The organism is Pseudomonas cannabina (assembly GCF_900100365.1).
Lineage (GTDB): Bacteria > Pseudomonadota > Gammaproteobacteria > Pseudomonadales > Pseudomonadaceae > Aquipseudomonas > Aquipseudomonas cannabina.
The window spans coordinates 1-55,061 of record NZ_FNKU01000002.1 but is presented as its reverse complement, the minus strand read 5'-3'; the positions used below and the strand labels follow the sequence as shown (position 1 = coordinate 55,061).

Genomic DNA, 55,061 nt, shown 5'->3' with positions numbered 1-55,061 from the left:
GACGTATAGAAAATCGCCGCGAGCGAATCCGCGTGGCTAGGCGGCCGCTTACTTGGCGACGAGACGAGCAGATCGGACCAGGGCAGATACCGCTCCCCCTTGAGCGCTTCCTCGCCCGCGACGATCCAGGCCCGTTCCAGCGTGGCACTGCCCGCGATCACCGCGGCGTAACGGCTGTAGGTCTCCTGCTCGCCGATGTAGTAGCGGGCACCGCTGTGGTGAAGCAGATGCTCAATTTCGCCGGCGACGAGGCGCCGATTGATAGGCACTGTCACTGCGCCGATTTCCAGGCAGGCATAGTACAAGGCCACCAGTTCCAGCCGATTACCTAAGTGGATAGCCACGCGATCGCCCGGCTGCAGGCCCGCTTGCAACAGCCCGGCGGAGACTTTGTCGGCCAGTTGTGCCAGCTCTGTAAAGGAAAACGCGCGCTGATCTTCCACCACGGCCGTGGTATCCGGCTGTTGGGCGACGACGCTGCGGAACTCAGAAATCAGACTCATGCTAGATAACCTTTTTTTGCACCGGCGTGCAGATGGAAAAATACGAGGCGTGTCGTGAAACTGCGTCCCTAAGCAGGACCGTATTCAAGGGCCTCCGTACGGGAGGCCGTCGTACAGACGTGCCGGTCCGCTAATGCTTGGTGTCGGGAGGGCCCACAGTCGCGAGCAGCGCATGGTGTCGGAGCGCAAGGCGTTGCTGCGGAAGCGGCGGGTTCATTGACGCTGCCCGAGGCGGACAAGTCTGAAGCCCTATGGGGAAGGGGTAGTTGATTAAGTCCGCTTGGCGTAAGGTACCTGCAAAGCCGTTTTCTAGAACGGTTCTGTAACGCTGAATGACTGATCGCAATGAGGGTAACCTTCGCCAAAGTATTATCATCGGGACGCAAACTATCTGCTCGTTCAGGGAGGTAGCCCACGCTAAACCACGAACCTACCTTAAAGGCGTAATGGGCTAGCGCCCATAGTCCATTTTGACCAAAAGCTCCCTAGGCTCTGTACGTAAAGTGGCTGCGCTCGGTGATGCTGAGTAAAAGACAGGCTCAGAATGCTCATTTACAACACGTAGACTCCGCTTCCTGGCATGTTTTTACCTTGTCTGACCTTCGCTCGCCGACTTTTCGTACAGACCCTAGTGTGGTGTTTCACAAGAAATACATAAAACTACTTGCCCAATGCTTTTGCTGCGCGAGCAACGGAACCCAGAATCTCGTCCGCTTTTTTGTGCCAGCGAAATGGCTTCGGATTCTGGTTATAGGTTTCAAGGTAGTACTCGATTGAGGCCTCCAGATCCTTCACGCTGACATGCGCCTGGCGTTTGATCCATTTCTCGCTCAGGGTTGAGAAAAACCGCTCTACCAGATTCATCCATGAGGCGGACGTGGGAGTGAAATGGATGCTGTAACGCGGATGTGCAGCCAGCCATGCCTTGACCTTGTCGGTCTTGTGCGTTGCGTAGTTATCCATAATCAGATGAATCGGCACATCAGCCGGTAGTGAGGCATCAACCTCTTTGAGAAACGACAGAAACTCAACACTGCGATGCTGACGCTTTAACCGGCCAATGACTTCGCCTGTTGCTACATCCAGAGCAGCAAACAGCGAAGTCGTCCCGTGACGCTTGTAATCGTGCGTACGTGTCGCAGGATTTCCGGGCGCTAAAGGCAGTCCAGGTTGCGTACGGTTCAGCGCCTGGATCTGGCTTTTCTCATCAACACATAACACCAGTGCTCTATCAGGCGGGTTCAAATAAAGACCCACGATATCCTGCACTTTGTCGACGAAAAGCGGATCGGTAGAAAGTTTGAACGTTTTTTCCAGGTGAGGCTTGATCCCGAAGGCATGCCAGATACGCATCACGCTGGCCGGGGATATCCCTGTTTCCCGACTCATTTGCCGGGTACTCCAATGACTGGCATTCTCAGGTTTGCTCTTCAGAACCTGATCAACCACCTTCTGCACTTGCTCATCACTGATTGTGTGTCCATTGGGCCTATATGCACCTATTTTTTACCATCCCGCTTCTTAAGGATCTTTTTTATCTGCCAATTAATCCAGGCAGTGCGACTTAGCCCGTCGTCAGCGGCGGCGGCATCGATCTCATCCAACATCGCTTCCGGCAAGGTGTGACTGACCTGTACGCGCTTGCCACGGCGCAGTCGTTTGGGACGCCCTTCTAGGTCAGGCGCGCCTTGGATGTAGAGGTCAGCAGCTACGGAGTCAGTTTTCGAGGCTGGCTTATGAATAGCGTTATCAACCGCTTTAGGGGGGCGTGCAAGTGCCATTACGCTGCATCCTCATTCGGTTTTGATCCGCAATGCATATGTATTAGATATTTAATTAAAGCATCGATTTCGGCGATTGCTTTACCATCTTTGGGGCTGTACTCCCATACCCCCATGCCTTGGCCTGTGGCATTGCTAACAGCCTTACGTGTACGGAGCGGGGTATCCACGTAAGTAAGTTGTGGGTACTCCGAAACCCATTTAGCCGCTTCAATATTGTCGAGTGCCAGAACGCCAGGGTCTGCCTGGCAGAGGACCGCATAGGCGGGGAAGTCGTCGCGAGTGCTACGCGCGTCTTCCAGCAGAGGCAACATCTCGTCAAAGGCCCACATGTCAAACGAGCGAGGACGGAACGGTATGATCACTGCATCGCATAAAACCAATGCCGCACGCATAGCAGAAGAATCGAAGCCACCCACGTCGATCACGATATCGTCATAGTCGCCCTTGCGCAGCATCAGCTGGCTGCGCAGCGTTGGACCATCAATATAAGCGTCGCATGCCAAGGCAGGCTCGATCCCTTTGGTATACCGGTGTGTGATGGCTTTCTGCGCAGTCTTCTGACGGTCGCCATCAATTACCCACACCTTGCGCCCTTTGAGCGTCAAACCGATTCCCAAGCTGACTGCAGTAGTGGTCTTACCTACGCCACCTTTCGTATTTGCCACAGCATAAATTGTCATGTCCACCTGCCTTGATGTTTATATAATATGCTTTTGATATGTATTTTATTGCTTATGACTAGCGGTAAAAAGCGTATTCATGAGCTCAATACATAGTATATGCATATGCATTACAGCGTAAACCCTAATATAGCTCTGGTCATAGATCGTGGTCTGGATTACCCAGTTGCCGCAGCTCACCTCGGGAGATCTCATCCGGTATGGTGAAGGAGTACCTCGGTTGTAGGGGATTTAGGAGCAACGGAACCAAAAATCAACGTAAGGTGTGATTAGCGTTCGCTGATTCCATGAACATTGGCGGTTACCATCTTGTTCCAGGCTGTCGGGTTATCATCCCCACCCGGACGAAGCAGACTTCGCTTCCGATGAGTAAAACAGAGCGGTGGCAGCAAGCATGATAGAAAGTGGCAGACAAGCGTTGAGCCATGTGCTTAAGGTCCTGGAAATTCTCGCTCTGGGCGACTACGGTTTTTGTCAGGAGACTGGCGAGGCCATAGGCCTAAAACGCCTGCTACTGGTCCCCGAGTCGTTGTACTCGGTCGAATGGATGCGTGTGCTGGAGGCCAAGGGGATGCACCAACGCCAAGTGGCCTAGTAAAGTCGCCGCGGCGAAGTGATCCAGGAGAATTGCGATGACTGCAAAAAGTGCCGAGCGCGATGTGGCTATTTCAGAGCTTACCAACCATTTGGAGCGTGATCTAATGCCTTGTCCAGCAGGGCGTACGGCACTGCTGACGTGGATAGAAAAAAAGCTGGCTAACATAGCGCTCAATCCTGTACCCACAGCCGCTGATGCTACGTGGTTGATCGAAAGCGCTTATATCCAATGGGCCGCTGCACAGCCAAAGGGCTAAGGAACATCTATGAACGCGATTGCTACCCCTGTCATGGGGTTCATAACGTGTACTGAGCCGCTTCAGGCCAAAGGCAATGGGTATGACTATCCCATTCTGGTTCGGATCGAATTCGAGCGACAGTCAGATGATTCAGTCCAATTGATTTCCCGGGGAGGCCACACAGGAACACTGATCACAAATGCTCGAAGGGTGAATATCTCAAGCCACGACTGGGACAACCGCCCATATGACCCGCTTGATAGCCTCGTCCTGAACCGGTGGGCTTTTTCAAAAGCGGGCTGGGTGCTTCGTGACGATGAGTAGGTCAGTGCCCTTAACCGACTAACGTTGCGCCAGCTCGTCGCGGACCTTCATGACGGTCGTAGTTGAACACGCAGCGTGCCTCGCTACGGCGCGGATCCCGAGACCTGCAGCCAGCAGCTCTCGCACTCGGTTACGCAGTTCTGCGTCTACGGGTCTGCCTTTGTAGACGCCTGAAGCTTTTGCCTTCTCAATCCCTTGTGCCTGGCGCAGTCTTCTTTGTTGATAGTCCTTCCTGGCGATCGCGGCCATCATATCGATCATCATGTAGTTGATGGCCGCCAGCATGCGGTCGGTGAACTCGTCCCCCGACTGGGCCGTCATGCCTTGATGACTGGTAGGCAGATCCACAGAAACGATCCGTATGCCTCGGTTATCGATTGCTGTTTTGAGGGATCGCCAAGCCTGGTCATCCATCCGGGACAGCCGATCGATGCTTTCCACCAGCAGCACGTCACCTCGGCGAGCATCTTTGAGTAGTCGGATTAATTCCGGGCGGTCGGCATGGCTGCCACTGGCATTTTCCATGTAGCACGATGCGATGGCCTTGCCATAGCCGGAGACAAACGTTTCCAAATAATCGCGCGCTCGACTTGCGTCCTGGTCATCGGTCGATGCTCGAAGGTATGCACGAATGAACATCAGTAGATCCGTCTCATTTTGGGTGTAGTCTAATGATTGTATCAAATTGGGTGTACGTTAAGTGCGCAAAGCTGAAATCTGTTCGTGCTGATTTTCGTGTCACTTGGGGTAGACCCTATGTTGACGATCATAAGTAGCACCATGTGGTGACAAAAATGCAGGTAAAATAAAAGAGACTAAATATACGTAATCACGTATAATTAGTCCATGAACAAAGTCCTCAAACAAATCATCTTTATGGGCTCAGCTCTAAACGACCTGAGAGCGTTCCCAATCTCTGCCCGCCGTGAGGCCGGCTTTCAGCTGGATAGGGTGCAGGTGGGCAATGAGCCTGACGATTGGAAGCCCATGACGACCGTTGGTCCAGGGGCACAGGAGATACGGATCAGGGACGCCCACGGCGCCTTCCGTGTGATCTACATTGCGAAATTCGCGACGGCGGTTTATGTCCTGCACTGCTTCCAAAAGAAGACGCAAAAAACGAGCAAGCATGACCTTGACCTCGCCGCCAAGCGGATGAAAGAACTGACTAAGGAGTTGAACTAATGACTGAATCAAATCAAGCCTTCAGCAGCGTCTGGGACGCCCTGGAGGACTCACCAGCCGAAGCAGAGAACATGCGTATTCGCACCAGCCTAATGACGGCTATCCGAGACTTTATCGAGGTGCGTCAGCTCTCGCAGGCTGACGCTGCGCAGCTGTTCAACGTAACGCAACCCCGCATTTCGGAACTCCAGCGCGGGAAGATCGACCTTTTCAGCGTGGATCGATTGATCAACATGCTCGCCCAGGGCGGCATGCACGTTGAGGTCAGTGTCAAAACTGCAGCTTGATAAAGGTTACATGTGGTTGCGATTCCTGTAGCTTCGATTTCTTTCAGCCTAGCCTGCTCCTATGAGTGTCGATCCTGACCTGCCTGGTCTTGCAACAAAGATCATCCAGAACTACAGCAACGCCCAGATTGCCCAGTTGATCAGGATGATCAGTCCGGTTTCACCCTGCGCCCTGATGGCCGCGGACGAATTTGAGCGGGTCATGAACGTGCTTGCGGGCCAGAATCGACGTCGGGCGTTCTCCGATCGCTCGATAAGTGCTGCCAGGCTTGTCCTGGTCATGGGTGCCAGCGTGTCCGAAGCAGCCTTGGAGACTGGATTGACCCGGCAGGTGGTTCACAGGCTTATGGCACGCATTCGGGCGCGCCTGGAGGATTTGCCTGCTGATTGGGTCAAGGTTGAAGCCTGGCTTCCTCCTGCAGCAGCTGGTGACGTTCTGGCTTTGGCTCAATCACTCAGATCTGCTCGATCGCAATAGGAGAGGAGTGCCCTGGCTGTTTGGGCCTCGGTGCAGCTCGATCGTTGACAACCTCTGACGTGCGTTCCCTTCGCTGCGCTCAGGGCCGGGCTTTCGTGCTGCGCATCGAGCCAGGCCATGAAGCCGGCCCGTCTCGCCCCTTCGGGCTTCAATCCTCGCCGGCAAGCCGGCTCTAACGCCTCCGGCCTCTCGGCCTGCGCGCTCCGCTTGCCGTCGCTGCCTGTACTTCCCGTATCACCTGCAGGCTTTGCTGCGCACCTTTCGCCGTGCGCTTGACGGTAGATCGAGCGCGGCACCTGACAAGGGTTCGGCTGCGCCCGCGACACTCCCCCGTTCAGACTCGCTTCGCTCCCTTAGCTGCGGCCTCGCATCGCGCCCTTGTCACGCACCTATGCGCCCGATCGACCTAAGCGCATCGGCGAAAGGCACTCAGCAAAGCCGGCACAGAGGTGAGACGAAATGAACAGACAAGCAAAGCAACAGCTGATGAAGCGCTTCACAAGCGGTCAGGTCGATATCTGCAAAAAGCTGCTGAAACTGAGTCGCCAGGTACACAAGTTCAATGCCCGCGTCGAGTTCCTGGTGCTGACGTTCAAGCATGACCTGGCAGACGCCGTAGTCCGGTATGAACTTTGGGACAACGGTTTCGAAGGCCTGGGCGAACGCCAGTTCGACAACTGCTTTGAAATGGGTGACTCGGCCGAGGTGATCGCCGAGCTAATCACCACAGCGCGTCGTGAAGGCTTCGTGGAAAAAATTCAGACCTGGTGCGGCAACGAATCGTTTGCCCGCTGGTGCAGCTACGCCGACCGCCAGGGCGACCTTTTCGCCGCTTAACCCCGCTTGCGCCCGTCAGGCCGGGCGCTACACCAGGAGAAAAAATATGCGTATGTCCAGCAACTTCCGTAACCCATGCATGATACGCAGTGACGTCGCACTGAGCAACGATCAGATCGCCCATTATGTGCCTTCCATCTTCGCCGAAGAAGCGCACGACAGCAGGTCGGCACGTTATCTGTATATCCCGACCGTGCAGGTACTTGATGCGCTGCGCGCCGAAGGATTTGAACCATTCATGGCCTGTCAGACACGCGTGCGTGACCAGGGCAAACGTGAGCACACCAAGCACATGCTGCGCCTGCGCCATGCGAGCCAGATCCTGGACCAGGAAGCCAACGAAATCATCCTTCTCAACAGCCACGATGGCAGCAGCAGCTATCAGATGATTGGAGGCAAATTCCGTTTCGTGTGTGCAAACGGACTGGTACTGGGGGACGTTGCCGCTGACCAGAAAGTGCGCCATAGCGGCCGTGATGATGTGGTAAATGACGTGATCGAAGGCGCCTTCGAAGTGTTGAAGCATTTCGAACAGATCGACCACATAACCGCTGACATGAAGCATCAACAATTAGACCAGGACGAGCAAGAGGCCTTTGCATTAGCTGCCTTGGCGTATCGCTACGATCCGGCCGAAGGGCCTGCGCCAGTTAGCCCGTCCAGTTGCTCATGCCACGCCGTCGGGAGGACCGTAGCAGCGACCTTTGGACCACCTTCAATCGAGTCCAGGAAAACACCATCAAAGGCGGTTTGACCGGACGTAACAAGCAAGGCCGACGCACGACCACGCGAGCGGTCAATGGGATTGATCAGGACGTGAAACTGAACCGGGCCTTGTGGGTACTTGCGCAGGCTATGGGTGAGCACAGAAAAGCCGCTTAATCAACACAACTGGGCGTTGGCGGCGCCCAACTCTGACACTCAACGTAAGGATGAAGATAATGAAGGCTACGTAGTCACCTGGACCATCTACACAGAATCAGTAGGCGCACATAAAGAAGCCGCCCTTGAGTCGCACAGCGTTTCTTCCAGGCACGTATCGCTGACGGCGAACCAGACAGCGCGTGTACCTTTGTTGTCACCGGTATGGATGGTCAATCGGAAAAAATCGATCTTGCTGATTATCTTTACACGGATTGAAGACGGTTGCCTTGGAACAAAAAAGCCCCTCGATGTGGGGCTTTTTTGTTGGCTGGCTTTGAGCGCTCAGGCAACCTGAGGCTTCGCCCGAGGTGCCGCACGTTTGCGCTTAGTGGTCAGGTCGGTAATTTCCCGAACACTCACGTTCAGACCAACATCAGCGAGAGCCTGTTTAACCTCCGAGACGGAGTAACCCTTGGCCGAACACAGCTCAACGATTTGTTCTTTGAGCGACTGTAGCACTTCGGCCTGGCTCATTTTGTCCTTGCTCAGGTCTGGCAGATCGGCCAGTTTTTGACGGGCGGCTTCCAGGTCTTGTTGGGTGAATGTTTTCTGCTTGGCCATAGGCTGGGTATCCTGATGTACTGATGGTTACTCTACATTAAGTTAGTGCTTTTAGCCGTGCTCTCGTTTCTTTGACGTCTGGCTATTCAGTTACCAGCAACGCAATACGTGCAGGGCATGTTCTCACACCTATTGTTCTGAGGGCTTCTTGTATGGCCAGCAGTGAGTATCCCTTTTCTTGAGACAACGTGTGAAATCTATCCGCAAGCGCGCTCAGAAATTGACCTTTCGACATTCTGTCCTGACTGAGGTCTGGCAAAGCCGCAAGAGCTTGCCTGGCGACCTCTACCTGATCTAGCGTGATTTTTTTCTTTTTATCCACGTGTGCACCCGCATTCTGCTGATATCAATACACCGTGATGGGTCACGGGATTCAGGCTGATCAATGTCAAGCGTGAACATCACTCTACGCATCGTGCGCAGTTTGTCTACCGTCGAGCTGAATCCATGCTTTTCCAGGAAGTGCAAAATATCCGTGAGGGTAAAGTCTTCATCGTGCAGGGCCGCGTACAGTTTTTCGCTGACTGACGCTTCAGGCCCAAAGCGCTGGAACTTGTCCACCTTCAGCGAGGGGAGGCCGTCCAGAAACTCACGGGCCGCAGCCAGATCATGCTGGGTGTACAGCCTTGTCTTTGCCATGAAAATCAGCCCTTACGTGTCCTGCGCTTTTCAAAGGTCTGGAGAGCCTGCTCGAATTTCGAGGCCCAACCAACCCCGCAGCGCTCTTGTCCGCTTTAGGGTAATATGGTATTTAAAAGGTGTAAAGACGGTTTAAGATATTGACCGGAAATGTTTTGTACGGACGGCCCGCACGCGGTCCATCCGACAAAACCCGGATCAGGGCTCCGCCCCGACACCCCGACAGCGTCATTCAGTTAGTTAAGGTTGAGTCAGAGCATGTCGAAAAGCACAGCGCGTCAAGCAACGGTGAGGATCGAAATTCGTTGCACTGAAGAGGATGCGGCCTTGATTCGCGAAAAAGCGCTGGCTGCCGAGATATCTGTTTCAGATCTGATGCGTCGTGCTGCGCTGAATCGCAAAATCAAGACACCGACTGACAAGAAGCTAATGGCCGCGTTGCTACAGCTGGGTGGCTTGCAAAAGCATTTGTTCAACCAGATGCAGGACAGCATGACAACTGATCTTAGCAAGCAATTCTCTGACGTGTTGGTCGCCATCCGAAATGCCGTCAATGCCATCGATCTTTCCCAGACTCGCATTAAGTAGCCAATCACCCATGAACGTCATCATCCCCCCGAAACGCGGCGATAAGGGCTCCAGCTTCAACCGGCTGGTGAGCTACATCAGCGACCGTGGTGACAAGCCCAAAGATGATGATCTAGTTAGCGCTGCGCCTCGCCAGAATGCTTCGCGCACCAAGAAGGCGATGTTTGATCGGCTTGTCGATTATGCGGATCGAAATGATGGAGACGACCGTGCCGTCGTGATCACCGACGTGTTCCCCGATGGCCGTCAGCGCTTGATCAGTGGGGGCATTTCTTGCGAGACCAATTGCTTCTCCTGGGAGACCTCTGCGGCGGAAATGAACATGGTTGCTGCCCAGAGTCGTCGCTGCCAGGACCCGGTCTATCACTTCATCTTGTCGTGGCGCGAAAACGAACTGCCTACAGATGCGCAGATATTCGAATGCGCCGAACACTGCATTCGTCAGCTGGGCATGAAAGGGCATCAGTACGTCACCGCTATTCACCAAGACACAGACAATACGCACTGTCATGTGGCGGTGAACCGAGTCAATCCCATTACCTACAAAGCCGCCGCCTTGTGGAATGATGCTGACACGTTGCAGAAAAGCTGCCGCGTTCTCGAACGCAAATACGGATTCATTCAGGACAATGGAAGCTGGCAGTGGGGCGTCAACGACCAATTGGTCCGTGCTCCTTTTCGGTATGGCAGTGCTCCGCAAGGGACTGTGCCATTGCAGGTCTATTCCAACACCGAGAGTCTCTATCATTACGCCGTGCGTGAGGTGCGCGAAAAAATATCTGAGCTTATCGAATCGCGAGAGATTACCTGGCGTAAAATCCATCTGGCCCTGCATGAACGTGGCTTGGGATTGAGGGAGCAAGGCGAAGGTCTGGTGATCTATGATTTCTTGCGCCCAGAGGGTCCTGTGGTCAAGGCTTCTTCGGTTCATCCGACGCTGACCAAGTTTCGATTGGAAGCCCACATAGGTGCGTTTGAAGGACCTCCCACCTTCGAACATGAAGAATGGAGCTATGGTATTTTTTCCACTTACCAGCCTGCATTTGAACTCCGAGATAAAGACGTGCGTTTCGATCGCCGGCAGGCGAGAGCTGAGGCTCGGCTGGACTTAAAAATGCGCTACAAACGCTATCGTGAGGGATGGGAAAAACCTGATCTTCATGTCAAGGATCGATACCAGCAAGTGGCTGCTCGGTACCAGGCAATGAAGGCGGACGTCAAACGCTCTCAGCACGATCCTTTGCTTCGCAAGTTGCTGTATCGAGTTGCCGAGTTCGACCGGATGAAAGCCATGGCTGAGTTGCGCATCGAGCTTCGTGACGAGCGGCAAGCGCTTGCCGAAAAGGGCTTGCTTCGTCCGCTTGCATACCGTCCCTGGGTCGAGCAGCAAGCTCTTAGAGGAGACGTTGCGGCTGTCAGTCAACTGCGTGGATTTGTGTATCGAGAAAAGCGGAAGGAGCGCACTCCGAACGGTGGGTTTGATCGTCTTATCCAGTGCGGCCAGGCAGATGATTCTGCTGTCTATCACCTGCGCTCTTACACGTCACATTTGCATCGTGACGGCACTGTCGAATATCTGCGCGATGGCAGGGCGGGTGTGATCGACCGTGGCGATTTCGTCCACGTAAAAGCGGGGTTCAATGACGACGATGAGTTGGACAACTATCGGCTGGCCGCTAACCTGGTATCCACGAAAAGCGGTGACGCTGTGAGGATCATGGGTGATGACCAGTTCGTTGACCAGGTGCTTGATGCGGGATGTGGCGTCAACCATCGCGGAAGTCAGTATGTGTTCCAGGTGACCGATCCAGAGCAGATGGCGCGCTATGACGTGATCGAGAAGGATCACCGTCAGTATTACGGCTACGACGAACCGGAGGTGAGAACGCATTCCCCAGCTCGGCATGACCCGGTGGATGACGCCCCCGATGATGGTTACCAGCCTCCAAGGCCGTTCGTTGGTTGAGGCGAAACATTGACCAGGACCGCGATAATCAGCATTTGGATCAGTAGGATCGCGGTGGCCCTTTAGTGGAGGTTGAGTGAGCCTAAGTAGTACCCTGATGCGGCGGCGAAGCTGGTGTGCAAGGCCCTATATGGAGAAGAAGTCAAAGCCCGTCATGCGGGCGACAACGACGTAGGCGAGCGCTACCAAGATTGACGTGGCCAAACCGCACAACGCTATGCCAAAGCTTTCGAGTAAGCCCTTCATTTATCACTGGATTCTGCAAGATCCAATATCACTCTCAGCTTTGCAGGGTTGTCTATGCACAGGGCGACCGTGAAAAGTTTTTCTCTTAAATCGACCAATTCCTGTCGTGAAATTTCATAAGACGATGGGATGATTTCCGCTGGGCTTACCCCTAGGACGTCAGCCATTTTGGCGATCTGCTCGACGCTTGGGGAAAATTCTCCTCGTTCGTATCGCCCTATTGTCGCGGTTTCACAAGCCATTGCTTCCGCTAGCGCCTCCTGCGTGAGGCTACGATGCTTGCGAAGAGCCTTAATTCTAGTCCCAATGATTTTTTTGAGAGTGTCCACTAATCCCTCACCATTAAATTGGCGATGGTCCATTGTTGCTCCCTCCCAAAAAACGACCATAACTGCTTAAAAACTCAAAACTGTTGTAATTGTGCGGAATTGAATTATGCTCATCGAGAGATTTGCTATTACTTTAAATCGATTACTGTTTTTTTATACACGCTGTACATACATACAGTTATTATGCTTCGTGCAGTTGAATTGAAGGCAGCGATGGGCCGGCCTTAACGGCTCAGAGGGTTGGCAACTGACCTAGGGTGCGCAGCGTAAAGCCCCAAACAAGTTTTCCGGCGGACAGGGGTCGCGGTCGGAAAGAACAGTGAGAGATAAGCCTCGGCTCGCCGCCAGTAGCGGAGCCGAGGGTTTCCCGATTGGCCTTGTATTGCAGGGCCAATCGGGAAACCAAACAGCCTTACTAGGAGTACCTATGACAGAAACCAAGCAGCAGCCACCCGCCAAGTCATCCAATGTGCACGTTGGTTTCGGGCGGTATGCAGCCCTAACCAAGACCGCCATTGATGCCAGCTACCAAACCGGTCAACAAATCACTACCTCACAGGTTGCGCAGTACCTCGTAGACAACTACTTGGAGGCGGCCTATACGGCCTTGATCAACGAGAGACAAAAATAGCCATGCGGGGGAGATAGTTTATGCAAGCTCGCATAGTTTTAACTGTGGTAGTTGCATCGCTTGCTGGTTGCGTTACAGCACCCAACCTGGCCCAGGTTACGGCGGGGCAGTGGGTGGATGAGCAGATCCGGCAGAGCGCTTCTTCGGTCAGCCAAACGCAGAGCCGGTTGCACCAGACCAGCGCTGTTCCTTCCTTTGCTCCCGTGTCAGCACAGGTCAAACCGACCGCTAAAGCACAGGCTCCCGCAGTCAAAGCTCCCGTCAGGCCTGTGCCTGTTGCTGGGGGTTAGCCATGCGCTGCCTATGGCTGGTTTTGGCATTGTCGGCGCCGTTGCAGGCCTCTGCTTTCTGCTTCCAGGAGGCTGGCCAGCGCTATGGAGTTGATCCGGTGCTACTGCAAGCGATCGGCATACAGGAAAGTAAGCTGCAGCCTGGTGCAGTGAACCTTAACCGCGATTCGTCTGGAAAAGTGCTCAGCACCGACTACGGCGTCATGCAGATCAGCACGCGCAACGCTAACCGACTGGTCAGGATGGGACTGATCACGCGAGCGGAGGACCTGCTCACCAACGCCTGCTTTAACGTTCAGGCGGGGGCTTGGGTACTGGCTCAACATCTTCGTGTGTGCGGCAATACCTGGCGTTGCCTGGGTTCGTATAACGCAGGCTTTGACCCTTCGCAACGCCAGGAGCAACGGCGCCTGCATTACGCGCAGCAAGTGCGCAACGTCTACGACCGCCTCAAAGCATTGGGCGCTGCATCGGCCCACCTCGCTATCCGTTAATGACTGCGCCCGGTTTGGGGTGTCAGGAGACTATCGATGAAATACTCCTTTTGGGCTGCGCCGGCGGCGGCATTGCTGCTGTCTGGATGCCAGAGTTTTTGTGAGAAACCGCCGGCGGCTCCTACGCCTTCTGCAACAGCTGCGCCGGTACTTGATCGGGTTGCGTTACAGCAAGAAACGCTGTGGATGGAAGGTGCGATCAATACCCGGTCAACCCTGCCGACCGATGCTATCCGTGCTCAGAGCGACAGGGTCGCGGTTGACTGGAGCGGTGACGCGATTGAGCTGCTGTCCCATCTGGCCCGCCAGCGCGGTCAGACGTTTACCTGGACCGGCGTGCGTCTGCCCTTGCCGGTGAACCTCAAGGTCAATGGAATCTCCTATGCGAATCTGTTGCGTCTGATCGAGATGCAAACAGCCTGGCGTGCGACCCTGACCCAGCTTCCAGGGCAACTGACCCTGGCCTTTGCGCAGGCGGAGCCTGCCAAGAAGGCGGGAGGGCGTCAGTGAAAAAATCAATTCTGACGCTTGTCCTGTTGCAGGGCCTGCAAGGGTGTGGACATACGCCACCTTCCACACCCTCCGACACGCCGGCGCCACTGGAAAGCTATCTTGCCCCCGCTGACCCGCCGTCAGCAGACGTGACCGAATCGCGGCGACAACTGCTGGAGGAATCGGGACGCAATACTGGGTTTCGCGGCGGTAAGGCTGAGCGCGCGTGGGAATTACGCCAGGCATTGGAGGGGCAGATCGGGCGACTCAATGGCCTGTATGACTTTCGGACCCTGATCAGCCGTGAAGGCTGGCTACCGCCGGTCATCGACGAGGCGGTGGACGTGGCCCATATCACGCCACGGCAGATACGCACTGCAAGCCATGTTTACGAAATCATCGTGCCCGAACGGTTCGTTAGTAATCCACCGTCGTGGCGTACCTGGTTGATGGCGGGCCTGTCATCGTCGGGCCCTGATGACGCCGTGTCAGTCACACCTGAAAACCGTTTGCAGAAGGCGCTTTGGCAAGCGGCGGTCCGCCAGGGCTGGGGTGAAGGGCGGCAAAGTGCCGATCAGATCCTTGAAGCCAATTTCAACCGCCTGACCCGAGATTACCGGGGCATGCTGATGTACTCGCAGTTACTGCGTCAGGGGTTCATCACGGCGCCGGTCGTCACGGATCAACAGCAGACCGTGACGGGGGATCGGCAGAAGCTGACCACGGGCGATCGCGTACGAAGCCTCAAGGAGAACGCCGGCTTTGTTCCTGACAAAACCCAGTGGCATCCGGTGATACGCAAGGTGCAGCCATGACCCAGACGACACAGACAATGGATTTTGCCCCCTACGCTTTTGAAGACGGGCTGAATGCAGACACCTTGCGCGATTTTTTCGTCTGGTGTGCACGGCAGTCAGCCAGCGACATTCACATCCAGGGCGGTAACCACCTGGTGGTCGGGCATCAAGGTCGCTTGCGCCAGGCCAGCCGGTTTGTGCTGGCTGACGATACGTGGTCCAAGCTCCTCGATGATCTATTCAGCCCTGAAATCCGGCCGACGGTACGCGGTGGTCGCCCTGTAGACCGGGCCATACAGCTGGATGGCGACATCAACCAGCGCTACGGCCTGGAGCGTGGCGAGCGATTACGCTTTCGCTGCAACTTTGTGCAGGCCACTGCTGGGCGGCTGGACGCCACCATCGCCCTGACTATGCGGATCATTCCATCTGATATCCCGGATCTAACAAAGATGGGGCTGGAAGAGGACCTGTTCGAAGCGTTGTTGCCGTCCAATGGTCTAGGACTCATTGGTGGAATCACAGGGTCGGGTAAAAGTACCCAGGCGGCCGCTATCTACCGCTTTTGCCTGGACACCGATCCTGACCGCAAGGTGACCACGATCGAAGACCCGATCGAATTCATTCTCGCGCGTCCAGGGGATGTATTGGCCTCGACGCAGCTGCAGATAGGTCGAGACGTTGCCAACTATGCCGAAGGCATTCGGGCAGATCTTCGCCGGGCACCGTCGATCATCGGGGTGGGTGAAATGCGGGATTTGGAGACCTTCCAGGCCGCCGTTTTGGCCGGACAGGTGGGCCATTTCAATCTCAGCACCTTGCACATCCATTCACCTGGAGAGGCGATTCCACGGTGCCTGATCATGGTGCCCTCAGAGATGCGCGAAGCTACGGCTCACGATCTCCTGAGCGTTCTGCAATACATCATCGTGCAAAAGCTGCTGCGTACTACCGACGGCAAACGCCAGGCCGTGCGCGAATACATCATCTTTGACGATGCGCTGCGCGCCAAGCTGGCCAGCATGCCTTACCCCGAATGGGGTCGGCATATCGACTCCATTATTCGCTTGGAGCAACGACGCTTCGCTGATCATGCCTGGCGTCTTCATCTGGAAGGGCGCATTGACCGGCGTGAACTGGCGGTGGCCATGACCGCCTCTCAATTGCGAGAACTCGAACAGCGGGCCGTGTCATGAGTGACTTATTGGCTATACCGCTTCGGCGGGGAGGACTTCATATGCCTATCGAAACAATCGAGAAGGAGACCGATCTGCGCACCCTGTTCATCAGGGACTCTAATCAGCCATCGCCATAAGAGGGATACGCTATGTCCTGGGCCGATGCAGCAGCACCCATCGTTGCGCAAGTGATTCGCCAGGTCGGACGCACTGATATGAGAGTGCTGCGCAAGGCACTGGTGTCTGCCTACCCATGGGGTGAGCGTGAAAACGCACCGTACAAGGCTTGGCTGGCCGAGATACGTCGCCAGTTGGGTCATCCACTGAACGCGCCGAAGGCAGATCCGGCGAACAGGCAGATTGACCTGTTCGACCCACGTTAAGAAAACGTCCGCAATCATCCAACCAAAGGTCTTAACCATGAATGTTCGCGCTCTGCTCGTGGCCGCTACGGTCACTGCCTGCCTGACAGGTTGTACTACCCCGGCCCAACTCCAACAGCAGAACGACCAGTTGCTGCTGATCAATACCAATCTATTGCAGATCCAGGCCAACCAGCTTCAAGCCCTGGCGCTGCAGAAAACACAGGTTTCGCTACAGATCGAGAGCAACAACCTGCAGGCCCTGCGCAATGCTCAGGCTCAGCCAAAGGGGCCACGCCATGATTGAGCCTTTGGTGCAGTTCAGTCCCGCCAGTCTGGCAAACAAGGCGCGGTCCAGTTCGACGGTGAGAGCACTGGTGGCCTCGGTGCTGCTGTGCAATCTGACCTTTACTGTTCAGGCGGCTGAAATCCAGGTGGGTTTCTCACCCGAGGGCAGCGCGGAGCAGTTGGTACTCAATGTGATCCAGGGAGCCCGGCAGCAGATACGGCTGATGGCCTACAGCTTCACCTCTCCGAGCGTAGTCAAGGCGTTGGTGCAAGCCAAACGGCGCGGCGTCGATGTACAGGTGGTGGTCGATGCCCATGGCAACGACAACAGGGCCAGTCGCGCTGCGATGAACCTGCTGGCCAACGCGCAAATCCCTGTGCGCACCAACGCTGCGTACAAGATTCAGCACGACAAAGTGATCATCACCGATGGCCAGAACGTCGAGACCGGCTCGTTCAACTACTCGGCCTCGGCTGCCAAGGCCAACAGCGAAAATGCCGTGGTGATGTGGGACGTTCCTGCGGTGGCCAGCGTGTACCTAGAGCATTGGCAATCACGCTGGGTGCAGGGACAGCCTTATCAGCCGACTTACTGAAGAAGCCGTGCTGAAACGACCAGGGAGGGGAACGTCATGTGCCAAAACACTCAGCAGTGCTGCTCAACTCCAGACGAATGCCAGGCCTTCCGAGACATTGAGGAACAGATCGGCCATTGCACGCCCGATCAGGCCTGGGGCATGTACTTCGTGTCGACAGGGAGCGTGCGTGAAAACATCAGACTGGCGGTGATGAAACACATTGCCCAGGGCAACAAGGCATTGCTGGTTGAGTTTCCGGAACTTGCGCCGGCGAAAAAAGGAGATCACGAATCGGGCTAGCGTCCCAACCGCAGCATAGGAGTTATCCATGTCTGACCAGCAACTGCAACCGGGCTATTGGCGCAACGCCTCACGCCTTCTCAATCTCTACGGCATACCAGCCCCCTTGTTCTTGTTGTACCTGGCGTGGTTTCGCTTCCCCTCCATGGTCACGATCTACGTCATCACCGCCATTATTGGCGGCTTTCGGCTGCTCTCGTTCTTTGGGTGGACGTTCAAGGTCCTGGTGATGCGACTGGCTTACCTGATGCGCGGCAAGCGCTTGTCGGGGCGGCCTTGGTGGTATCGGCGTTTTACTGAGGGGGAGTAAGTAATGGCTTTGTCTTATGATGATGCAGAGGCGGTGATCGATGAGTTTTGCAAAACGTACCCGCAAGCCCTTACGATCACCTACAACCTTGCTTTGAACCAGGAAGAGTTATATGGACCACAAAATAGTGTCGCACTCCGGGGAAGAATTGACGGTTCGTATCGAGCGGCATCCAGAAGGGCAGATTTTGCCCTTGCCAACTGTGATTCGAACCAAGAGTTTGAAAGAACTCTTAGGCACGAAATACTCGGACATTATGGGATCAACACCTTCAGCCCTGCCGAGAAAAGAGCAGTCCTAGACGGGATTGTTGCGGGTCGAAATGCACCGAAACTGGTGGAGTTATGGGCCCAGGTTGATCAGCTTTATCCCGCGCTCAATGACTCGCGTAAAGCCGAAGAGGTCTTTGCATTTGCGTGCGAAAATATTGAGCCACAGGCCCGCGCTGACGCTACCTTGGGTGCCCAATCATTCAAGGAAACCTGCATAGATCGCTCTCGACCCATGCAGATCAGTGACCTCATCAACCTCACGACGATGGTGGCCGAAGGGCTGCATGATCGTAGCCGATCGCAACAGAACTTCCCGGCGTCGGACAATGCCCAGTTCAAGATTGAAACAGCCCCTCGCACATCCGAATACCCGGTTTGGCTGGCCGTGCCGCCTGATGATCGTGATAAGGCTCGACTGTCTGCCGGACGACTCAGTGACGGTCGTGCGGCCATTGCCTGGAACAAAGAGGAAAAGCTGTGGTTTGCCAGACCTGGATGTGACCTTGATCGCATCACCGACTGGTTGCCTGATCCAAGCCGCCGCGCCGGTGGTGGTGACGCCGAATCAGAGTTTCTGGATGTACTGACTCAAGCCGGCTTGGTCGTCAAAGGCATGCCGGTGATGAACGGTAGTCGGCAGCGTGTAGCGACGGTCGATGACAAGCACGGCAAGAAAAGCGGTGTCTATTGCGGTTTTCTGGATCGTCGCCCTGCTGGCTGGTTCATCAACTACCATCGTGCCGATTCGCCCAAGGATGTGACCAACTGGACGGCGACTGGCGGTGAATCTGATCCGATCACCCGCCTGCACATTCGGGCCGGGGCCAAGCAAGCCCAGGAAGACGCTGCTCGTGATCGCGCCGTCACCTACGCCAAGCAGACGTTGGCTGCCAAGAGGCTTTACGACCGGCTGCCCGCCGCAGACCCTGCGCATCCCTACCTAGTGCGAAAGGGAATACCCCCGACGCCCGACATTCGTCAAACACGAAACGGTGCCCTGGTGGTGCCGTTTTTTAATGCCTCAGGAACGTTCAAGACGCTGCAGTACATCCCACCCGAGGGTGAGAAGTTCCTCTTCAAGGATGCCCCCAAACAAGAGCATTTCCTGGTGGTGGGCGGCCCGCTCGATCCGGTCAACCCCATCCTGTATGCCGAGGGCTATGCCACGGCGCGCAGCCTGAATCTGGCCACCGGCTTGCCGGTGGTGATGACCATTGACGCAGGCAACATGGTGGCGGTGGCCAAGGTGCTGCATCAGCAGTATCCCGACAGTCGGCACCTGTTCATGGCGGATTTCGATCATGCCAAGGACGTGAACAAGGGGTTGATCATGGCCAATGAGGCGGCCATAGCGGTGGGGGGCCAGGTTATGTACCCAACGTTCAACGACGCTGAAATCGCCCGTGGGTTCACGGACTTTAACGACCTTCACCAATCACGAGGACTGGACGCGGTACGCGAACAGACCGCTCCCCTGATTCGACAGTATGAAGAGGTAACTGCCATGCCGACAGATTCGAATACCCAAGCACAGGATGTCGCACCTGCCATGCCGATACCGGATGAAGCGGTGCAGCCGCAGGCCGACCTGGTGCAATCTGGCGACCCAACATCAACGGCTGAGAGTGAGGATAAGCAAGCCAAGACCTTCATCTTAATGGATGCAGACAACGGGATGGTTTGGGACGGTCAGGCGTTCAAGGCCGCAGACCTCGCTGAGGCTGAGCGCTTTACGCCCATTGATGGCTTGAAGGCGGCACTTGAACTTGAGCACTCCCAACGGTATGCGCTGGAGGGAGCCGCAATTGAAATCCACCGCTATATGCCTGTGCTTGATGAGAGTGTTCGCGTCATCACTACTAACGCGGCAAAAACCTGGCCGGAATTAAAAAGTGCTTTCAAAAAGGCGGGCCTGGAGGTTTCGCAAGAAACCTACCAGTCAATTCGTGATGAAGTCGCAGCGAGGCTTGATCAGTCAAGTACCCTGCCTGTAGAGCCTGTGACCGAAGTGCCATTGGTCGTCGGCACTGCGGACGTGCCCGTTCAGCAACCTGCGGCGGTGATTGAGCCTGAGAAAACACCGCCGACCGCGTTGCCCGAAGCCTTGCCTGTAGAGGGGCCGCAGCCTGCATCGGCTCCAGTGCCCGAAGCACCATTGGCCGTCAGCACTGCGGACGCGCCTGTTCAGCAACCTGCGGCGGTGATTGAGCCTGAGAAAACACCGCCGACCGCGTTGCCCGAAGCCTTGCCTGTAGAGGGGCCGCAGCCTGCATCGGCTCCAGTGCCCGAAGCACCATTGGCCGTCAGCACTGCGGACGCGCCTGTTCAGCAACCTGCGGCGGTGATTGAGCCTGAGAAAACACCGCCGACCGCGTTGCCCGAAGCCTTGCCTGTAGAGGGGCCACAGCCTGCATCAGCGCCTGTGACCGACATGTCAGATGAAGCTGCCCAACCAGCTGCGCCTCCTGCTAAACAACAGGCGTCAGTAGAGGCTGATCCTGACACTTCCCCCGTCGCTGAGGATCAACCGATAATCGCACCGGCAGGGCCTGCTCAAAACGAAGCCAATGAAAGCCTTCCAGACGTTGAGGCTCCGGTGTTAGGGGCCCTGCCGCGTCGTTTCACCGCAGCACGCAAGACCGGCCCGGCGGTCGTGCCGGATGCTATCTTCGTAGGGGCTCCGATAGGTGCCGACGAGCCACAACTGCAAGCCAGCAACATCGACAAAGACGCTCTGTTGGCCCGCATCAGCCGCGAGGTTCAAGGTGACAATTCGGTGCTCTACAAGCTCGATGCCGAGCCTGCTTTCGTTGACCGTGGGTCGCGCCTGGAGATGGTCCAAGGCGCAGGTCAGGAAGATGAGAAGGTAATAGCTGCGTTGCTCACGGCAGCACAGTTCTACCGGGGGCGCATCGAACTGACCGGCAGTGACGAATTCAAGGCAAAAGCCATCGAGCTGATTGCTCAGCACCAGATCAATGTGGAGATGAAGAACCCTGCGCAGCAAATGTTGCTGGACGATGCCCGTAACGCGTTGAAGCAGCCACCTGTAACGCTTGATGCCATTCATGGTGATACCCCACCGCCGTATGGTGGTCCACAGCCGGCACAGGCGAAGCCCTCGGCACCGCAACCTCAACAAGCCGCGCCGGCACCGGTGCATTCGTCTGCGCCCGCGACGGCGAGTACTGCTTATCAGCCGCTGGAGGTTGAGGGTCTGCAGCGGCCACTGGTTCAACCTGCACCACCGGCACAGCCCGACGCACCGGTCATCAATCCGCCCTCGGCAGCTCCAGCATCGGATCAGCCTGCAACGTCAGCGAATCAGCAGGTGTCGCCCGCCATCCATCAGCCTTTCCAGGCGGCCAAGGATGGCGTGACAGGCAAGATCCTCAAATTTGGCCAGAAGCCGTTTCGTTTTGAGCCAGACAAGCCCGAGAGCACCTTCATTACACTGCGTACCAAGAACGGTGTTCAGACTTTTTGGGGCAAGGAGCTGGCGGGGCTGCTGCGCCAAACCCGTGTGCAGCCAGGCAAGATGGTGACGTTGCAGTGGCTGGGCAATTTTCCGGTTACCGTCAAGGTTCCCCGCAAAAACGATCAGGGCGTCACCGTGGGTTACGACGATAAAGACGTCCATCGCAACCAATGGGCCCTAAAGGTAGAGGGTAACCCCGCAGTACGTTCTGGCCAGGATGAGGGCGTCAAACTCGGCGCCTATGACGCCGGGCGTTTCGCCGTGGTGCAACAAGCCTGGCTTGCGCAACTGGGTGTGGAGGTTCCCTTGCCCACGCCACCCACGGATGGCCTGTATTGGTTGACCCCAAACGGTGAAGGCAGCGCAAAAACGGGTGACGAGCTGTCAGCCCCTCGGCCGCCGATCGACCCCAACAACACAGCGGGACAACCCGTCATCAGCAGTTGGTCACAGGATGGCCATCTGGACATGTACCTGGTGCGCGGCGATGGTCCCTACCTGCAAGGTGTGGTGCGTCAGGGGGATCAGATTCAGCATGTATTGGTGAGTTTGCCAGGCCGTGACGATGGGCCTTCGATGGTGTTTAACGCCATTACCCCCGAGGGCCTGCTGCCGATCGGCACGGGCAATGGCATCAACCGCTCTGGTGGCGAGCCGGTTTCGAGAGAGCACATTGCCTTCAAGCTCGAAGGCGACAGCGCTGTGCGCATTGGCAAGCTTGACGCACCTGGCGAGGTGCCCCCGACCTTGCATGCCCTATTGGGCTTCGATCAGCGCTGGAAAGAGGAAAACACCCTCCCAAAGTCAGCTCCCACAGCGGCACCGTCAGCACAGCCGAGCGATCCACGCCCGGTGTAAAACGCAAACAGCAAAGGAACTCATCATGAAGAAAAGCATGTGCGGTGCACTGCTGATGGTCGTGTGCTGCCTGCCCGCTGTGGGAAGCGCAGCGGTGTGCCGCTCAGGACAAGCGGCCAGTGTGGGCAGTCAGACTGCGTATGAGCGGGCCAAGAAGGCGTCGGACGTGTGGGCAGAGCGCGAGCGCACCGTCTCAGACGAACTCCAGGATTGCTTGTCGCGCATTCGCACCACCAGCATCAGCCTTCCCTCGTTTCCAAGCCTGGAAGACCTGATGAACCAGGTGGCCGATCAGGTATGCCAGGCGGCGGTGGACAAGATCAACAGCCACATCCCCAGCGGCTCGGACCCTTGGCAGTCGGTAGGAGGTTCATTGTGACTGACTCATCAGAGAAGTTGCTGCCCGTGGAAGAGTCTCTGGAAATACCTCACCTCCCCACGGCGGAAGATCAGCACACGTTCGAGCATGCCATGCAGTTGCAGCGTGACCGTGCGTTAGGTGCGGCATTCGCCCATCGCTGTCTGACCGCAGTGCTCTGGATGGCACCGGCACTGGTGCTGTCGGTCAGCGTGAATGGCTACTTGGGCTGGCAGGTCGCCCATCCTCCGGTGAAGTACTTCGCGGCCGAGGGTGGTCGCGTGACCAAGATCATCCCTACGGACAAACCAGGGCATAGCAGGCGTGACGTGTCGGCCTTTGGGGCCGACACCATTCGCCAGAGCTTCACTCTGGACTTCGTGCATTACCGCGATCAGATGACCCAACTGGGCGAGCGCTACTCGGAAGTGGGCTTCCAGGACTATTACAAAGCCTTGGTGGCCTCGAACCTGCTCAAAGCGGTCAAGGATCAGCGCATGAACCTCTGGGTAGACGTTGGCCCAGGTGTGATTCGCGGTAGTGGGACGATCGGGGACAAGTTTGCCTGGGAGTACCAGTACCCCGTGACTTTGAAGCTGGATGGTCAACAATCCGGCAGTCCGCCTCAGCGCTTCATTTTTACTCTGCGCATTCAGCAGACGGACGTACGCGTGAAAAACGCAGGATTGGAAGTCACGCAAGTGATTACTACCAACGCTAACTGATACGCACTGGTGCATTTGGTGCGCGTTTAATCGGCTCCGCTAGACAGGAACCTCCTATGAAAACTTCAATTGCGCTGGCCCTATGGCTAGCGGCAAGCGGCTACGCCTGGGCGGATGAAACTGTCAGCCCAGAGGCCGCTCCGGCTAAATCTGCGGTTCCCCCCTCTGCCCCTGTGACGCCTGCTGCGGGGGCTGCACCTTCGGGCTGGGCTACGGGCGTGGGTGTAAACCCAGCAGCACAGAAAGCCGGATCGCCGGCACAAGGTAATGGCCATGTGAATGCAGCACCCGCTCAGCAACCGTCTGGAAATGATCCGCTCCCTCCGCCGCCATCCGAGCTTTTTCAAAAGGCTCAGGACAGCGTTTCTCCGCTGACTCCCCAAGAGATTCGGCAACTGCGCGGGCAGGTTGGAGAGGTTGACAAGGCCATGGCCTCTCCGCAGGTCGCCATTGTGCCGAGAATCAGCGCACAAACGGTGAATCTGTCGCCGGGGGCCAGTTTGCCGCTGGTGCGCACGGCGGTGAACTACCCCACTTCCTTGACCTTTATCGACAGTACCGGCGCGCCGTGGAACCTGGGCGCCGCGCCCATCAGTGGCAACCCCGATATCACGCCGTATTACGTGCCCAATAGCCCGGTCATGGTCTTGTACGCCGAAAAGCCGTTTGCCAGCGGAAACGTCACGGTTTACCTGAAAGGTTTGGCCGTGCCGATCATGCTCTACGTCAGCAGCGGGGAGTCGGATACCAAGGCCCAGACGTGGGCAGTGGACGCTCGCCTGGACTTGCGTGTGCCTAGGCGTGGGCCAGGTGCTCAGCCAGGCGCCGCTCCCGAGGTCCGTATCGGCTTGCACGATCGGGTGCTGCAGGGGTTTCTCGATGGCGTTCCACCCAAGGAGGCCAAACAGCTCAAAACCACCGGCAACGTGCCAGACACCACGGTGTGGCAAATGGGTGACGACCTGTACATCCGCACGCGGGCTGATATCCGGGACGAGTTCGAATCCACGTTGTCGTCGGCAGACGGTACGCATCTCTGGAAATTACCCGTGACGCCCTATGTTTCGTTCTCGGTCATGGGCCACACAGCGGCCCTCAACGTCGCCTTGGAGTAAGCATCATGGCAAACGAAAACGATGCCAAACGCGACATGAAACTCACCGCAGCGCTGGTTGGAGGCGCATTGGTGGTCGTTTTTGGCGGTGCCTATTACCTTTGGGACTGGCTGGCCAGGCCTGAGCCGGCGCAATCGAAGGTAGACCTGGGTCGAGTAGCACAAGCTTCGCGCAGCCACAGCACTGAAAGCCCTGCCTATCGCGATCTGCTCAAGCAATACAACGAGGAAGGGGCCAGCACGGCTAAAAACGAAAACAGCAGCTTCATTGCCAGTATGCCCATGGAGCAGACGAGCGTGATGCTGCCTGTGACGAAGGCCAAGCCTGCCCCTCAGGCAGAGCCTACCGCCCGGCGTAGCCATACTCGTCAGGACGAGAACTCAAAAGACTCCGAAAAGAAGGAAGACCCGCGTCTGAAGGCATTGCTAGAACGGATCAATCCTGAAAAAAAAGCCGAAGAGCGGCAGTCCGGACTGGTCTTCGCCCATGTTTTAGGGGGAACTAACGCTTTGAATGGCTCAGGCGATACGACCACTGGTTCTGCTGGAGGCTATGACGGCTGGAGTGAAACCCTGCCGGGAGGTGCCAAGCTGAAAACCGCTTCCATGAACAGCACCGCAGAACCCTATTCACCTGTCGAAGTGGTGCCGCCCTACTGGCGCGGGGCTGGCGTGATCGATATCGGTGTGGACTCGGACAACAGCACCACGCCGGTGCTGGGCAAGCTGTCCGGGCCGTATGCCGGGGCTGTGCTCAAGGCACCCGAGGGCGCCAGGTTGGCCGGTGATGGTGTGGTGATCCACTTCACTGAAATGGCCTTCAAGGGCGTCAATTACAAAGTCGATGCCTATGCGCTTCAGGACGACACCCTGTTGGCCAACGTGGCTTCTGAAGTAAACCACCGCTACATGTCACGCATTGTGTTGCCAGCGGTACTGGGCGGCATTGGCAATATCAGCGACATGTACTCACAAGCCAATACTCAGGTCCTCAGCAATGGCTTTTCCACTCAGACCGCCCGACCAGGCATGCCGGATGGAACGGCGGTCGCCGGTACCATTCTGGGCGGTGCCGCCGGCCAGGCGGCCAAAGTGCTGACGGATGATGCCGCTCGCACCCCGGCCACCCAGGTCAATGTGTTCAAGGGGCAGGTGGTCGCGATTCAGTTCATGCGAGGCGTATACGCAGGTGATGCCGTTGCCCCAGGGCGAAGCGGTGAAACGGTGCAACCTGCGGCTCCCGCTCAGGCCGTCATGTCGGCACAACCGCAGTCCCCAGCTCAACCGCTGACGCCTGATCAATGGCGTGCGCAGACCCAGACGAGAATCCAGGCGCAGCGCAAGCTGCAGGAGAGTCAACAATGAGCGAGTTCAGTCCAGCAGAGCCCAAGGCATCGACTATTGAAATGCCGGCTCCCACCCAGGCTCCCAGTCGTAGCGTGTGGCAACGCCCGATCGTCATGGGGCTTTCACTGCCCTGGCTGATCGGCATTGCCCTGTTATTGGCACTGGTTGGCTGGTACTTGTTTGCCCGCGAAGAAAACCCGTCAGTCAATCGCCTGGCCTTTGAAAATGACTTAGAACAGCAGCCTTTGCCCGCTGAACAGTCGAGTACCCACCCTGTTGCAGCCGCTGCCGAGTCTGATTTGGGCCAGTTCAAGAACGAGGTTGCGGCCATGATCGGCGGGGTACGTACCTACGCAGAGGTGAATCGCACCGCGATCCAGCGCTTGTCCGAAACGATCAAGACTCAGGGGGTTGCACAACAGGCGCTGCAACAGCAACTGGCCGAGGCACAAGCGCAAAACAGCGTCTTGTCAGCACGTCTGTCCTTCCTTGAAGGGCGACCCGGCGCGACGACCACGACACAGCAGGCCAGCAAGCCAGTCGCTAAAACACGTTCGCCGTTGAATGGCATGCGCGTGCAAGCCATTCAGAACGGCATGGCCTGGGTGTACTGGCAGGACAAGACCTGGGCCGTCAGTCCCGGCGAGAAACTGGGCCAGGTGACCGTCACCGGCATCAATCCCCAGGCCCGCGAAGTGCTGACCAGCGCGGGCACAATCAAATGAGGTAAATCATGGACGGCAGTACTGACGCGATTCAAATGTTGGTCAATCTGTCCCACAACCTGCTGACTTCCTTCGTCAACTTTGCCTTCACGCTGGGCAGCTTGTTTGCGGTCACTGGCGCTGTGAGCTACCTCGCCACTCACGCCAGTGCCGCGCGCAAAGCACCTGGCCATGCGGAAGGTGGCGGCAAGGTCATCGCTGTGTTGTTGCTCTGTGGAGGCCTGGCCGGCCTCGATCAAATGATCGGTGCTGCCGCCCGCCAGTTTGGTTGGCAGGGCGCGACCTTCGATGCCATCAGCTACGTGGACGTGGGCACCTTTGGTGTCGCAGCCGATGCGGCCAATGCCGTGTTAAGTCTGGTGCGCATGCTGGGCGTCTGGTTCGCGCTGCAAGGCATGTTGTCCTGGAAACGCTCGTTCAAGGACGGGCATACGGGCCTATCGGCCAGTCAGGATGTTTCAAGCGGTACCCTCAAGTTTGTCCTGGGCGTTTTCTGCGTATGCAGTCCGTACCTGCTTAGCGCCCTGCAAAAATCTCTCGGCCTGCTGTAAGCAGATCGGGATGCCAAAGCGCCTCGGCGCATCTTCGATAGTTACACCCTACTGATTAATCCCTAGGAGTTGGTTATGTCCAAAGACGTAATGCTGTGCGCTGCTGTTCGCTTGTCTGTTTTCAAAGACGGTCTGCGTCAACGCGTATTGAAGTGCCTGACGGCAGCTATGGCTGCCAACCCAGTGCTGGCTTTTGCCGGTGCTGCCGGTGCCGACATTGCCGGGATGGGTGATTCGGCGGCTGTAGGTGCCACGTCGCTGAAGAAATCTGCACTGACCATTGCTCAGTTTGCCGGTGTGATCTTCGTGATCGGTGGGCTGGTCGCGGCCAAGAACAAGAAAGACAACCCGCAGATCAAAATCGGCGCGATCATCGCGTCCATCCTGTTCGGGGTATGCCTGGTGGTTGTGCCTGAAATCATCAAGCGCTCACAAGCGCAGGTCGGCCTCTCGCCTGTAGACGTGGGCTAAGCCAACCCTCCTGCGGTGACTTCGGTCATCGCAGGGCCTCCCCTCCGAAACCCAATTCTGAAGCTTGCAGAAGGCGAAGCTATGGATGTTGATCTATCGCATATCCCCCTGATGCTCGATGTCAGCGGTGATCCTGAAACGCCGGTACCGACGGCTATGCCTGGCGAGCAATGCGCTTGCTGCGGACTGTGGACCCAAAAGCTGTGGCAGGGGGCTCGATCAGGGTTTACCGCCTCCCATGCGGTTTGCACCCTGTGCTACCTGGCCGGGCACCTGGACAGCCCTACGGCGGCTCACGGCGTGCTGGCCTACCTGCCCGGTATGGCCATGACGGATGTGCATCACCTGCAGCGCCGTGCGCTGATTGCCATTCTCGGTGGTACCCGCACACAGCGTGCCCAAGGAAAAAGGGTTCTGCTCTGGCTGGCTCGACATGGCCGTGAGGTGGAACAAGCCTGGGGCACGACACGTGCCGGCGAATTCGCCATGGCCTTTCAGCGTCTTCCTCCTCACAAGCGCTCGACCCTTCGAAACCGCCTGGAAGGCTGTGCCCTGATCCTGCCGGCGGACATGTTCGAGGATCTGTCGCTATTACTGCCCACCGGCAAAACGGTCGCGGGGGCACTTTCCTCCCGCAGCTGGGACACCTATAAACGGAGTGACTTTTATGCCGAGCTTGATCCGTTGGGTTGAAGACCTGATCACAGAAACCTCCCGGTTTGCCGTATCACGCGATCTGCCCGACTATTGCGACTTGAACACGGTACTGCGTCTGACGGACGACGATCGCACTCGCCACCCAGCCCTCAATGCCCCGTATGTACTGGTCAACGACGATGGCGATTACTGCTCGGTGTATGCCGTTGCCGGCAGTTTTTGTGACACCGACGAAGCGGCACCCCTGGAGGCCCCTTATTCCTGGGCCGGCCGCTTGGAGCGCATGATGCATGCGCTGACAGCCCACTATCGCCGACATGGACACAAAATCAGCCTGGTGTTCGATGATGACCCTGATCGAGGCCGCGAGGACGTCGAACGCCTGCTGGCCCCTCAGTACGCTTCTGTCAAACGGACCGGCATCGACTTGACGCCGATCCTGGACGAAAACGTTGAAAAGCTGGCCCCTTGGGTCTCTCGCGAACGCTGCTACCTGGTGTGTTACACCGGACGCAAGGCGCTCTCTGCGCATGAACTGATCGACGAAAATCGCCGTATCAAGCAATTGATCGGGCAAAGCCCGGATGCACGGTTTGGACAAAATCCGGTCCTGGCTGAAATGGCCGGCCTGAAAATTCGCCACGACGCCTTCATGAGCGCTGTGGAAGCTGCCTTTAAAGATGACGGCCAGGGTGTGCTGCTGGAACTGCTCGATGCCCATGCAGTGGGCCAGGCGCTGCGCTTTCAAGTGGACCGGCTCGGTACCAGTGAGCATTGGTACCCGCTGCTCCCTGATGATCCGATCACCCCGCATGGTGTCCGTAACGGCGACGATCACACACCGTTTCTGGCCCCGCAGCTGAAGTTTCAGCTGATGAACCAGGACATGGAAACCAACGGCAACAAGCTCTGCGTCAATGGGATGTGGCATGGCACCTTGTCTGTCGTTCTGGGACCGCAGACGCCGCAGACCTTTGCCAAGCTCAAAGCGTTGGTCCCTCGCGGCGTGCCTTGGCGCGTGCGTATGGACCTGATGCCTGGGGGCATGAAGTCGCTAGGCATGAAAAAAGGCACGTTGGATTTCATTGCGTTTGTGCCGCCACTTCGGCCCATCTGGAACTCCATCGAAACGCTGACAAAGGTTGAGCAACAAGAGCCGGTATGCGTCATGACGATCATGGCCTCCACCTGGGGTGACAGCAAGGCCGCAGTGACGCGCCATCTGACGCTGCTGACCCAGGCCTTTCAGGCCTGGGGGGTGTGCGAGGTGACGCAAACCTTCGGCAACCCGGTACGTGCATGGGCCTCGACGCTAGTGGCTTCCAGCAAAGGCAGTGGCCCGAACCTTTTGTATCCGCCGCTTTCAGAGGCGCTGAACCTGTTGCCGCTGACCCGCCCGGCCTCGGCTTGGGAGGAGGACGGCAACGCCTTGTTTGCTACGCTCGATGGCAAGCTCTATCCGGTCGGTCTGGCCACCCCCAAGCAGAACAAGCTCACCAGTGTGGTCACCGGCTCTTCCGGCCAGGGCAAGTCGGTGCTGCTGAACAAGCTGGGCAATGTCACGGTGTCCAGCGCCCAGCAGCGATTACCGTTCATGGCGGGGGTGGACAAAGGTTTCTCGATGCAAGGTCAAGTCGCCTTGCTGCGCGACAGTCTGCCGCCGGATCGTAAGGACGAGGTCGTGGGCATTGTGCTGCAGAACAGCCCCAAGCATTGCCGGAACCTGTTCGATATCCAACTGGGCGCGCGGTTTCCGATCGCCCCCGAGCGTAACTGGATCATCAGCATGCTCACGGCCATGTGCATTGATCCCTCTACCGGCAACCCGCCAAACGAACGCGATACCCGGCAGATACTGGACCGCGTCATCAGCATGGCCTATACCGCCAATGCCGAAAAAAGCCCCAGAGCCTGGGCGCGCGGGGTCGTCCCCGGAGTGGACACTGCCTTGGATAAAAGCGGGTTGATCGAGCGCTATCCGGCCCAGTGGTGGGATAGCAGTACCTGGTATGAGGTGCGCGATCTGTTGTTTGAAGCAGGCTTTGTTAAGGAAGCGCAGCTGGCCCAGTTCGAAGCGGTGCCGGAACTGGCCGACATGACCACCTTCCTGAACCATGAAGACGTACAGAGCGCCTATGGTCGGGTGCAACGCGATGGCAGTCAGGAGCTGTTGCTGGAGTACTTGCACCGCTGCATGACTGACGCCTGTAGAGAATTCAAGATGCTGGCCGGGCGTACGCAGTTCTTGATCAGTCCACGCACGCGAGTGATCGCGATCGATCTGAACAATGTCATGGGTGATAACACCACCAATGCTGGCCACCTGAAAACCGGAATCATGTTCCTGTTTGCGGGCCAGGTGGCGGGGGGCGATTTTGTGTTGCCGCAATACCGGGATGAGCTGTTGGAGGCGGTGCCCACGCTTTACCACCCCATGCATCTCGACCGCCTGGAGCAGCTGGATCAGGAGGTCAAAACCAAGGTCTACGACGAGCTGCACAATGCCAAACAGGTGCCCTTCATCTTTCCCATGCTGGAAACCCAGGACCGTGAGCAACGCAAATTCGGCATACGCACGGTGTTGTCCTCGCAGTACGTGAGCGACTTTCCCGACGCCATTCTGAATTCGGCCAACTCGCTGTACATGATGGAGGTGGACCCCAAGGACGAGAAGCTTCTGACCGACACCATCAAAGTGCCCAAGGTCACTCTGCAGCGCTTTCAGCGTTTGGGTTCAGGTCCAGCAGCGGATGGCAGCGGCGTACCGTTTTTGGGCGTGTTCCGAATCAAGGGTGGCGGCACCCTGGCGCGCATTCTGAAAAACGCCATGGGGCCCCTGGAGCTATGGGCGTTGGGCTCTTCACCGACCGACAGCGCCCTGCGCAGGTTGTTGTATGAAGCGGTCGGCGGTTCCACGGCTCGCGCCATCCTGGCCGAAGCCTTTCCCCAGGGCACGGCAGAAAAACTCATCGCGCTGCGCCAGAAGCAAGCGGGTGAGGCGGATTCCAACAACGTGATTCGCACGCTGGCCAACGAGTTGATCAAACGGCGCGGTTACAACCTCTAGCCAATAAACGGAGAGCAATTCCATGAATAACGAAAGTGATTCCCTGCACGACGCTTTGCGTGAAGCGAGCCCGGATCAATTACAGGCTTTGGCGGAGCTGGCCACTTGGATGGCAAAGCACCATCGGTTGCTGGTCGTTGGCCGGTCGAACGGTGTTCGGATCGGCGCTACGGATAAGGTCATCCAGTTCATGCGCGAACACCTTGACACCGAGCTGGCGGATACGGTCTCGGAGAACCTGGTGCGCGTTGCGAACTGATAGGAAATGTCAGTCCCGTCTACGACATTTGAGGAAGTGATTGTGAAAAAGCGCTATGCATTAACGGCGATAGCCGTGGGGGTACTGCAAACCCAACAGGTCCTGGCGTACGTCCAGCCGGTGGCCGTCACGGGCAGTGTTCCTATTGAAACGCAGGTGATGCCGGCCATGGGCGGCCTTCAAGCTACCCTGGCGGAAATCCTGACCACTGAGACACAAATCGGCACGGCCATCGTGCAGGCCAGTGACAAGCAAGTCGCGGTTATTTCTGAGGCCGCACGTGCCCAGCGCGAGGCCGATATTTTTGGCCGTCAGACCGAGCGCCTGGAGCGTGCCCGAGAACAGTACTCGGTCGCTGACAGCATCTGCAGCGAGTCGGCCTCTGGGGTCGCGGCCACGGTGGGGAAGGTGAGCCGTGCGCAAACGGCGGTTCTGGCCAGCGGGGCAGGCGTCGGCAGTGCTGTGGTGCAGAAGACCATCGCTTCCGAGCCCGTGGCCTCGCGTCAGGGTGGCTATCGCAGTGCCGCCATGCACGCGCAGTACTGCACACAAAGCGAATCGGCCCAGTACGGCGGTACTGATCTGTGCCCGCAGGTCTCCAGCTTGCCTGGGGGCGACATCGAAATGCGCTCGTTGATCGACGGGGCGGGAGCCGTGGGCAAGGCCCCTGACCTGACGTTCAATCAGGATCAGGTCGATGCGGGCATGGCGTACATGAAGAACTCGGCACGCCATGACGGGGGACGGGCACCGGGCAAGGGCGATATCCAGTCGGCCACGGGACGTGAGTATCAGGGGCTGATGACCCAGTACAAGGCGATTCAGAGCGCCGCGACTCAACCGCAGCTGGACATTATCGCCGCCAGTCAGGCCAATCCGGCCACACAGGAGGCATTGCAAGAGGCGCTACAGAATCCGTCAGCGGCGGAGTACTTCGCTTCAACGGGCAGCCAGCAAGCACAACGCACCGGGGTGATGAGCGAGCGCGAGTTCGAAGCTTTCGAGGTGGGCAGGCGCTATGCCAATACCGCCTATGAAACCGACCTTCAGGCCCTGAGCGGAGACAACCTGATGCGTGAATTGGTGCGCGTGCAGAGCCTGGGCAACTGGCTGCAGTTGGGACTCAAGAACGACCAACGCCAGGCCAACATCATTGCCGGCCAGCAACTGGCCCTGGCGGCAGACGCCAAATACGTTCCGCAGCTTCAGGAGCTGGGGTCAAAAATGAGTTCGGGAGTCACCGCACATGAAAACTGAACCTGACACAACAGAGCACGTGGACGAACAATCGCCGCGGGACGATAAGCATTCGGGCACACCGTTACGGCGCGCCGGCCATGTGGGGCTGTCGATCCTCAACCCGTTCTCTGACCTGGCGGTGATCTATCGCCGGGGCATAAAGCCGACGGCGCAAAAGCTGAAGCTACTGAAGACGTTGCTGACCCCGGCGTCAGCAACGACTGAGGCAGATGCAGTCGGTGTCAGTTGGAGTGTGGCTGTCGCTCGTTCGGGAAGGACCATCGAACAGCTGCTGACCTCCTACAACCGCATCAGGGCGGCATGGTGGTGTTTGATGATGTTCAGCGCCAGCCTGAGTGTTCTTCTGCTGGCCATGCTGCTGCTGGCCAACTTCAGCCTGCCATTGAGCACCTTTCTTCGGGCGACGGTAACGCTCCTGGCTCTGGGGGCAATCGCCAGCTTGGGCTTCGTCAAAACGCTGATCGCGACTTACCGACTGTGGCAACTGCAGAACAGGCGCGTCAGCGTAGCGGAACGAGGCACCTTTAACGATTTTCTCATCGAAAACCGATGGTGCCGGCTGGTGCTTACTCGCGGCCACCTCAAGTAATACCGACCTCTAATATGGACAGATGCCATGAACCTCATTAAACGCTTCTGGTGGATGGGTCTTCTGCTGGTCTTCTCCGTGCCGGCACTGGCCGATAACGTGGATTATCAGACGATCGCGGCAGCCTCCCAAAAGCCCAATGACCTCTCGCGCCAGGCGATGGTAATGATCATGGGCCAAGTAGCAGTCGATCCATTTGCACCATCACAGCCAACCTTGATTGGCTCACTGTTCGCCATTATCAATGGCGTTCTGGCCGTGATGGCCCTGTTCTGGTTTCTGACCATCACCCTGAAAACCATTGTGAAGGCTGGGCATCAGGGACAGTTTTTCGCAGGCGGTCGATCTGCGCTGTACCCGATCATGACGTTTGCCGGTTTCATCATGATCTTGCCCACCCAATCAGGTTGGTCACTGGCCCAGCTCGTCATGGTATGGGCCTGCTCCACCATGGGGGTTGGCAGTGCCAATCTGCTGACTGATAAAGCCGTGGACATGATGGACAGCGGCTACTCGATGGTGACGCAGCCCACGGCTCCTTCAACCCGAAGCGCGGCGCGGGGCATCTTTGAGATGAACCTGTGCAAGTACGCGATCAACCGTGAGCTGGAGTCGCTGTATGCGGATGGCGAAGCCAATACCCCGTTGATCACCACCAAGGGGGGCAACGGCCAATACGACACCGGCAACGGCAGCGCGGTGTGTGGTTCTGCCAAAACACCCAATACGGGCCGCACCGGAACCTGGAACCTGCTGTTTGACAGTGACGTGGACACGAGTGGGGTGATCACGGCGCAGCACCAAGCGCTAGACACCATGCAAAGCACCCTGGATCAAGCGGCACAGGCGTTCGTAGACACCTACCTGAGCAAGCGCGACCAGGATACGGGGAGTTTTCAGGACGCCGAAACGCAGATCCAGAACGCAGCCGCCGCCTATGAAAACACGGTGAACCTGGCCCTCAACAAGATAGATTTCAAGGACACACTGCAAAGCCAGTTGTCGAGCCAGATCAAAAGCAGTGGTTGGGTGGCCCTGGGCAGTTGGTATCACACCTTCGCCACAGCTAATAACAAGACCAACGACGTGGCCAGCTCGACCCCGGTTGTCACGGGGATGAGCAACCTGGGCGAGCACGGTACCGGCGATTTGTATAACCAGGTGTTTGCGGCCTACAAATCGCAGGTGCAAAACAGTACCTACACCGCGCCGCTGGGAACGCAGACGGCCAAGGATGACGGGGCGGCAGCGACGGCGAATGACCCGAATGCAGTGTTTGTTGGCATTTTTAAGTCGCCTATGCAGAAGTTAACCTCGTTATTTGCAACTGGGAAAATTGGTACTGATGCCAGCTTTTCCAACCAGGTGAACCCGCTTATCAAAATGCAAACCATTGGTGACTACACGCTGGGAACTGTTGAAACCCTGATGGTGGCCTATGCCGGGACGTGGGCAGCTGCCTCATCGGCCAGTAATTCGCCGTTGGGCTGGGGTGCCAAGATATTTTCGGTGGATGTCGGGGCGGTGGTGAAAGATGTGCTGGGCGCGCTGGCCCCGATGTTCTATTTCGTCATGTTCGCCCTGCTGGCCATCGGTTTTTCGCTGGCCGTATTTCTGCCTGCTGTGCCCTTTCTGTTCTGGATGGTGGGCATATTCAACTGGGTCGTCAGTGTGCTGGTGGGCTGTGCGGCGGGCTCAATGTGGGCTGCCACGCACCTGGGGGCCGAAGAGGACAAGGGGAGTCGCAGTACCTACGGTTATATCTTCCTGATCGACATGATGCTGCGGCCGTCGTTGATGGTACTGGGGTTCTTTTTTGCGTCGGTGGCGGTAATCGGTGGGGGAACGATCCTGAATCTGTTATTCGCCTCGGCGCTGGCCAATGCCAACGCGGACTCGATCGTGGGATTGTTCAAGATGATCGGATGGCTGATGATCTATGCCCGCATTGCGACCTTTGGTGTGACTCGACTCTTTGGCCTGCAGGCGTCCTTGGCGGACTACGTGATCTCGTTCCTGGGCGGTCGAGAAGGCGCCAACCTGATGGGCGGCATGGTCGATAACATGAAAGGCATGTTTGGTGCTGCTGGCTCTGGGGCACAACGTACCCCTGGCGTTAAAATGCAACCTAGGAAGCCTGGCGCAGGGGGCAATGGGGATGGAATCCAGTAGCAACGGCGCCATCGATCACGGCTATCGGACAAATGGTGTCATGGGTCTCGTTGTCACCCGCTATTGTCTAGGTAGTGCCCAGCCAACGAGGTGTTCATTCAATGATGCCCAACGCGATTCATCACAACCCTGACCCGCGCTATTTGTGCGGACTGATAGATCAGGCAGGGCTTAGCCGCCGAGGCGCGGCCCAGCTGATCGGAATGTCGTGGTCGGGGTTTCGAAACTACCTGCGTGATGAATCGCATTATTTGTACCGGGAAGCGGATTACCGCGTTCAATTTGCCCTTGAGTGCCTGGCGGACGCTAAAGTACTCAGGAAAAAGGAAACAGGAGAGAAATCATGAAAGTACAGCGCCTGAAAACAGCGAAAGAAGGGTGGTTTTGGATCGTCAAAATCTTCTACATGCTTTTTGCTTTTCCATTTGCAGTGCTAGTTGGAGTCCCTTCACTTTTCATCGCTTCCTCGCTGATAGAGGAGAAAGACTTCACTACCCTCGGTTTTTGCTCGATGCTTTGGCTTGGCGTACTGATTCCCATGGGAATATTCATCTATGGCGTACTGAGTCGCCGCCGTCTGCTCAAGCGAGTCACACGAGCCATAAAATCGCCGCAGTTCTTCAACCCAGACCCTACCAATGAGATTTATCACGAGGGTGACGGCAAGTACCTGGGCATCGACACGAAGAACGGTACCATTCTGTACGTGCACCGCATTCGTAAGGGGCAGGTAGATGTGGTGGCCCTGACCATGGACGACTGGACCAACCGCGAGGTCGAAGGCAAGGGCATATTACGCCTCTATACCAAACACCCGGATCTTCCACGGATCGAAATCGGAACACCCTTGGCGCAGCTTTGGTATGACACCCTGGGGGCTATGGAACACAAGCAGAAGCAGTACAGCACCCCGCAACCGTTCAACCGCTATGTGCATGACCGGCTCGAAGCGCTTGAACGTGATCTGAACGTGCAGATCCCACGCCTGGCGTGAAGCCATAACCCCTCCGCAGCTGTTCCCGACGCGCTTTACCTTTCTCTCACACCGCCCAATTCGGGCGGTGCGACTATTTGTGGGGCATCGCAATGCAAAATCGACAATCCCAAGGTGCATGGGAGGGCGAGCAAGCGCAGATGTTATTGGCGCTTTGTGCAGCCGTCCTGTTGTGCTGGATGTTCTTCGATATCTTCGTGTACTGGACCACCTGGACGCTTTATTGGTTATGGAAAATGGTGGATTTTCCCTTCATCCATGCCTGGGCCGGTGGCAAGATCAACCTGCTTGCCGACGTGGCCAACCACGCCAAGGCCGTGACGCTGGATGAATGGCTTGAGGTGATGAACGCCACCAGTGGGATTCTGCTGTTGTTCCTGTTACCGCTGGTGATTGTGAGCAGTTGGGGGCTGGCGCAGCATCCGGTACTGCCGTTTCGCAGCAAACGCCTGGTGAACATTCACACGCTTCCTGGCCTGGTGAGTCGTTTCGCACCCTCGGTCATCCCGGTGTTGGCTGCGTCTGGTCCCGATGGCCTGATGAACGATACCTCTCCCAGCAATGCCTGGGCGCTCAAGCCCGAGGAGTTTGCCGAACGTTACAACCTGGTGCAGCGCAAAGTGCTGGATCGGGAGGCTGCTCGTGCGGTGTTCGAGGAGCAAGTCGGAGATGTCCATGATGGACTTCTAGACTTGACGCCCTATGAACGGGCCTTGCTGGCCGTATTCGGTCTGCAGGTTTTCCTCAATGACCGTAAGGCAGCGACCCGGTTGCTCGATGACCTGAACCGTTCCTGCATGATCAAGGGGTTGTTGCGGCGCAAGACCTTCTCGTTGACGCCGCTGTACGGCTTGGCCGACGCGGGGTTTGATCGCGTTGCAAAAGCACCGGGCGTCAGTGAGTGGCTCCAAAGCCATAGATCGATGCGCACCGCGCTGGTGGCACTGTATGGCCGCGATCTGCGCTTGGCGCCGGCGCGCTTTCGCTGGCTCAAGGGGGTTAACCGTACTTTGTGGTATGCCTTGCACAGTGCCGACACGGCCAAGGTGTTTGTGGAAGGCGCTGGTGTTCAGGCTCAGGCGCGGGCAGAAGTCCATGCCAGTAAGCTGGGGCTGCCACGTCCTGGGTTGATGGTGACCCAGGCCATCGATGGCTTGCAGGCCGAATTGGAAAGCATCGGTCTGGTATTTGCGCGACATGTCATCACGCCTAAACGCCGGGAGGCCTCTGACCTTCCTGTCATGACGGCGGTGTATGCCGCGCAGTCTACTGAGTTAACTGAGCCAGCCTGAAGCGCTACGTCTCGCCGCGCCCTTCATATCCCCTTTCTGACACTGTTCCATTCAATTGAATTCATCTTCTATCAGAGGAAACCCCATGGCCTCGGCATCTTTGCGCGCCCCGTTTTCGGTGGACATCCAAGGCGATCAGCTGGTTGTCTATCAGGCAGATCAGGAAGCAGGCATCGTGACACGCACGATTTGCACCCTGGACCTTCGCCATCAGCACTCGTTTTATCTGAGCAATGACGGTGTGGTCTGCCGCGATGTTCAGGGTTTTGAATTCTCACTTGAAACCCATGACAGTGACGAAACCCATGAGCTACTGACCGCGCTGTCGCGGGCTTTGCTGCGTCATGGACGACGCAAGACCCGGCGGCGTCTGATGGGCGTGTTCGTGCTGTTGGTTGTGTTTTGCCTCGGTGCCTCATGGCTTGGCCGAGCGCTTGAATTGCCTGTTGCAATGCCGACGGCGCAGGTCATCACGCCCTCAGTCCCGAGCGCCCCAAAGTCGGACCTGGCCAAGCGCAGCGCGCCGGCGACGATCGCTTCTGAGCCACGCCAGTCCGCTGCAGACGTGGCACCTGACGATGGCTGGACATTGCCCAGGGAGGTTCGGGCCACACTCCCTCAAAAGCTGCACAACGCTGCGGAGCGCAAGCTGTTCACCGTTGACTATTCCAGCGGTCACGCGCGCACGCTGTATGTCTTTTCGGACCCTGGCTGTCCGAACTGCCAGCGTCTGGAGTCGTCCCTCAACACGCTCTCCGACGCCTTCAATGTGGTGGTGTTTCCTGTGCCGGTGATTGGTAAGGAAAAGTCGATCGCCGCCATTACGCCCGTGCTGTGCCTGCCGCCTGAGCAGCGCAAAACCGCGTGGGATCGCCTGTTTGATGCAGCCCCTGAGGGTGTGAACCTTGGGAAACCCCCGTTAAAGCCGGCGTCGGAAGGGGTGGAGTTGAAAGCGGCGCAACCAGCAGGCACGTGCGATGTTGCAGAAAAGGCCTTGGGGATCAACCAGACGGCCTATCAGGCGTATCGCATACCGGGCACGCCCTGGGTGATCAGCGACGATGGGCGCTATGTGCCGCAGGCGTTGTTGCGTGATCCGATCAGGCTCAAAGCCTTCCTAGATGAGCAACCTGCCCGCCAGGTTCAGGAGGTGTCGGATGCGCCCCAATGACTACGCCGTCGAGCGCACGCGCCTAAATCGGCGGGTTTACCACTCGGCACTGGCTGAGTGGTTGATGGGCCCCGGTAGTCTGACGCTGGGCCTTGCCGGGTCTGTGGTGGGAGGCGTCCTGTACCCAGTCAGCCTGTGGCTCAGTCTGCCGGCCTTGCTGGTTTGGTCACCTGTCATGCTGCTCGAACCCTGGCAGATGCCCATGCGCATGCCTTCAGACATGGACTGCCTCGACCCTTCGACGCAACGCCAGGTGACGGGCAAGTTGCTGGGTTTCTTGCCGGTCACGGCCATGCACACGGTGATGCTCAAGGCAGCGGGCATCCTGTACATGGGGTACCTGCGCGGTCGGGACGCCGGGCGTGAACTGTGGCTGTCGCTGGATGACATGACCCGCCATATTCTGATGTTCGGTACAACCGGTGCCGGCAAAACCGAAGCACTGCTGGGGTACGTGTTGGGCCAGCTGGGCTATGGAAAGGGCCTGATCTATTCGGACGGCAAGGCCCAAAATGATGTGGCCGCCGCGATCGTGTCCCTGGCCCGGCGCTTTGGCCGTGAAGACGACGTTCGGATGATGAACTTCATCACCGGGGGCCGCTCCAGGGCGCAGGAACTGCTCGAGGACAACAAAAGCAGAGGGCAGACCAATACCGTCAACGCGTTTGGTATTGCTCAGGAAACCTACATCATCAACCTGATGGATTCGATGTTGCCTCCTGCGGGCAACGATGCCGGCTGGCAAGAGAAAGCCCGGGCCATGATTCAGGCTTTGGTGTTCTCCCTGGTGTACAAGTGCCGACGTGAAGGCACGGTCATGTCCCAGCGCACGATCCAGGCGCATTTGCCGTTGCGGGCCATTGCCAAGCTCTACATCCAGTCGGTGGAACAGCAATGGCATGAAGACGCCCAGTTACCCCTGAAAAACTACCTGGGCACATTGTCCGGTTTTGACCTGGCCAAGGTGGATTCGCCGGAGGAATGGGCGACCACTGCGTTGGATCAGCATGGTTTTCTGATCCAGCAGTTCACCCGCATGCTGGCCTTGTTCAATGACACCTACGGCCATGTGTTTGCCCGTGACGCCGGCGACATAGACCTCAAGGACGTAGTGCATAACGATCGCATCCTGGTGGTCCTGATTCCTGCGCTGGAAATATCCTCGACCGAGGCTGCGACCCTTGGACGTCTGTACGTGTCGCAATTGGCCATGATCCTGAGCCAGGATCTGGGGGAGAAACTGGAGGGCAAACCCGAAGACATCCTGGTGATCCGCAAGTACAAGGACCGCTTTCCGTTCTTGTGGATCTGCGACGAGGTCGGGGCCTACTACACCGAAAAGCTCGGCGAGCTGGCCACGCAAGTACGCTCCCTGGGGTTTTGCCTGCTCCTGGCCAGTCAGGAGGCGCAGCGCCTCAAGTCGGCGGCCGGCGACAAGGTGTGGACGCTGATCGGGAACATGGGGGTCCGAATCACCGGCAAGATCATGGACCCCAAGGACACTCTCGAAATACTGCAGTTGATGGCCGGTACCGAGTACCTGCCAGTGATGAGCGGTATGGTGCGTCAGGCCGGAATCATGGGGGCCAGCTGGGAGGAAGCAGACACACTGAGCCTGAAAGATGAGAAGAAAGTCAGCGTCGAGGAAGTGCAGCAGCTCAAGGAGGGGGAAAACATCACGCTGTTCAACGGGCAAGTGATTCGCGGCAGCTCCTTGTACATTCACGATGCTGACAAGCTGTCCAAGGAAGCGATCCGGATCAACCGTTTCATCGAGGTGGCCCCGCCAGCGCTGGACACCTTGTTGGCCGGTGCGCCTGCTCACATTCGGCGCAGCTATCCGCGCGCGGACCGCGTGCAGCAGATCCTGTACCACCTGGCGATGAAGCCTGGCCGTTCAGACCTTGAAAACCTGGTGCTGACAGATCCGACGTTGGTCGTCTTGAACGAGCTGGGAGAAGAGTGGCGGCTGATCTGGCGTCGCCGTCCTGGAGCGGCAGTGCGCAGCACCTTGTTATGGCACACAGCGCTGGAGCATGTGCCCAAGCGCGGAAGCGGCTACGTGGCGCAATCGTCCACGGCGCTGGATCTGACCGTCGGCAGCAAGCGGTTGCAGGCCTACCAGGCGCAGCACATCGATCCGGCCAGAGCGCCGAAAGTGAAGGGCAAGGCGCCTGCACCTAGAGCCGCAACGCCTGTTCCACCAAGCCACGACCAGTCACCGCCCTATTTCGACGACGGATCGTATTCGCCGGCGCCGTTCGACTGGGATTAATAGACCGCAACCCTGTGCCGCGCCGATACCGATGCGCCGGCGCAGGGTTGTGTCGCATGCGTAAAAAGGAGCTGTAAATGAGTAACCGCAAAACGCAGAAACTGCACGCGCAGCACGTGCTTGAAACCATAGCCCTCGGCATTGCACGGCCTGTAGCGCTGCCCCGGGAGACAATTGAAGTGGCGCTTCGCGAAGCCATCATTGATGGGCGGCTTGAACCGGGTGAACCCCTTACGCATCAAGCCATTGCCAATGCCTTCCAGGTCAGCCGTATGCCGGTGCGCGAAGCGCTGCGTTCGTTGGAGACGCAGGGCTATATCGCCGCGCAGTACCACAAAAGCTACCTAGTCACGAACGGCAATGAGCCTCCCCAGTACGGTCATCTGCCGGGCTTGCTGAGGTGCGTTGCAGAACGCCATACAAAGCTGGGCGATTTCGAATCAAAAGTGGCCTTTGAAAACGAAATCCTGCGTGTCCTGGGTCAACTGCGCCCTACCACGTGCTGATGACTGACCTAGCTTGTTGAAAGCAACGGATTTTGTAACGCGAAAAGCGAGGCTCCCATGCTACTATCCGGCACAGTTTTATTTGCAGGAAAGCGACGATGTAGATTCACGAATTGCAGAAACCAAAAAGCCCCGCTTGCCGGCGGGGCTTTTTGGAAAATCTTGAACAGGCCAGATGCTCAATCGACACCTGTTCAACACACATAACGTGAGCTGATTATGGCGTTCACTGCGGCTTTGTGCAAGCCGTCAAAAGTGAAGCCTTCAGTTCACCGCTGAACGGTGGACTTATGGAAAAGATTCTTCAGCAGGCTGTGCCCCTTCTAAAGGCAGACCTGTACCCCCAGCATCACCAAAACCTGACACTTTTTACCGTAGCGCATGGCCTTCATGGCCAAGGCGGTGAAGCATGAGGCACCTCAAGGCTGTCAGGCTCTCCCCTTCTGACCCTCACTCTGCTTTACGTCGCCCCGGTCGGGCAAAGCCTGCCCGTTACGCGGCTCCCCGTCACCTCTCTGAACAACAGCTTAAAAATCCCCTGATCCGCTCGGCCTATGAGCGCCTGAGCAACATGGACAGCTACCGGGGCCAATACCTGCGCCGCCTGGATGGCGTTCACGGCGATCGGCGTACCCGGCGAGAGAAGTTTCTGGCCATTGAGCGCGTGGCCGAGCAGCTGCTGGTGCGTCTGGACCTGGCCACCAGCGTGCTGGGCTACATCGACCCTGCCAATGGCCGTTATGTGCTGAACACTCAGTGTGGCATTGCCGAGGATGCCGGTATCTCTGCACCAGCGCTGTGTCGCCTGATGAAAACCCTGGATGATGCGGGGTATGTGTACCGCCGTATCGAGCGCATTCGCCTGGACGAGAAGGACGATAACGGTCTGCACCTGGTGCGCACCCGCGTCCTGATCCGCTTCACCAAGCTTTTCTGGAAAGACCTTGGCCTGGCCTATGTTCATGAACGCGTGCAGAAGTCGGCCAGGAAGCGTCGCGATGCTCAGCTGCGCGACATAGGGCAACAGCGCTTGGCGGACATGGAAAAGCACTCTCTGGAACTCCAGCGCCGTGAAACGTCGCGTCAGCGCTGGCAGGCCAAGGAAAATCGGGAGGCGGGCGTAGCCGGAACACAAGGTGCAGCGAGTCCCAGCACATCGCCGCCAGTGAGCAACACCGTGTCCAGTGCGCTGGATAGGCTCCTGGCGTCGAGGAGCAAAAAAGCCTAACAGGCCCCACGTTGTCTGAAAACTGCATCCGCTCACGCGGAGGCATTGTCACGCCTGCGATTTAAGGGCGGTTGGTGGCCTTATGGCCAGGCACCACAATAACCGCTCGACGGCGCTGGTTGTGCCGTTTTTTGGCTGTGCCAACGGCTCTTTTTGGCCACGCTGGAGGTGGCGCACTGGAGTGTTTGAAATAAATGAAATTTTATCCCCCCTTCAGTTACCCCTTTCAGGGAAAACAGGGATTTACGCGGTGGAAACCCACCTCATAAAGCGGTAATGCACGCGCAAGTCGTGCCTTCGGCACGGCGCGTATGTCTGCGCCTATACGTCAGTGAAACAGCCTGTCTAAGCGGCCCAGGGCGATGAAGCTGCCCTGCCCTGGCCTGCGGCCACCCTACGGGCGCTAAGACCCGGATAAATCGGCCTGGAACGGCAAGCCGCCCCAGTCCTCAACCGGGCGCGTGTGCGCGCAGGCTGCTCAAATAATTATGTGCATGGTCAATCGCCCTTTGCCTTCAATGAAGGCATGCGTTTTGCGCAGCTGGTCGGCTTGACATGAGTTACTTCTTGTTTGGTTATGCACTAGCCAAGCGCATGACCTTCAAATCGGTACGTGGGGTCTGGGGAGCAATGGAGCAGCCAACCGACTTAAGGAGCCGCAGGACTCTCCTGCGCTCACAGTAATCCGCTCAATACGCTGTCCGAAGAGGATCGTTCAACGGACGCTAAGCAATCGATCGGTCAAGACCCGTAAATACGCTGCATTAGGCGTCTCATTTAGCTGGTACTAAATTTATTGCGTTGAAGGGACCTCTTTCGGACAGGCAATAAGGGTGCAAATTCTGAGAAAAACGGATCGCCACCACCTTAGGCTCTGTACGAAAAGTCGGCGAGCGAAGGTCAGGCGAGGCAAAAACAGGCGAGGAACGGCCGGGGTCGCGTTCGACTCTACGTGTTGTAGATGCATTCCGAGCCTGTTTTTAACGAAGCATCACCGAGCGCAGCCACTTTTCGTACAGAGCCTAAGTCGGTTGGCTGCTCCATTGCTCCCCGGACCCCTACGTCAGCCTGATATCAATATCGGTCAATATCATACGATATCGCTTTAATATTTATTGATATTAATACAGCGCTAGCGTATGATATTGGCTACTATTACGTAATATCGGAGAGGTGGCGCATCATGCCAACAGTGCCTTTTATATGCCCGAAGGGCGGTGTCGGGAAGACAACAACCTGTCTTACGGTAGCTTTGCAGCTAGTAAAAGAGGGAGCAAGCGTCACCATCATCGATGCAGACCCCAATATGCCGATGACAAAGTGGGCAGCCGGTGGCTTTTGTCCGCCTGGACTTCGGATCATTTCGGGCATAACCGAGAACAACATTGCAGGAAAAATTCGCGAGGCTGCGAAGGTCGATCCTTTCGTTTTTGTGGACCTTGAAGGAACAGCTGCAAAAATCGTTGTCCATGCGCTGATGGAAGCGGATTACGTCATCGTACCAATGCGCGGTTCGTACCTGGATGCGGAGGAGGCGGCTAAGGCGATTGCACTCATTCATGACCAAGAGTTATCCCTTCAAAGGCACGCACCAAACTACCGACTTCCGTACGCGATCTTGTTCACGGGAACGCCAACGGCTTATACAACGCGTACAACGACCAGTTTACGGAAAAGCCTCACCAGCCAAGGTATCTCCATCTTCGACACCGAAATGTGCGAGCGGGATGCTTTCCGGGCACTGTTCACGTTCAAACGTCCGTTGGAGCAACAGGATCCAGACTTGGTACCCGGTTTAGAGCAAGCTTCTGCGAATGCGAAAGCTGTGGCGTGTGAAGTACTTGAAAGGTTATCGAAGGAGATAGCAGCATGACCAATGAAGACAATGGCGGCCGGCCAAATCCGTTTGAGTTGCTGACAAAATTCAAGGCTAAAGAGGGTGATCGCGCACCAGTGCTATCAGCTGATATTGATCGACTATCGATTAATAACGATTTTCCATCGCGTGAGGCGCCTTCGTCAGAACCCGCGAAAATCAAACGTTTCAGAGACGCAATCCCACCGAAAGCCCAATTAAACTTCCGGGCAGAGGTCTCGGATAGAGAGCGTTTTTATGAACTTGCACAACAGCACGGCTACCAGAAGCTCGGCGATTTGTTCAAACAATGCCTTGATGCCTTTGAAGAAAAAATGCGGAAGTAGGGGGCCGGGGAGCAATGGAACAAGGGTGGCAATCCTCTGTGCAATGAGTGGCCCACTCTTGTTGAGCTGACACCAGAAGGAACACAGGCCGGCGAGTTTTTGATGCCTTGTCCAGCAGGGCGTACCGCACTGCTGACGTGGATAGAAAAAAAGCTGGCTCACATACGGCTACGATCATCTTCGCGAGCGATCTGATTGATGGCTCGATCAAGTTCCACCAGCCGATCCTCGATATGGCTGGTGTGCTCCAACAGTTCACTCATGCACCGTCTTGCCCAGCCAGGCAAGGTGTCCAGACAGGGACCAATCTGGGGGTGTACGCCGGAACCCCCAGATTGATAGCTTTGGATTGTTCTGGGTATTATTATAGCAACCAAATCATTGAAGCATAGGCCGAACTTAATGTCGCAACTGCAATGGTACCCCATATTTTTGTGCTTTTCAGGTAGCCGGAATAGTAGGATCTTTCAATCATTCCAATCTCACTTGGGTTAAGATTGCCGTCCCGGGCAGCATGCGCTGCTATATGTATCCATTGTTTTTCTTTAACAGGATCGTTTTTAGCAGAATAGAAACGGGAGAAATTCCATGCAGCAAGGGCCAACGCAATCAGGCTAGTAATGAGTAATCCAATAACAAGGTATGGGACTATTTTCATCGGAAAATACCTCGACAAAAATGTAATAGGAAAGTAGCGATCTATTTACCTACTTGTGTTTTACCTGAGATGTTTTATTTAAGGAAGGTCTGAAAAATCCTCTTATTCAAAAATAGAAGCCTGTAGATACAGGCGCTCCAGCCCGGTTTCTCTCCTAAAAAAAGGGCTTTTTCAGAGGGGTCTCAAATATTCACTCATTCATAGATATTGAGTTACTTTGTTCTTTCAGGCTAGAACGACGCTCAATCACATTGTGAATTCGCTCAGTCACGGAAGACCAGCCTGGCCAGTAATTTGCTTTTTTAAATTGACTGATATCCCAAAAGTCTTCCCACCAAGTACTTTTGTCAACTGTATTGATAACGTTTAGTGGGTGAGTATCCCCTGCCAGTAATTTGGAAAAAACATCTGGCTCAACGAGATAGCCAGAAATCCAGTTATTTTGTGCATTCCCGCCGGTCCAAGCTTTATACAATGCTTTCAAAACAAGACTAAGAGCCGCCAAGCTGGATTCCCCGCCAGCTCCTATAACCTCACTGATATGGTAAGGCGTCGAAAATGTTTGTACGTTCCAGTCTGAATACTGTTTTATGAAAAGAAATTGTCCAGTTTCGCTCATGCTGCGGACAAGATGGAGAGTAGGTATTTTGCCGTCATCAGTAGGCGCGAGGAGAAATTTTGCGCCCGCATTCGCTTCTTCAGGGATGCGAGAGTAGACAGCAGCGTACGGTTTACCCTCTCCGTGCACAAGCCAGTCTCTTTGACACCCGAATAACAGGGACAGTTGAGTAAGCTCGTCAATTGATGGTTCGTTTTTCCCTAGAAACCAACCTTCCACTGGCTCTGCATAAGACCAGCCCAACGCCTCAGCGATCCGCGACGGCGAAACCTGTCGTGTTGGATAGAGCTTTTCAAGTTCCCTTTTAAGGAGGCTAAGACGCAGCACTAGCTCCGCTAATCGCGAAGACTGCTCTATCTTTTCAGTGATAGGCTTTACCCACGCTTTTAGGGCCTGCCGGGCCTCTGCTTCAAGAGACCGATCATGCTGTTCTGCAAGGCCGTTGAGCGCTATAAGAACCTCTGGAGGCAGGCTACGGACGGTAATCTTACCACTGGGACTTTCATTCGAGAACATAGGCTAGCTCCATTGTTTTATGGCCAGCCAACATGCTAAACGGAATGACCTCAAAATGCATCATTCTGTTTTTTCTGTGCATATATACAGCTATTTCGGCTGTATCTCACCCTCGTACTGCTGTTGCGCCAGCTCGTCGCGGACCTTCATGACGGTCGTAGTTGAACACGCAGCGTGCCTCGCTACGGCGCGGATCCCGAGACCTGCAGCCAGCAGCTCTCGCACTCGGTTACGCAGTTCTGCGTCTACGGGTCTGCCTTTGTAGACGCCTGAAGCTTTTGCCTTCTCAATCCCTTGTGCCTGGCGCAGTCTTCTTTGCTGATAGTCCTTCCTGGCGATCGCGGCCATCATATCGATCATCATGTAGTTGATGGCCGCCAGCATGCGGTCGGTGAACTCGTCCCCCGACTGGGCCGTCATGCCTTGATGACTGGTAGGCAGATCCACAGAGACGATCCGTATGCCTCGGTTATCGATTGCTGTTTTGAGGGATCGCCAAGCCTGGTCATCCATCCGCGACAGCCGATCGATGCTTTCCACCAGCAGCACGTCACCTCGGCGAGCATCTTTGAGTAGTCGAATTAATTCCGGGCGGTCGGCATGGCTGCCACTGGCATTTTCCATGTAGCACGATGCGATGGCCTTGCCATAGCCGGAGACAAACGTTTCCAAATAATCGCGCGCTCGACTTGCGTCCTGGTCATCGGTCGATGCTCGAAGGTATGCACGAATGAACATCGGTAGATCTGTCTCATTTTGGGTGTAGTCAAATCATTGTATCAAATTGGGTGTACGTTAAGTGCGCAAAGCTGAAATCTGTTGGGCTGATTTTCGTGTCACTTGGGGTAGACCCTATGTTGACGATCATAAGTAGCACCATGTGGTGACAAAAATGCAGGTAAAATAAAAGAGACTAAATATACGTAATCACGTATAATTAGTCCATGAACAAAGTCCTCAAACAAATCATCTTTATGGGCTCAGCTCTAAACGACCTGAGAGCGTTCCCAATCTCTGCCCGCCGTGAGGCCGGCTTTCAGCTGGATAGGGTGCAGGTGGGCAATGAGCCTGACGATTGGAAGCCCATGACGACCGTTGGTCCAGGGGCACAGGAGATACGGATCAGGGACGCCCACGGCGCCTTCCGTGTGATCTACATTGCGAAATTCGCGACGGCGGTTTATGTCCTGCACTGCTTCCAAAAGAAGACGCAAAAAACGAGCAAGCATGACCTTGACCTCGCCGCCAAGCGGATGAAAGAACTGACTAAGGAGTTGAACTAATGACTGAATCAAATCAAGCCTTCAGCAGCGTCTGGGACGCCCTGGAGGACTCACCAGCCGAAGCAGAGAACATGCGTATTCGCACCAGCCTAATGACGGCTATCCGAGACTTTATCGAGGTGCGTCAGCTCTCGCAGGCTGACGCTGCGCAGCTGTTCAACGTAACGCAACCCCGCATTTCGGAACTCCAGCGCGGGAAGATCGACCTTTTCAGCGTGGATCGATTGATCAACATGCTCGCCCAGGGCGGCATGCACGTTGAGGTCAGTGTCAAAACTGCAGCTTGATAAAGGTTACATGTGGTTGCGATTCCTGTAGCTTCGATTTCTTTCAGCCTAGCCTGCTCCTATGAGTGTCGATCCTGACCTGCCTGGTCTTGCAACAAAGATCATCCAGAACTACAGCAACGCCCAGATTGCCCAGTTGATCAGGATGATCAGTCCGGTTTCACCCTGCGCCCTGATGGCCGCGGACGAATTTGAGCGGGTCATGAACGTGCTTGCGGGCCAGAATCGACGTCGGGCGTTCTCCGATCGCTCGATAAGTGCTGCCAGGCTTGTCCTGGTCATGGGTGCCAGCGTGTCCGAAGCAGCCTTGGAGACTGGATTGACCCGGCAGGTGGTTCACAGGCTTATGGCACGCATTCGGGCGCGCCTGGAGGATTTGCCTGCTGATTGGGTCAAGGTTGAAGCCTGGCTTCCTCCTGCAGCAGCTGGTGACGTTCTGGCTTTGGCTCAATCACTCAGATCTGCTCGATCGCAATAGGAGAGGAGTGCCCTGGCTGTTTGGGCCTCGGTGCAGCTCGATCGTTGACAACCTCTGACGTGCGTTCCCTTCGCTGCGCTCAGGGCCGGGCTTTCGTGCTGCGCATCGAGCCAGGCCATGAAGCCGGCCCGTCTCGCCCCTTCGGGCTTCAATCCTCGCCGGCAAGCCGGCTCTAACGCCTCCGGCCTCTCGGCCTGCGCGCTCCGCTTGCCGTCGCTGCCTGTACTTCCCGTATCACCTGCAGGCTTTGCTGCGCACCTTTCGCCGTGCGCTTGACGGTAGATCGAGCGCGGCACCTGACAAGGGTTCGGCTGCGCCCGCGACACTCCCCCGTTCAGACTCGCTTCGCTCCCTTAGCTGCGGCCTCGCATCGCGCCCTTGTCACGCACCTATGCGCCCGATCGACCTAAGCGCATCGGCGAAAGGCACTCAGCAAAGCCGGCACAGAGGTGAGACGAAATGAACAGACAAGCAAAGCAACAGCTGATGAAGCGCTTCACAAGCGGTCAGGTCGATATCTGCAAAAAGCTGCTGAAACTGAGTCGCCAGGTACACAAGTTCAATGCCCGCGTCGAGTTCCTGGTGCTGACGTTCAAGCATGACCTGGCAGACGCCGTAGTCCGGTATGAACTTTGGGACAACGGTTTCGAAGGCCTGGGCGAACGCCAGTTCGACAACTGCTTTGAAATGGGTGACTCGGCCGAGGTGATCGCCGAGCTAATCACCACAGCGCGTCGTGAAGGCTTCGTGGAAAAAATTCAGACCTGGTGCGGCAACGAATCGTTTGCCCGCTGGTGCAGCTACGCCGACCGCCAGGGCGACCTTTTCGCCGCTTAACCCCGCTTGCGCCCGTCAGGCCGGGCGCTACACCAGGAGAAAAAATATGCGTATGTCCAGCAACTTCCGTAACCCATGCATGATACGCAGTGACGTCGCACTGAGCAACGATCAGATCGCCCATTATGTGCCTTCCATCTTCGCCGAAGAAGCGCACGACAGCAGGTCGGCACGTTATCTGTATATCCCGACCGTGCAGGTACTTGATGCGCTGCGCGCCGAAGGATTTGAACCATTCATGGCCTGTCAGACACGCGTGCGTGACCAGGGCAAACGTGAGCACACCAAGCACATGCTGCGCCTGCGCCATGCGAGCCAGATCCTGGACCAGGAAGCCAACGAAATCATCCTTCTCAACAGCCACGATGGCAGCAGCAGCTATCAGATGATTGGAGGCAAATTCCGTTTCGTGTGTGCAAACGGACTGGTACTGGGGGACGTTGCCGCTGACCAGAAAGTGCGACACAGCGGTCGTGGTGATGTGGTGCATGACGTGATCGAAGGCGCCTTCGAAGTGTTGAAGCATTTCGAACAGATCGACCACATCACCGCTGACATGAAGCATCAACAATTAGACCAGGACGAGCAAGAGGCTTTTGCATTGGCTGCCTTGGCGTATCGCTACGATCCGGCAGAAGGACCTGCGCCTGTTACCCCGTCCCAGTTGCTCATGCCACGCCGTCGGGAGGACCGTAGCAGCGACCTTTGGACCACCTTCAATCGAGTCCAGGAAAACACCATCAAAGGCGGTTTGACCGGGCGTAACAAGCAAGGCCGACGCACGACCACGCGAGCGGTCAATGGGATTGATCAGGACGTGAAACTGAACCGGGCCTTGTGGGTACTTGCGCAGGCTATGGGTGAGCACAGAAAAGCCGCTTAATTCAACACAACTGGGCGTTGGCGGCGCCCAACTCTGACATCAACGTAAGGATGAAGATAATGAAAGGCTACGTAGTCACCTGGACCATCTACACAGAATCAGTAGGCGCACATAAAGAAGCCGCCCTTGACGTCGCACAGCGTTTCTTTCAGGCACGTATCGCTGACGGCGAACCAGACAGCGCGTGTACCTTTGTTGTCACCGGTATGGATGGTCAATCGGAAAAAATCGATCTTGCTGATTATCTTTACACTGATTGAAGACGGCTGCCTTGGAACAAAAAAGCCCCTCGATGTGGGGCTTTTTTGTTGGCTGGCTTTGAGCGCTCAGGCAACCTGAGGCTTCGCCCGAGGTGCCGCACGTTTGCGCTTAGTGGTCAGGTCGGTAATTTCCCGAACACTCACGTTCAGACCAACATCAGCGAGAGCCTGTTTAACCTCCGAGACGGAGTAACCCTTGGCCGAACACAGCTCAACGATTTGTTCTTTGAGCGACTGTAGCACTTCGGCCTGGCTCATTTTGTCCTTGCTCAGGTCTGGCAGATCGGCCAGTTTTTGACGGGCGGCTTCCAGGTCTTGTTGGGTGAATGTTTTCTGCTTGGCCATAGGCTTGGTATCCTGATGTACTGATGGGTTACTCTACATTAAGTTAGTGCTTTTAGCCGTGCTCTCGTTTCTTTGACCGTCTGGCGTATTCAGTTACCAGCAACGCAATACGTGCAGGGCATGTTCTCACACCTATTGTTCTGAGGGCTTCTTGTATGGCCAGCAGTGAGTATCCCTTTTCTTGAGACAACGTGTGAAATCTATCCGCAAGCGCGCTCAGAAATTGACCTTTCGACATTCTGTCCTGACTGAGGTCTGGCAAAGCCGCAAGAGCTTGCCTGGCGACCTCTACCTGATCTAGCGTGATTTTTTTCTTTTTATCCACGTGTGCACCCGCATTCTGCTGATATCAATACACCGTGATGGGTCACGGGATTCAGGCTGATCAATGTCAAGCGTGAACATCACTCTACGCATCGTGCGCAGTTTGTCTACCGTCGAGCTGAATCCATGCTTTTCCAGGAAGTGCAAAATATCCGTGAGGGTAAAGTCTTCATCGTGCAGGGCCGCGTACAGTTTTTCGCTGACTGACGCTTCAGGCCCAAAGCGCTGGAACTTGTCCACCTTCAGCGAGGGGAGGCCGTCCAGAAACTCACGGGCCGCAGCCAGATCATGCTGGGTGTACAGCCTTGTCTTTGCCATGAAAATCAGCCCCTTACGTGTCCTGCGCTTTTCAAAGGTCTGGAGAGCCTGCTCGAATTTCGAGGCCCAACCAACCCCGCAGCGCTCTTGTCCGCTTTAGGGTAATATGGTATTTAAAAGGTGTAAAGACGGTTTAAGATATTGACCGGAAATGTTTTGTACGGACGGCCCGCACGCGGTCCATCCGACAAAACCCGGATCAGGGCTCCGCCCCGACACCCCGACAGCGTCATTCAGTTAGTTAAGGTTGAGTCAGAGCATGTCGAAAAGCACAGCGCGTCAAGCAACGGTGAGGATCGAAATTCGTTGCACTGAAGAGGATGCGGCCTTGATTCGCGAAAAAGCGCTGGCTGCCGAGATATCTGTTTCAGATCTGATGCGTCGTGCTGCGCTGAATCGCAAAATCAAGACACCGACTGACAAGAAGCTAATGGCCGCGTTGCTACAGCTGGGTGGCTTGCAAAAGCATTTGTTCAACCAGATGCAGGACAGCATGACAACTGATCTTAGCAAGCAATTCTCTGACGTGTTGGTCGCCATCCGAAATGCCGTCAATGCCATCGATCTTTCCCAGACTCGCATTAAGTAGCCAATCACCCATGAACGTCATCATCCCCCCGAAACGCGGCGATAAGGGCTCCAGCTTCAACCGGCTGGTGAGCTACATCAGCGACCGTGGTGACAAGCCCAAAGATGATGATCTAGTTAGCGCTGCGCCTCGCCAGAATGCTTCGCGCACCAAGAAGGCGATGTTTGATCGGCTTGTCGATTATGCGGATCGAAATGATGGAGACGACCGTGCCGTCGTGATCACCGACGTGTTCCCCGATGGCCGTCAGCGCTTGATCAGTGGGGGCATTTCTTGCGAGACCAATTGCTTCTCCTGGGAGACCTCTGCGGCGGAAATGAACATGGTTGCTGCCCAGAGTCGTCGCTGCCAGGACCCGGTCTATCACTTCATCTTGTCGTGGCGCGAAAACGAACTGCCTACAGATGCGCAGATATTCGAATGCGCCGAACACTGCATTCGTCAGCTGGGCATGAAAGGGCATCAGTACGTCACCGCTATTCACCAAGACACAGACAATACGCACTGTCATGTGGCGGTGAACCGAGTCAATCCCATTACCTACAAAGCCGCCGCCTTGTGGAATGATGCTGACACGTTGCAGAAAAGCTGCCGCGTTCTCGAACGCAAATACGGATTCATTCAGGACAATGGAAGCTGGCAGTGGGGCGTCAACGACCAATTGGTCCGTGCTCCTTTTCGGTATGGCAGTGCTCCGCAAGGGACTGTGCCATTGCAGGTCTATTCCAACACCGAGAGTCTCTATCATTACGCCGTGCGTGAGGTGCGCGAAAAAATATCTGAGCTTATCGAATCGCGAGAGATTACCTGGCGTAAAATCCATCTGGCCCTGCATGAACGTGGCTTGGGATTGAGGAGCAAGGCGAAGGTCTGGTGATCTATGATTTCTTGCGCCCAGAGGGTCCTGTGGTCAAGGCTTCTTCGGTTCATCCGACGCTGACAAGTTTCGATTGGAAGCCCACATAGGTGCGTTTGAAGGACCTCCCACCTTCGAACATGAAGAATGGAGCTATGGTATTTTTTCCACTTACCAGCCTGCATTTGAACTCCGAGATAAAGACGTGCGTTTCGATCGCCGGCAGGCGAGAGCTGAGGCTCGGCTGGACTTAAAAATGCGCTACAAACGCTATCGTGAGGGATGGGAAAAACCTGATCTTCATGTCAAGGATCGATACCAGCAAGTGGCTGCTCGGTACCAGGCAATGAAGGCGGACGTCAAACGCTCTCAGCACGATCCTTTGCTTCGCAAGTTGCTGTATCGAGTTGCCGAGTTCGACCGGATGAAAGCCATGGCTGAGTTGCGCATCGAGCTTCGTGACGAGCGGCAAGCGCTTGCCGAAAAGGGCTTGCTTCGTCCGCTTGCATACCGTCCCTGGGTCGAGCAGCAAGCTCTTAGAGGAGACGTTGCGGCTGTCAGTCAACTGCGTGGATTTGTGTATCGAGAAAAGCGGAAGGAGCGCACTCCGAACGGTGGGTTTGATCGTCTTATCCAGTGCGGCCAGGCAGATGATTCTGCTGTCTATCACCTGCGCTCTTACACGTCACATTTGCATCGTGACGGCACTGTCGAATATCTGCGCGATGGCAGGGCGGGTGTGATCGACCGTGGCGATTTCGTCCACGTAAAAGCGGGGTTCAATGACGACGATGAGTTGGACAACTATCGGCTGGCCGCTAACCTGGTATCCACGAAAAGCGGTGACGCTGTGAGGATCATGGGTGATGACCAGTTCGTTGACCAGGTGCTTGATGCGGGATGTGGCGTCAACCATCGCGGAAGTCAGTATGTGTTCCAGGTGACCGATCCAGAGCAGATGGCGCGCTATGACGTGATCGAGAAGGATCACCGTCAGTATTACGGCTACGACGAACCGGAGGTGAGAACGCATTCCCCAGCTCGGCATGACCCGGTGGATGACGCCCCCGATGATGGTTACCAGCCTCCAAGGCCGTTCGTTGGTTGAGGCGAAACATTGACCAGGACCGCGATAATCAGCATTTGGATCAGTAGGATCGCGGTGGCCCTTTAGTGGAGGTGAGTGAGCCTAAGTAGTACCCTGATGCGGCGGCGAAGCTGGTGTGCAAGGCCCTATATGGAGAAGAAGTCAAAGCCCGTCATGCGGGCGACAACGACGTAGGCGAGCGCTACCAAGATTGACGTGGCCAAACCGCACAACGCTATGCCAAAGCTTTCGAGTAAGCCCTT

The 55,061-nt window shown here is 56.4% G+C and carries 60 protein-coding genes and 6 pseudogenes (1 of these 66 running past the window's edge); 52 read left to right on the top strand and 14 right to left on the bottom strand.

Annotated elements, in window-relative coordinates:
• The 4 genes and pseudogenes from BLT55_RS27605 to BLT55_RS27590 all read right to left on the bottom strand — a co-directional run.
• Window positions 1–503, bottom strand: partial view of a class I adenylate-forming enzyme family protein gene (locus BLT55_RS27605; protein ID WP_004666804.1) — the beginning only. Its footprint begins 1,027 nt before the window's first position; 503 of the gene's 1,530 nt are visible here — the first part of the coding sequence; the start codon lies at window positions 501–503; its stop codon lies beyond the left edge, outside the window.
• 660 nt (window positions 504–1,163) lie between these two features.
• A pseudogene (locus tag BLT55_RS27600) lies at window positions 1,164–1,979 on the bottom strand (IS630-like element ISPsy1 family transposase); the annotation flags it as partial.
• Window positions 1,980–2,002: 23 nt separating this feature from the next.
• Complete coding sequence (locus BLT55_RS27595) at window positions 2,003–2,284, bottom strand: hypothetical protein (RefSeq protein ID WP_004666803.1); 282 nt, start codon at window positions 2,282–2,284, stop codon at window positions 2,003–2,005.
• Window positions 2,284–2,967, bottom strand: a complete 684-nt coding sequence (locus tag BLT55_RS27590; protein WP_002556051.1) for an AAA family ATPase — start codon at window positions 2,965–2,967, stop codon at window positions 2,284–2,286. The genes BLT55_RS27595 and BLT55_RS27590 overlap by 1 nt, the downstream gene beginning before the upstream one ends.
• A gap of 439 nt (window positions 2,968–3,406) precedes the next feature.
• Between BLT55_RS27590 and BLT55_RS35015 the strand changes: the two are divergent.
• The 3 genes and pseudogenes from BLT55_RS35015 to BLT55_RS34590 all read left to right on the top strand — a co-directional run.
• Window positions 3,407–3,562 (top strand): annotated as a pseudogene (locus tag BLT55_RS35015) (TraR/DksA C4-type zinc finger protein); the annotation flags it as partial.
• 37 nt (window positions 3,563–3,599) lie between these two features.
• Window positions 3,600–3,821: a hypothetical protein gene (locus BLT55_RS27580; protein ID WP_054998985.1), complete on the top strand. Its 222-nt coding sequence runs from the start codon at window positions 3,600–3,602 to the stop codon at window positions 3,819–3,821.
• A 9-nt stretch (window positions 3,822–3,830) separates the two neighbouring features.
• On the top strand, window positions 3,831–4,127 hold the full coding sequence (locus BLT55_RS34590) for a hypothetical protein (protein WP_007247504.1): 297 nt from the start codon (window positions 3,831–3,833) through the stop codon (window positions 4,125–4,127).
• Between the two features lie 18 nt (window positions 4,128–4,145).
• Here the strand turns inward: BLT55_RS34590 and BLT55_RS27570 are convergent, their stop codons facing one another.
• A complete protein-coding gene (locus tag BLT55_RS27570) occupies window positions 4,146–4,766 on the bottom strand; it encodes a recombinase family protein (protein ID WP_005747119.1) in 621 nt (206 codons plus the stop codon).
• A gap of 207 nt (window positions 4,767–4,973) precedes the next feature.
• Here BLT55_RS27570 and BLT55_RS27565 point away from each other — a divergent pair, with 207 nt between their 5' ends.
• The 6 genes and pseudogenes from BLT55_RS27565 to BLT55_RS27535 all read left to right on the top strand — a co-directional run bounded on the left by BLT55_RS27565 (window position 4,974) and on the right by BLT55_RS27535 (window position 8,054).
• Window positions 4,974–5,312, top strand: a complete 339-nt coding sequence (locus tag BLT55_RS27565) for a type II toxin-antitoxin system RelE/ParE family toxin (protein ID WP_005760316.1) — start codon at window positions 4,974–4,976, stop codon at window positions 5,310–5,312.
• Window positions 5,312–5,599 carry a helix-turn-helix domain-containing protein gene (locus BLT55_RS27560; protein ID WP_005622028.1) on the top strand — a complete coding sequence of 96 codons (288 nt, stop codon included), beginning with the start codon at window positions 5,312–5,314 and terminating at the stop codon, window positions 5,597–5,599. Before BLT55_RS27565 ends, BLT55_RS27560 begins: the two co-directional genes overlap by 1 nt.
• A gap of 61 nt (window positions 5,600–5,660) precedes the next feature.
• A complete protein-coding gene (locus tag BLT55_RS27555) occupies window positions 5,661–6,077 on the top strand; it encodes a TrfB-related DNA-binding protein (protein ID WP_005740424.1) in 417 nt (138 codons plus the stop codon).
• A 459-nt stretch (window positions 6,078–6,536) separates the two neighbouring features.
• Window positions 6,537–6,914, top strand: coding sequence for a hypothetical protein (locus BLT55_RS27545; RefSeq protein ID WP_054999353.1), 378 nt, complete (start codon window positions 6,537–6,539; stop codon window positions 6,912–6,914).
• A gap of 46 nt (window positions 6,915–6,960) precedes the next feature.
• Window positions 6,961–7,796 (top strand): annotated as a pseudogene (locus tag BLT55_RS27540) (DUF932 domain-containing protein).
• A gap of 16 nt (window positions 7,797–7,812) precedes the next feature.
• Window positions 7,813–8,054: pseudogene (locus BLT55_RS27535) on the top strand (hypothetical protein).
• A 66-nt stretch (window positions 8,055–8,120) separates the two neighbouring features.
• On the opposite strand, the gene BLT55_RS27530 reads toward BLT55_RS27535, so the two are convergent.
• Window positions 8,121–8,399, bottom strand: a complete 279-nt coding sequence (locus tag BLT55_RS27530; protein WP_004661031.1) for a mobilization protein — start codon at window positions 8,397–8,399, stop codon at window positions 8,121–8,123.
• Window positions 8,400–8,693: 294 nt separating this feature from the next.
• The gene (locus tag BLT55_RS27520; protein WP_005622131.1) at window positions 8,694–9,038 is read right to left on the bottom strand and encodes a hypothetical protein; all 345 of its coding nucleotides are present in this window, start codon (window positions 9,036–9,038) and stop codon (window positions 8,694–8,696) included.
• A 258-nt stretch (window positions 9,039–9,296) separates the two neighbouring features.
• On the opposite strand from BLT55_RS27520, the gene mobA (BLT55_RS27515) reads away from it, so the two are divergent.
• The gene (gene mobA / locus BLT55_RS27515; RefSeq protein ID WP_003344297.1) at window positions 9,297–9,626 is read left to right on the top strand and encodes a plasmid mobilization protein MobA; all 330 of its coding nucleotides are present in this window, start codon (window positions 9,297–9,299) and stop codon (window positions 9,624–9,626) included.
• A gap of 10 nt (window positions 9,627–9,636) precedes the next feature.
• The gene (gene traI, locus BLT55_RS27510) at window positions 9,637–11,592 is read left to right on the top strand and encodes a TraI/MobA(P) family conjugative relaxase (protein ID WP_055000866.1); all 1,956 of its coding nucleotides are present in this window, start codon (window positions 9,637–9,639) and stop codon (window positions 11,590–11,592) included.
• Window positions 11,593–11,834: 242 nt separating this feature from the next.
• On the opposite strand, the gene BLT55_RS27505 is transcribed toward traI (BLT55_RS27510), so the two are convergent.
• Window positions 11,835–12,200 (bottom strand): helix-turn-helix domain-containing protein, encoded by a 366-nt coding sequence (locus BLT55_RS27505; protein ID WP_031599198.1) that lies wholly within the window; start codon window positions 12,198–12,200, stop codon window positions 11,835–11,837.
• A 394-nt stretch (window positions 12,201–12,594) separates the two neighbouring features.
• Here BLT55_RS27505 and BLT55_RS27500 point away from each other — a divergent pair, with 394 nt between their 5' ends.
• The 33 genes from BLT55_RS27500 to BLT55_RS27330 all read left to right on the top strand — a co-directional run bounded on the left by BLT55_RS27500 (window position 12,595) and on the right by BLT55_RS27330 (window position 45,458).
• Complete coding sequence (locus BLT55_RS27500; protein ID WP_055000867.1) at window positions 12,595–12,798, top strand: hypothetical protein; 204 nt, start codon at window positions 12,595–12,597, stop codon at window positions 12,796–12,798.
• Between the two features lie 292 nt (window positions 12,799–13,090).
• Window positions 13,091–13,582, top strand: coding sequence for a lytic transglycosylase domain-containing protein (locus BLT55_RS27490; RefSeq protein ID WP_055000868.1), 492 nt, complete (start codon window positions 13,091–13,093; stop codon window positions 13,580–13,582).
• A gap of 36 nt (window positions 13,583–13,618) precedes the next feature.
• Window positions 13,619–14,092, top strand: coding sequence for a DotD/TraH family lipoprotein (locus tag BLT55_RS27485; protein WP_074801611.1), 474 nt, complete (start codon window positions 13,619–13,621; stop codon window positions 14,090–14,092).
• Window positions 14,089–14,889, top strand: a complete 801-nt coding sequence (locus tag BLT55_RS27480) for a type IV secretion system DotC family protein (RefSeq protein ID WP_074801608.1) — start codon at window positions 14,089–14,091, stop codon at window positions 14,887–14,889. The genes BLT55_RS27485 and BLT55_RS27480 overlap by 4 nt, the downstream gene beginning before the upstream one ends.
• Entirely contained in the window at window positions 14,886–16,067 is a 1,182-nt protein-coding gene (traJ, locus tag BLT55_RS27475; protein ID WP_074801605.1) for a plasmid transfer ATPase TraJ, read from the top strand. Before BLT55_RS27480 ends, traJ begins: the two co-directional genes overlap by 4 nt.
• Before the next feature lie 131 nt (window positions 16,068–16,198).
• Window positions 16,199–16,432: a hypothetical protein gene (locus tag BLT55_RS27470; RefSeq protein WP_010209171.1), complete on the top strand. Its 234-nt coding sequence runs from the start codon at window positions 16,199–16,201 to the stop codon at window positions 16,430–16,432.
• 37 nt (window positions 16,433–16,469) lie between these two features.
• Complete coding sequence (locus BLT55_RS27465) at window positions 16,470–16,718, top strand: hypothetical protein (RefSeq protein ID WP_053486299.1); 249 nt, start codon at window positions 16,470–16,472, stop codon at window positions 16,716–16,718.
• 79 nt (window positions 16,719–16,797) lie between these two features.
• Complete coding sequence (locus tag BLT55_RS27460) at window positions 16,798–17,295, top strand: phospholipase D family nuclease (protein WP_054998780.1); 498 nt, start codon at window positions 16,798–16,800, stop codon at window positions 17,293–17,295.
• 36 nt (window positions 17,296–17,331) lie between these two features.
• Window positions 17,332–17,577, top strand: coding sequence for a hypothetical protein (locus BLT55_RS27455; RefSeq protein ID WP_054998779.1), 246 nt, complete (start codon window positions 17,332–17,334; stop codon window positions 17,575–17,577).
• A gap of 28 nt (window positions 17,578–17,605) precedes the next feature.
• A complete protein-coding gene (gene icmT / locus BLT55_RS27450; protein ID WP_010208375.1) occupies window positions 17,606–17,887 on the top strand; it encodes an IcmT/TraK family protein in 282 nt (93 codons plus the stop codon).
• A gap of 504 nt (window positions 17,888–18,391) precedes the next feature.
• Complete coding sequence (locus BLT55_RS27445) at window positions 18,392–22,495, top strand: LPD7 domain-containing protein (RefSeq protein ID WP_425262114.1); 4,104 nt, start codon at window positions 18,392–18,394, stop codon at window positions 22,493–22,495.
• Between the two features lie 25 nt (window positions 22,496–22,520).
• Window positions 22,521–22,874 (top strand): hypothetical protein, encoded by a 354-nt coding sequence (locus tag BLT55_RS27440; protein WP_005740389.1) that lies wholly within the window; start codon window positions 22,521–22,523, stop codon window positions 22,872–22,874.
• Window positions 22,871–23,578 carry a DotI/IcmL family type IV secretion protein gene (locus tag BLT55_RS27435; RefSeq protein WP_011107031.1) on the top strand — a complete coding sequence of 236 codons (708 nt, stop codon included), beginning with the start codon at window positions 22,871–22,873 and terminating at the stop codon, window positions 23,576–23,578. The genes BLT55_RS27440 and BLT55_RS27435 overlap by 4 nt, the downstream gene beginning before the upstream one ends.
• 56 nt (window positions 23,579–23,634) lie before the next feature.
• A complete protein-coding gene (locus BLT55_RS34440; RefSeq protein WP_074801599.1) occupies window positions 23,635–24,693 on the top strand; it encodes a DotH/IcmK family type IV secretion protein in 1,059 nt (352 codons plus the stop codon).
• Window positions 24,694–24,698: 5 nt separating this feature from the next.
• Entirely contained in the window at window positions 24,699–26,057 is a 1,359-nt protein-coding gene (gene traO / locus BLT55_RS27425; RefSeq protein ID WP_074801596.1) for a conjugal transfer protein TraO, read from the top strand.
• Window positions 26,054–26,764, top strand: coding sequence for a conjugal transfer protein TraP (gene traP, locus BLT55_RS27420; RefSeq protein WP_005740385.1), 711 nt, complete (start codon window positions 26,054–26,056; stop codon window positions 26,762–26,764). Before traO ends, traP begins: the two co-directional genes overlap by 4 nt.
• A gap of 8 nt (window positions 26,765–26,772) precedes the next feature.
• Window positions 26,773–27,315, top strand: coding sequence for a conjugal transfer protein TraQ (traQ, locus tag BLT55_RS27415; RefSeq protein WP_031598613.1), 543 nt, complete (start codon window positions 26,773–26,775; stop codon window positions 27,313–27,315).
• Between the two features lie 75 nt (window positions 27,316–27,390).
• Window positions 27,391–27,786 (top strand): DUF6750 family protein, encoded by a 396-nt coding sequence (locus BLT55_RS27410; RefSeq protein WP_054070272.1) that lies wholly within the window; start codon window positions 27,391–27,393, stop codon window positions 27,784–27,786.
• A gap of 81 nt (window positions 27,787–27,867) precedes the next feature.
• A complete protein-coding gene (locus BLT55_RS27405) occupies window positions 27,868–28,479 on the top strand; it encodes a hypothetical protein (protein ID WP_003344377.1) in 612 nt (203 codons plus the stop codon).
• Window positions 28,454–31,510, top strand: coding sequence for a conjugal transfer protein (locus BLT55_RS27400; protein ID WP_074801593.1), 3,057 nt, complete (start codon window positions 28,454–28,456; stop codon window positions 31,508–31,510). Before BLT55_RS27405 ends, BLT55_RS27400 begins: the two co-directional genes overlap by 26 nt.
• A gap of 22 nt (window positions 31,511–31,532) precedes the next feature.
• Entirely contained in the window at window positions 31,533–31,769 is a 237-nt protein-coding gene (locus tag BLT55_RS27395; RefSeq protein WP_054069478.1) for a hypothetical protein, read from the top strand.
• A 42-nt stretch (window positions 31,770–31,811) separates the two neighbouring features.
• Window positions 31,812–33,026, top strand: a complete 1,215-nt coding sequence (gene traW / locus BLT55_RS27390; RefSeq protein ID WP_054999492.1) for a conjugal transfer protein TraW — start codon at window positions 31,812–31,814, stop codon at window positions 33,024–33,026.
• Complete coding sequence (gene traX / locus BLT55_RS27385; protein ID WP_054999491.1) at window positions 33,016–33,618, top strand: conjugal transfer protein TraX; 603 nt, start codon at window positions 33,016–33,018, stop codon at window positions 33,616–33,618. Before traW ends, traX begins: the two co-directional genes overlap by 11 nt.
• 27 nt (window positions 33,619–33,645) lie before the next feature.
• Window positions 33,646–35,790: a DotA/TraY family protein gene (locus BLT55_RS27380; protein ID WP_074801590.1), complete on the top strand. Its 2,145-nt coding sequence runs from the start codon at window positions 33,646–33,648 to the stop codon at window positions 35,788–35,790.
• A gap of 101 nt (window positions 35,791–35,891) precedes the next feature.
• Complete coding sequence (locus tag BLT55_RS27375; RefSeq protein ID WP_003344389.1) at window positions 35,892–36,137, top strand: hypothetical protein; 246 nt, start codon at window positions 35,892–35,894, stop codon at window positions 36,135–36,137.
• Window positions 36,134–36,784 carry a plasmid IncI1-type surface exclusion protein ExcA gene (gene excA, locus BLT55_RS27370; RefSeq protein WP_054998685.1) on the top strand — a complete coding sequence of 217 codons (651 nt, stop codon included), beginning with the start codon at window positions 36,134–36,136 and terminating at the stop codon, window positions 36,782–36,784. The genes BLT55_RS27375 and excA overlap by 4 nt, the downstream gene beginning before the upstream one ends.
• 92 nt (window positions 36,785–36,876) lie before the next feature.
• A complete protein-coding gene (locus BLT55_RS27365) occupies window positions 36,877–38,076 on the top strand; it encodes a secretion/conjugation apparatus DotM-related subunit (protein WP_074801587.1) in 1,200 nt (399 codons plus the stop codon).
• Between the two features lie 85 nt (window positions 38,077–38,161).
• Entirely contained in the window at window positions 38,162–39,247 is a 1,086-nt protein-coding gene (locus tag BLT55_RS27360) for a thioredoxin fold domain-containing protein (protein WP_074801584.1), read from the top strand.
• Window positions 39,234–41,522 carry an F-type conjugative transfer protein TrbC gene (gene trbC / locus BLT55_RS27355; RefSeq protein WP_074801580.1) on the top strand — a complete coding sequence of 763 codons (2,289 nt, stop codon included), beginning with the start codon at window positions 39,234–39,236 and terminating at the stop codon, window positions 41,520–41,522. Before BLT55_RS27360 ends, trbC begins: the two co-directional genes overlap by 14 nt.
• A 77-nt stretch (window positions 41,523–41,599) precedes the next feature.
• A complete protein-coding gene (locus tag BLT55_RS27350) occupies window positions 41,600–42,028 on the top strand; it encodes a GntR family transcriptional regulator (protein ID WP_011107000.1) in 429 nt (142 codons plus the stop codon).
• 409 nt (window positions 42,029–42,437) lie between these two features.
• Window positions 42,438–43,256: a hypothetical protein gene (locus BLT55_RS27345; RefSeq protein WP_223862812.1), complete on the top strand. Its 819-nt coding sequence runs from the start codon at window positions 42,438–42,440 to the stop codon at window positions 43,254–43,256.
• Window positions 43,257–44,439: 1,183 nt separating this feature from the next.
• Window positions 44,440–45,129 carry a ParA family protein gene (locus BLT55_RS27335; RefSeq protein ID WP_031599088.1) on the top strand — a complete coding sequence of 230 codons (690 nt, stop codon included), beginning with the start codon at window positions 44,440–44,442 and terminating at the stop codon, window positions 45,127–45,129.
• Complete coding sequence (locus BLT55_RS27330; protein WP_031599086.1) at window positions 45,126–45,458, top strand: hypothetical protein; 333 nt, start codon at window positions 45,126–45,128, stop codon at window positions 45,456–45,458. The genes BLT55_RS27335 and BLT55_RS27330 overlap by 4 nt, the downstream gene beginning before the upstream one ends.
• Before the next feature lie 164 nt (window positions 45,459–45,622).
• Here the strand turns inward: BLT55_RS27330 and BLT55_RS27325 are convergent.
• The 4 genes and pseudogenes from BLT55_RS27325 to BLT55_RS27315 form a co-directional block, all read right to left on the bottom strand.
• Window positions 45,623–45,769 (bottom strand): annotated as a pseudogene (locus BLT55_RS27325) (IS110 family transposase); the annotation flags it as partial.
• Window positions 45,770–45,822: 53 nt separating this feature from the next.
• Complete coding sequence (locus tag BLT55_RS32885; RefSeq protein WP_139206475.1) at window positions 45,823–46,116, bottom strand: hypothetical protein; 294 nt, start codon at window positions 46,114–46,116, stop codon at window positions 45,823–45,825.
• Window positions 46,117–46,306: 190 nt separating this feature from the next.
• Window positions 46,307–47,251, bottom strand: coding sequence for a FitA-like ribbon-helix-helix domain-containing protein (locus BLT55_RS27320; RefSeq protein WP_019332192.1), 945 nt, complete (start codon window positions 47,249–47,251; stop codon window positions 46,307–46,309).
• A gap of 90 nt (window positions 47,252–47,341) precedes the next feature.
• Entirely contained in the window at window positions 47,342–47,989 is a 648-nt protein-coding gene (locus BLT55_RS27315) for a recombinase family protein (RefSeq protein ID WP_057446231.1), read from the bottom strand.
• A gap of 206 nt (window positions 47,990–48,195) precedes the next feature.
• On the opposite strand from BLT55_RS27315, the gene BLT55_RS27310 reads away from it, so the two are divergent.
• The 6 genes from BLT55_RS27310 (at window position 48,196) to BLT55_RS27280 (ending at window position 51,279) form a co-directional block, all read left to right on the top strand.
• Window positions 48,196–48,534 carry a type II toxin-antitoxin system RelE/ParE family toxin gene (locus tag BLT55_RS27310; RefSeq protein WP_005760316.1) on the top strand — a complete coding sequence of 113 codons (339 nt, stop codon included), beginning with the start codon at window positions 48,196–48,198 and terminating at the stop codon, window positions 48,532–48,534.
• Window positions 48,534–48,821, top strand: coding sequence for a helix-turn-helix domain-containing protein (locus BLT55_RS27305; protein ID WP_005622028.1), 288 nt, complete (start codon window positions 48,534–48,536; stop codon window positions 48,819–48,821). The genes BLT55_RS27310 and BLT55_RS27305 overlap by 1 nt, the downstream gene beginning before the upstream one ends.
• Before the next feature lie 61 nt (window positions 48,822–48,882).
• Complete coding sequence (locus BLT55_RS27300) at window positions 48,883–49,299, top strand: TrfB-related DNA-binding protein (protein ID WP_005740424.1); 417 nt, start codon at window positions 48,883–48,885, stop codon at window positions 49,297–49,299.
• A 459-nt stretch (window positions 49,300–49,758) separates the two neighbouring features.
• Complete coding sequence (locus BLT55_RS27290; RefSeq protein ID WP_054999353.1) at window positions 49,759–50,136, top strand: hypothetical protein; 378 nt, start codon at window positions 49,759–49,761, stop codon at window positions 50,134–50,136.
• Between the two features lie 46 nt (window positions 50,137–50,182).
• A complete protein-coding gene (locus BLT55_RS27285) occupies window positions 50,183–51,019 on the top strand; it encodes a DUF932 domain-containing protein (RefSeq protein WP_074801574.1) in 837 nt (278 codons plus the stop codon).
• 59 nt (window positions 51,020–51,078) lie between these two features.
• Window positions 51,079–51,279 carry a hypothetical protein gene (locus BLT55_RS27280; RefSeq protein ID WP_055001606.1) on the top strand — a complete coding sequence of 67 codons (201 nt, stop codon included), beginning with the start codon at window positions 51,079–51,081 and terminating at the stop codon, window positions 51,277–51,279.
• 66 nt (window positions 51,280–51,345) lie between these two features.
• On the opposite strand, the gene BLT55_RS27275 is transcribed toward BLT55_RS27280, so the two are convergent.
• Window positions 51,346–51,624, bottom strand: a complete 279-nt coding sequence (locus BLT55_RS27275) for a mobilization protein (protein ID WP_004661031.1) — start codon at window positions 51,622–51,624, stop codon at window positions 51,346–51,348.
• 297 nt (window positions 51,625–51,921) lie between these two features.
• Window positions 51,922–52,266: a hypothetical protein gene (locus tag BLT55_RS27265; protein ID WP_005622131.1), complete on the bottom strand. Its 345-nt coding sequence runs from the start codon at window positions 52,264–52,266 to the stop codon at window positions 51,922–51,924.
• 259 nt (window positions 52,267–52,525) lie between these two features.
• Between BLT55_RS27265 and mobA (BLT55_RS27260) the strand changes: the two genes are divergently transcribed.
• Complete coding sequence (gene mobA / locus BLT55_RS27260) at window positions 52,526–52,855, top strand: plasmid mobilization protein MobA (protein ID WP_003344297.1); 330 nt, start codon at window positions 52,526–52,528, stop codon at window positions 52,853–52,855.
• Between the two features lie 10 nt (window positions 52,856–52,865).
• Window positions 52,866–54,819: pseudogene (gene traI / locus BLT55_RS34585) on the top strand (TraI/MobA(P) family conjugative relaxase).
• Window positions 54,820–55,061: the final 242 nt, after the last annotated feature.

Bases quoted from the DNA above. Each gene is read 5' to 3' on its own strand.
- BLT55_RS27595 (WP_004666803.1), bottom strand. From the start codon at position 2,284: ATGGCACTTGCACGCCCCCCTAAAGCGGTTGATAACGCTATTCATAAG.
- BLT55_RS27590 (WP_002556051.1), bottom strand. From the start codon at position 2,967: ATGACAATTTATGCTGTGGCAAATACGAAAGGTGGCGTAGGTAAGACC.
- BLT55_RS27580 (WP_054998985.1), top strand. From the start codon at position 3,600: ATGACTGCAAAAAGTGCCGAGCGCGATGTGGCTATTTCAGAGCTTACC.
- BLT55_RS34590 (WP_007247504.1), top strand. From the start codon at position 3,831: ATGAACGCGATTGCTACCCCTGTCATGGGGTTCATAACGTGTACTGAG.
- BLT55_RS27570 (WP_005747119.1), bottom strand. From the start codon at position 4,766: ATGTTCATTCGTGCATACCTTCGAGCATCGACCGATGACCAGGACGCA.
- BLT55_RS27565 (WP_005760316.1), top strand. From the start codon at position 4,974: ATGAACAAAGTCCTCAAACAAATCATCTTTATGGGCTCAGCTCTAAAC.
- BLT55_RS27560 (WP_005622028.1), top strand. From the start codon at position 5,312: ATGACTGAATCAAATCAAGCCTTCAGCAGCGTCTGGGACGCCCTGGAG.
- BLT55_RS27555 (WP_005740424.1), top strand. From the start codon at position 5,661: ATGAGTGTCGATCCTGACCTGCCTGGTCTTGCAACAAAGATCATCCAG.
- BLT55_RS27545 (WP_054999353.1), top strand. From the start codon at position 6,537: ATGAACAGACAAGCAAAGCAACAGCTGATGAAGCGCTTCACAAGCGGT.
- BLT55_RS27530 (WP_004661031.1), bottom strand. From the start codon at position 8,399: ATGGCCAAGCAGAAAACATTCACCCAACAAGACCTGGAAGCCGCCCGT.
- BLT55_RS27520 (WP_005622131.1), bottom strand. From the start codon at position 9,038: ATGGCAAAGACAAGGCTGTACACCCAGCATGATCTGGCTGCGGCCCGT.
- mobA (WP_003344297.1), top strand. From the start codon at position 9,297: ATGTCGAAAAGCACAGCGCGTCAAGCAACGGTGAGGATCGAAATTCGT.
- traI (WP_055000866.1), top strand. From the start codon at position 9,637: ATGAACGTCATCATCCCCCCGAAACGCGGCGATAAGGGCTCCAGCTTC.
- BLT55_RS27505 (WP_031599198.1), bottom strand. From the start codon at position 12,200: ATGGACCATCGCCAATTTAATGGTGAGGGATTAGTGGACACTCTCAAA.
- BLT55_RS27500 (WP_055000867.1), top strand. From the start codon at position 12,595: ATGACAGAAACCAAGCAGCAGCCACCCGCCAAGTCATCCAATGTGCAC.
- BLT55_RS27490 (WP_055000868.1), top strand. From the start codon at position 13,091: ATGCGCTGCCTATGGCTGGTTTTGGCATTGTCGGCGCCGTTGCAGGCC.
- BLT55_RS27485 (WP_074801611.1), top strand. From the start codon at position 13,619: ATGAAATACTCCTTTTGGGCTGCGCCGGCGGCGGCATTGCTGCTGTCT.
- traJ (WP_074801605.1), top strand. From the start codon at position 14,886: ATGACCCAGACGACACAGACAATGGATTTTGCCCCCTACGCTTTTGAA.
- BLT55_RS27470 (WP_010209171.1), top strand. From the start codon at position 16,199: ATGTCCTGGGCCGATGCAGCAGCACCCATCGTTGCGCAAGTGATTCGC.
- BLT55_RS27465 (WP_053486299.1), top strand. From the start codon at position 16,470: ATGAATGTTCGCGCTCTGCTCGTGGCCGCTACGGTCACTGCCTGCCTG.
- BLT55_RS27455 (WP_054998779.1), top strand. From the start codon at position 17,332: ATGTGCCAAAACACTCAGCAGTGCTGCTCAACTCCAGACGAATGCCAG.
- icmT (WP_010208375.1), top strand. From the start codon at position 17,606: ATGTCTGACCAGCAACTGCAACCGGGCTATTGGCGCAACGCCTCACGC.
- BLT55_RS27445 (WP_425262114.1), top strand. From the start codon at position 18,392: ATGCAGATCAGTGACCTCATCAACCTCACGACGATGGTGGCCGAAGGG.
- BLT55_RS27440 (WP_005740389.1), top strand. From the start codon at position 22,521: ATGAAGAAAAGCATGTGCGGTGCACTGCTGATGGTCGTGTGCTGCCTG.
- BLT55_RS34440 (WP_074801599.1), top strand. From the start codon at position 23,635: ATGAAAACTTCAATTGCGCTGGCCCTATGGCTAGCGGCAAGCGGCTAC.
- traO (WP_074801596.1), top strand. From the start codon at position 24,699: ATGGCAAACGAAAACGATGCCAAACGCGACATGAAACTCACCGCAGCG.
- traP (WP_005740385.1), top strand. From the start codon at position 26,054: ATGAGCGAGTTCAGTCCAGCAGAGCCCAAGGCATCGACTATTGAAATG.
- traQ (WP_031598613.1), top strand. From the start codon at position 26,773: ATGGACGGCAGTACTGACGCGATTCAAATGTTGGTCAATCTGTCCCAC.
- BLT55_RS27410 (WP_054070272.1), top strand. From the start codon at position 27,391: ATGTCCAAAGACGTAATGCTGTGCGCTGCTGTTCGCTTGTCTGTTTTC.
- BLT55_RS27405 (WP_003344377.1), top strand. From the start codon at position 27,868: ATGGATGTTGATCTATCGCATATCCCCCTGATGCTCGATGTCAGCGGT.
- BLT55_RS27400 (WP_074801593.1), top strand. From the start codon at position 28,454: ATGCCGAGCTTGATCCGTTGGGTTGAAGACCTGATCACAGAAACCTCC.
- BLT55_RS27395 (WP_054069478.1), top strand. From the start codon at position 31,533: ATGAATAACGAAAGTGATTCCCTGCACGACGCTTTGCGTGAAGCGAGC.
- traX (WP_054999491.1), top strand. From the start codon at position 33,016: ATGAAAACTGAACCTGACACAACAGAGCACGTGGACGAACAATCGCCG.
- BLT55_RS27380 (WP_074801590.1), top strand. From the start codon at position 33,646: ATGAACCTCATTAAACGCTTCTGGTGGATGGGTCTTCTGCTGGTCTTC.
- BLT55_RS27375 (WP_003344389.1), top strand. From the start codon at position 35,892: ATGATGCCCAACGCGATTCATCACAACCCTGACCCGCGCTATTTGTGC.
- excA (WP_054998685.1), top strand. From the start codon at position 36,134: ATGAAAGTACAGCGCCTGAAAACAGCGAAAGAAGGGTGGTTTTGGATC.
- BLT55_RS27365 (WP_074801587.1), top strand. From the start codon at position 36,877: ATGCAAAATCGACAATCCCAAGGTGCATGGGAGGGCGAGCAAGCGCAG.
- BLT55_RS27360 (WP_074801584.1), top strand. From the start codon at position 38,162: ATGGCCTCGGCATCTTTGCGCGCCCCGTTTTCGGTGGACATCCAAGGC.
- trbC (WP_074801580.1), top strand. From the start codon at position 39,234: ATGCGCCCCAATGACTACGCCGTCGAGCGCACGCGCCTAAATCGGCGG.
- BLT55_RS27350 (WP_011107000.1), top strand. From the start codon at position 41,600: ATGAGTAACCGCAAAACGCAGAAACTGCACGCGCAGCACGTGCTTGAA.
- BLT55_RS27345 (WP_223862812.1), top strand. From the start codon at position 42,438: ATGAGGCACCTCAAGGCTGTCAGGCTCTCCCCTTCTGACCCTCACTCT.
- BLT55_RS27335 (WP_031599088.1), top strand. From the start codon at position 44,440: ATGCCAACAGTGCCTTTTATATGCCCGAAGGGCGGTGTCGGGAAGACA.
- BLT55_RS27330 (WP_031599086.1), top strand. From the start codon at position 45,126: ATGACCAATGAAGACAATGGCGGCCGGCCAAATCCGTTTGAGTTGCTG.
- BLT55_RS32885 (WP_139206475.1), bottom strand. From the start codon at position 46,116: ATGAAAATAGTCCCATACCTTGTTATTGGATTACTCATTACTAGCCTG.
- BLT55_RS27320 (WP_019332192.1), bottom strand. From the start codon at position 47,251: ATGTTCTCGAATGAAAGTCCCAGTGGTAAGATTACCGTCCGTAGCCTG.
- BLT55_RS27315 (WP_057446231.1), bottom strand. From the start codon at position 47,989: ATGTTCATTCGTGCATACCTTCGAGCATCGACCGATGACCAGGACGCA.
- BLT55_RS27310 (WP_005760316.1), top strand. From the start codon at position 48,196: ATGAACAAAGTCCTCAAACAAATCATCTTTATGGGCTCAGCTCTAAAC.
- BLT55_RS27305 (WP_005622028.1), top strand. From the start codon at position 48,534: ATGACTGAATCAAATCAAGCCTTCAGCAGCGTCTGGGACGCCCTGGAG.
- BLT55_RS27300 (WP_005740424.1), top strand. From the start codon at position 48,883: ATGAGTGTCGATCCTGACCTGCCTGGTCTTGCAACAAAGATCATCCAG.
- BLT55_RS27290 (WP_054999353.1), top strand. From the start codon at position 49,759: ATGAACAGACAAGCAAAGCAACAGCTGATGAAGCGCTTCACAAGCGGT.
- BLT55_RS27285 (WP_074801574.1), top strand. From the start codon at position 50,183: ATGCGTATGTCCAGCAACTTCCGTAACCCATGCATGATACGCAGTGAC.
- BLT55_RS27280 (WP_055001606.1), top strand. From the start codon at position 51,079: ATGAAAGGCTACGTAGTCACCTGGACCATCTACACAGAATCAGTAGGC.
- BLT55_RS27275 (WP_004661031.1), bottom strand. From the start codon at position 51,624: ATGGCCAAGCAGAAAACATTCACCCAACAAGACCTGGAAGCCGCCCGT.
- BLT55_RS27265 (WP_005622131.1), bottom strand. From the start codon at position 52,266: ATGGCAAAGACAAGGCTGTACACCCAGCATGATCTGGCTGCGGCCCGT.
- mobA (WP_003344297.1), top strand. From the start codon at position 52,526: ATGTCGAAAAGCACAGCGCGTCAAGCAACGGTGAGGATCGAAATTCGT.